General features: G+C 52.9%; 51 protein-coding genes and 2 tRNA genes (1 of these 53 running past the window's edge). 42 read left to right on the top strand and 11 right to left on the bottom strand.

The window, feature by feature from the left end; genetic code table 11:
• Window positions 1-284, top strand: partial view of a stage II sporulation protein P gene (locus tag Q0Y65_RS10900; protein WP_297959664.1) — the 3' end only. Its footprint begins 877 nt before the window's first position; 284 of the gene's 1,161 nt are visible here — the last part of the coding sequence; its start codon lies off the left edge, out of view; it ends in the stop codon at window positions 282-284.
• 1 nt (window position 285) lies between these two features.
• Window positions 286-585, top strand: coding sequence for a hypothetical protein (locus Q0Y65_RS10895; protein ID WP_297959662.1), 300 nt, complete (start codon window positions 286-288; stop codon window positions 583-585).
• On the opposite strand, the gene Q0Y65_RS10890 is transcribed toward Q0Y65_RS10895, so the two are convergent.
• Entirely contained in the window at window positions 574-1,125 is a 552-nt protein-coding gene (locus Q0Y65_RS10890; RefSeq protein ID WP_297959660.1) for a hypothetical protein, read from the bottom strand. The two genes, Q0Y65_RS10895 and Q0Y65_RS10890, sit on opposite strands and share 12 nt — an antisense overlap.
• Window positions 1,126-1,218: 93 nt before the next feature.
• On the opposite strand from Q0Y65_RS10890, the gene Q0Y65_RS10885 reads away from it, so the two are divergent.
• The 4 genes from Q0Y65_RS10885 (at window position 1,219) to Q0Y65_RS10870 (ending at window position 3,712) form a co-directional block, all read left to right on the top strand.
• Window positions 1,219-1,293: transfer RNA gene (locus Q0Y65_RS10885), tRNA-Arg, on the top strand.
• A gap of 328 nt (window positions 1,294-1,621) precedes the next feature.
• The gene (locus Q0Y65_RS10880; protein ID WP_297959658.1) at window positions 1,622-2,071 is read left to right on the top strand and encodes a helix-turn-helix domain-containing protein; all 450 of its coding nucleotides are present in this window, start codon (window positions 1,622-1,624) and stop codon (window positions 2,069-2,071) included.
• A gap of 118 nt (window positions 2,072-2,189) precedes the next feature.
• On the top strand, window positions 2,190-2,768 hold the full coding sequence (locus Q0Y65_RS10875) for an RNA polymerase sigma factor (RefSeq protein WP_297959656.1): 579 nt from the start codon (window positions 2,190-2,192) through the stop codon (window positions 2,766-2,768).
• Window positions 2,765-3,712 carry a hypothetical protein gene (locus Q0Y65_RS10870; RefSeq protein ID WP_297959654.1) on the top strand — a complete coding sequence of 316 codons (948 nt, stop codon included), beginning with the start codon at window positions 2,765-2,767 and terminating at the stop codon, window positions 3,710-3,712. The genes Q0Y65_RS10875 and Q0Y65_RS10870 overlap by 4 nt, the downstream gene beginning before the upstream one ends.
• A gap of 166 nt (window positions 3,713-3,878) precedes the next feature.
• On the opposite strand, the gene pta is transcribed toward Q0Y65_RS10870, so the two are convergent.
• Window positions 3,879-4,898, bottom strand: coding sequence for a phosphate acetyltransferase (gene pta / locus Q0Y65_RS10865; protein WP_297959652.1), 1,020 nt, complete (start codon window positions 4,896-4,898; stop codon window positions 3,879-3,881).
• 194 nt (window positions 4,899-5,092) lie between these two features.
• Here pta and Q0Y65_RS10860 point away from each other — a divergent pair, with 194 nt between their 5' ends.
• Window positions 5,093-6,073 (top strand): AAA family ATPase, encoded by a 981-nt coding sequence (locus Q0Y65_RS10860; protein WP_297959650.1) that lies wholly within the window; start codon window positions 5,093-5,095, stop codon window positions 6,071-6,073.
• Between the two features lie 152 nt (window positions 6,074-6,225).
• Here Q0Y65_RS10860 and Q0Y65_RS10855 read toward each other — a convergent pair whose 3' ends face one another.
• The 6 genes from Q0Y65_RS10855 to Q0Y65_RS10830 all read right to left on the bottom strand — a co-directional run bounded on the left by Q0Y65_RS10855 (window position 6,226) and on the right by Q0Y65_RS10830 (window position 12,895).
• Window positions 6,226-6,912, bottom strand: a complete 687-nt coding sequence (locus Q0Y65_RS10855) for an ECF transporter S component (RefSeq protein WP_297959648.1) — start codon at window positions 6,910-6,912, stop codon at window positions 6,226-6,228.
• Complete coding sequence (locus tag Q0Y65_RS10850) at window positions 6,909-8,543, bottom strand: ABC transporter ATP-binding protein (protein WP_297959646.1); 1,635 nt, start codon at window positions 8,541-8,543, stop codon at window positions 6,909-6,911. Before Q0Y65_RS10850 ends, Q0Y65_RS10855 begins: the two co-directional genes overlap by 4 nt.
• On the bottom strand, window positions 8,516-9,394 hold the full coding sequence (locus tag Q0Y65_RS10845) for an energy-coupling factor transporter transmembrane component T (RefSeq protein ID WP_297959644.1): 879 nt from the start codon (window positions 9,392-9,394) through the stop codon (window positions 8,516-8,518). The genes Q0Y65_RS10850 and Q0Y65_RS10845 overlap by 28 nt, the downstream gene beginning before the upstream one ends.
• Window positions 9,391-11,205, bottom strand: a complete 1,815-nt coding sequence (locus Q0Y65_RS10840) for a DUF4430 domain-containing protein (protein WP_297959642.1) — start codon at window positions 11,203-11,205, stop codon at window positions 9,391-9,393. The genes Q0Y65_RS10845 and Q0Y65_RS10840 overlap by 4 nt, the downstream gene beginning before the upstream one ends.
• Before the next feature lie 79 nt (window positions 11,206-11,284).
• Window positions 11,285-12,220: a hypothetical protein gene (locus Q0Y65_RS10835; protein ID WP_297959640.1), complete on the bottom strand. Its 936-nt coding sequence runs from the start codon at window positions 12,218-12,220 to the stop codon at window positions 11,285-11,287.
• A gap of 312 nt (window positions 12,221-12,532) precedes the next feature.
• The gene (locus tag Q0Y65_RS10830) at window positions 12,533-12,895 is read right to left on the bottom strand and encodes a cupin domain-containing protein (protein WP_297959638.1); all 363 of its coding nucleotides are present in this window, start codon (window positions 12,893-12,895) and stop codon (window positions 12,533-12,535) included.
• A 180-nt stretch (window positions 12,896-13,075) separates the two neighbouring features.
• Here Q0Y65_RS10830 and Q0Y65_RS10825 point away from each other — a divergent pair.
• From Q0Y65_RS10825 to Q0Y65_RS10805, 5 genes are all read left to right on the top strand, one after another.
• Window positions 13,076-13,149: transfer RNA gene (locus tag Q0Y65_RS10825), tRNA-Arg, on the top strand.
• A 170-nt stretch (window positions 13,150-13,319) separates the two neighbouring features.
• Complete coding sequence (locus Q0Y65_RS10820; protein WP_297959636.1) at window positions 13,320-15,311, top strand: dockerin type I repeat-containing protein; 1,992 nt, start codon at window positions 13,320-13,322, stop codon at window positions 15,309-15,311.
• 47 nt (window positions 15,312-15,358) lie between these two features.
• Window positions 15,359-16,432 carry a hypothetical protein gene (locus Q0Y65_RS10815; RefSeq protein WP_297959634.1) on the top strand — a complete coding sequence of 358 codons (1,074 nt, stop codon included), beginning with the start codon at window positions 15,359-15,361 and terminating at the stop codon, window positions 16,430-16,432.
• Window positions 16,433-16,448: 16 nt separating this feature from the next.
• Window positions 16,449-19,346 (top strand): BspA family leucine-rich repeat surface protein, encoded by a 2,898-nt coding sequence (locus Q0Y65_RS10810; protein ID WP_297959633.1) that lies wholly within the window; start codon window positions 16,449-16,451, stop codon window positions 19,344-19,346.
• Window positions 19,347-19,504: 158 nt separating this feature from the next.
• Window positions 19,505-20,296: an NUDIX domain-containing protein gene (locus Q0Y65_RS10805; RefSeq protein ID WP_297959631.1), complete on the top strand. Its 792-nt coding sequence runs from the start codon at window positions 19,505-19,507 to the stop codon at window positions 20,294-20,296.
• A gap of 50 nt (window positions 20,297-20,346) precedes the next feature.
• On the opposite strand, the gene Q0Y65_RS10800 is transcribed toward Q0Y65_RS10805, so the two are convergent.
• Together Q0Y65_RS10800 and Q0Y65_RS10795 are read right to left on the bottom strand one after the other, a co-directional pair.
• The gene (locus Q0Y65_RS10800) at window positions 20,347-21,003 is read right to left on the bottom strand and encodes a hypothetical protein (protein ID WP_297959629.1); all 657 of its coding nucleotides are present in this window, start codon (window positions 21,001-21,003) and stop codon (window positions 20,347-20,349) included.
• A 159-nt stretch (window positions 21,004-21,162) separates the two neighbouring features.
• Window positions 21,163-23,871 carry a glycoside hydrolase family 9 protein gene (locus tag Q0Y65_RS10795; RefSeq protein ID WP_297959627.1) on the bottom strand — a complete coding sequence of 903 codons (2,709 nt, stop codon included), beginning with the start codon at window positions 23,869-23,871 and terminating at the stop codon, window positions 21,163-21,165.
• Window positions 23,872-24,225: 354 nt separating this feature from the next.
• Here Q0Y65_RS10795 and Q0Y65_RS10790 point away from each other — a divergent pair, with 354 nt between their 5' ends.
• From Q0Y65_RS10790 to glgA, 30 genes are all read left to right on the top strand, one after another.
• Window positions 24,226-25,758 carry a nucleoside-diphosphate sugar epimerase/dehydratase gene (locus Q0Y65_RS10790; RefSeq protein ID WP_297959625.1) on the top strand — a complete coding sequence of 511 codons (1,533 nt, stop codon included), beginning with the start codon at window positions 24,226-24,228 and terminating at the stop codon, window positions 25,756-25,758.
• Between the two features lie 168 nt (window positions 25,759-25,926).
• Window positions 25,927-26,784 (top strand): mechanosensitive ion channel family protein, encoded by an 858-nt coding sequence (locus tag Q0Y65_RS10785; protein WP_297959603.1) that lies wholly within the window; start codon window positions 25,927-25,929, stop codon window positions 26,782-26,784.
• Window positions 26,784-27,659, top strand: coding sequence for a metallophosphoesterase (locus Q0Y65_RS10780; RefSeq protein ID WP_297959601.1), 876 nt, complete (start codon window positions 26,784-26,786; stop codon window positions 27,657-27,659). The genes Q0Y65_RS10785 and Q0Y65_RS10780 overlap by 1 nt, the downstream gene beginning before the upstream one ends.
• A 4-nt stretch (window positions 27,660-27,663) precedes the next feature.
• Window positions 27,664-28,911, top strand: a complete 1,248-nt coding sequence (locus tag Q0Y65_RS10775) for an aminoacetone oxidase family FAD-binding enzyme (RefSeq protein ID WP_297959599.1) — start codon at window positions 27,664-27,666, stop codon at window positions 28,909-28,911.
• Window positions 28,908-30,503: an NAD(P)/FAD-dependent oxidoreductase gene (locus Q0Y65_RS10770; protein WP_297959597.1), complete on the top strand. Its 1,596-nt coding sequence runs from the start codon at window positions 28,908-28,910 to the stop codon at window positions 30,501-30,503. Before Q0Y65_RS10775 ends, Q0Y65_RS10770 begins: the two co-directional genes overlap by 4 nt.
• Window positions 30,500-31,651 carry a hypothetical protein gene (locus Q0Y65_RS10765; protein ID WP_297959595.1) on the top strand — a complete coding sequence of 384 codons (1,152 nt, stop codon included), beginning with the start codon at window positions 30,500-30,502 and terminating at the stop codon, window positions 31,649-31,651. The genes Q0Y65_RS10770 and Q0Y65_RS10765 overlap by 4 nt, the downstream gene beginning before the upstream one ends.
• Window positions 31,652-31,686: 35 nt before the next feature.
• Complete coding sequence (locus Q0Y65_RS10760) at window positions 31,687-31,950, top strand: hypothetical protein (RefSeq protein WP_297959594.1); 264 nt, start codon at window positions 31,687-31,689, stop codon at window positions 31,948-31,950.
• A gap of 11 nt (window positions 31,951-31,961) precedes the next feature.
• Window positions 31,962-32,816: a 16S rRNA (adenine(1518)-N(6)/adenine(1519)-N(6))-dimethyltransferase RsmA gene (gene rsmA / locus Q0Y65_RS10755; RefSeq protein ID WP_297959592.1), complete on the top strand. Its 855-nt coding sequence runs from the start codon at window positions 31,962-31,964 to the stop codon at window positions 32,814-32,816.
• Window positions 32,816-33,511, top strand: coding sequence for a precorrin-2 C(20)-methyltransferase (cobI, locus tag Q0Y65_RS10750; protein ID WP_297959590.1), 696 nt, complete (start codon window positions 32,816-32,818; stop codon window positions 33,509-33,511). The genes rsmA and cobI overlap by 1 nt, the downstream gene beginning before the upstream one ends.
• Window positions 33,501-34,643, top strand: a complete 1,143-nt coding sequence (gene cbiD / locus Q0Y65_RS10745) for a cobalt-precorrin-5B (C(1))-methyltransferase CbiD (protein WP_297959588.1) — start codon at window positions 33,501-33,503, stop codon at window positions 34,641-34,643. Before cobI ends, cbiD begins: the two co-directional genes overlap by 11 nt.
• A complete protein-coding gene (gene cobM, locus Q0Y65_RS10740) occupies window positions 34,636-35,394 on the top strand; it encodes a precorrin-4 C(11)-methyltransferase (RefSeq protein WP_297959586.1) in 759 nt (252 codons plus the stop codon). The genes cbiD and cobM overlap by 8 nt, the downstream gene beginning before the upstream one ends.
• Window positions 35,391-36,428, top strand: coding sequence for a cobalt-precorrin 5A hydrolase (locus tag Q0Y65_RS10735; RefSeq protein ID WP_297959584.1), 1,038 nt, complete (start codon window positions 35,391-35,393; stop codon window positions 36,426-36,428). Before cobM ends, Q0Y65_RS10735 begins: the two co-directional genes overlap by 4 nt.
• Complete coding sequence (gene cobJ / locus Q0Y65_RS10730; protein ID WP_297959582.1) at window positions 36,425-37,153, top strand: precorrin-3B C(17)-methyltransferase; 729 nt, start codon at window positions 36,425-36,427, stop codon at window positions 37,151-37,153. Before Q0Y65_RS10735 ends, cobJ begins: the two co-directional genes overlap by 4 nt.
• Window positions 37,146-37,895 (top strand): precorrin-6A reductase, encoded by a 750-nt coding sequence (gene cobK, locus Q0Y65_RS10725; protein ID WP_297959580.1) that lies wholly within the window; start codon window positions 37,146-37,148, stop codon window positions 37,893-37,895. The genes cobJ and cobK overlap by 8 nt, the downstream gene beginning before the upstream one ends.
• A 4-nt stretch (window positions 37,896-37,899) precedes the next feature.
• Window positions 37,900-39,087: a precorrin-6y C5,15-methyltransferase (decarboxylating) subunit CbiE gene (cbiE, locus tag Q0Y65_RS10720; RefSeq protein WP_297959578.1), complete on the top strand. Its 1,188-nt coding sequence runs from the start codon at window positions 37,900-37,902 to the stop codon at window positions 39,085-39,087.
• Window positions 39,087-40,427, top strand: a complete 1,341-nt coding sequence (locus tag Q0Y65_RS10715; RefSeq protein ID WP_297959576.1) for a cobyrinate a,c-diamide synthase — start codon at window positions 39,087-39,089, stop codon at window positions 40,425-40,427. Before cbiE ends, Q0Y65_RS10715 begins: the two co-directional genes overlap by 1 nt.
• A complete protein-coding gene (gene cobT / locus Q0Y65_RS10710; RefSeq protein WP_297959575.1) occupies window positions 40,427-41,476 on the top strand; it encodes a nicotinate-nucleotide--dimethylbenzimidazole phosphoribosyltransferase in 1,050 nt (349 codons plus the stop codon). The genes Q0Y65_RS10715 and cobT overlap by 1 nt, the downstream gene beginning before the upstream one ends.
• Window positions 41,473-41,991 carry a bifunctional adenosylcobinamide kinase/adenosylcobinamide-phosphate guanylyltransferase gene (locus tag Q0Y65_RS10705; RefSeq protein ID WP_297959573.1) on the top strand — a complete coding sequence of 173 codons (519 nt, stop codon included), beginning with the start codon at window positions 41,473-41,475 and terminating at the stop codon, window positions 41,989-41,991. Before cobT ends, Q0Y65_RS10705 begins: the two co-directional genes overlap by 4 nt.
• Window positions 41,988-42,755 (top strand): adenosylcobinamide-GDP ribazoletransferase, encoded by a 768-nt coding sequence (locus Q0Y65_RS10700; RefSeq protein ID WP_297959571.1) that lies wholly within the window; start codon window positions 41,988-41,990, stop codon window positions 42,753-42,755. The genes Q0Y65_RS10705 and Q0Y65_RS10700 overlap by 4 nt, the downstream gene beginning before the upstream one ends.
• 1 nt (window position 42,756) lies before the next feature.
• Entirely contained in the window at window positions 42,757-43,155 is a 399-nt protein-coding gene (locus tag Q0Y65_RS10695; RefSeq protein ID WP_297959569.1) for a bifunctional adenosylcobinamide kinase/adenosylcobinamide-phosphate guanylyltransferase, read from the top strand.
• Window positions 43,145-43,705 (top strand): histidine phosphatase family protein, encoded by a 561-nt coding sequence (locus Q0Y65_RS10690; protein ID WP_297959567.1) that lies wholly within the window; start codon window positions 43,145-43,147, stop codon window positions 43,703-43,705. The genes Q0Y65_RS10695 and Q0Y65_RS10690 overlap by 11 nt, the downstream gene beginning before the upstream one ends.
• The gene (gene cbiB / locus Q0Y65_RS10685) at window positions 43,702-44,670 is read left to right on the top strand and encodes an adenosylcobinamide-phosphate synthase CbiB (RefSeq protein WP_297959565.1); all 969 of its coding nucleotides are present in this window, start codon (window positions 43,702-43,704) and stop codon (window positions 44,668-44,670) included. The genes Q0Y65_RS10690 and cbiB overlap by 4 nt, the downstream gene beginning before the upstream one ends.
• A complete protein-coding gene (locus Q0Y65_RS10680) occupies window positions 44,667-45,701 on the top strand; it encodes a histidinol-phosphate transaminase (RefSeq protein ID WP_297959563.1) in 1,035 nt (344 codons plus the stop codon). The genes cbiB and Q0Y65_RS10680 overlap by 4 nt, the downstream gene beginning before the upstream one ends.
• Entirely contained in the window at window positions 45,694-47,160 is a 1,467-nt protein-coding gene (locus Q0Y65_RS10675) for a cobyric acid synthase (RefSeq protein WP_297959561.1), read from the top strand. Before Q0Y65_RS10680 ends, Q0Y65_RS10675 begins: the two co-directional genes overlap by 8 nt.
• Window positions 47,160-47,792: a precorrin-8X methylmutase gene (locus Q0Y65_RS10670; RefSeq protein WP_297959559.1), complete on the top strand. Its 633-nt coding sequence runs from the start codon at window positions 47,160-47,162 to the stop codon at window positions 47,790-47,792. The genes Q0Y65_RS10675 and Q0Y65_RS10670 overlap by 1 nt, the downstream gene beginning before the upstream one ends.
• A 142-nt stretch (window positions 47,793-47,934) precedes the next feature.
• Entirely contained in the window at window positions 47,935-50,169 is a 2,235-nt protein-coding gene (locus Q0Y65_RS10665; protein ID WP_297959557.1) for a SpoIIE family protein phosphatase, read from the top strand.
• A 239-nt stretch (window positions 50,170-50,408) separates the two neighbouring features.
• Window positions 50,409-52,475 (top strand): 1,4-alpha-glucan branching protein GlgB, encoded by a 2,067-nt coding sequence (glgB, locus tag Q0Y65_RS10660; protein WP_297959555.1) that lies wholly within the window; start codon window positions 50,409-50,411, stop codon window positions 52,473-52,475.
• Window positions 52,476-52,511: 36 nt separating this feature from the next.
• Window positions 52,512-53,738: a glucose-1-phosphate adenylyltransferase gene (locus Q0Y65_RS10655; protein ID WP_297959553.1), complete on the top strand. Its 1,227-nt coding sequence runs from the start codon at window positions 52,512-52,514 to the stop codon at window positions 53,736-53,738.
• Between the two features lie 15 nt (window positions 53,739-53,753).
• Window positions 53,754-54,875, top strand: a complete 1,122-nt coding sequence (glgD, locus tag Q0Y65_RS10650; protein WP_297959551.1) for a glucose-1-phosphate adenylyltransferase subunit GlgD — start codon at window positions 53,754-53,756, stop codon at window positions 54,873-54,875.
• A gap of 15 nt (window positions 54,876-54,890) precedes the next feature.
• On the top strand, window positions 54,891-56,309 hold the full coding sequence (gene glgA, locus Q0Y65_RS10645; RefSeq protein ID WP_297959549.1) for a glycogen synthase GlgA: 1,419 nt from the start codon (window positions 54,891-54,893) through the stop codon (window positions 56,307-56,309).
• Window positions 56,310-56,381: 72 nt separating this feature from the next.
• On the opposite strand, the gene Q0Y65_RS10640 is transcribed toward glgA, so the two are convergent.
• Window positions 56,382-57,326, bottom strand: a complete 945-nt coding sequence (locus Q0Y65_RS10640) for an HD-GYP domain-containing protein (RefSeq protein ID WP_297959547.1) — start codon at window positions 57,324-57,326, stop codon at window positions 56,382-56,384.
• Between the last annotated feature and the right edge of the window lie 345 nt (window positions 57,327-57,671).

Below are 57,671 nucleotides of genomic sequence, written 5' to 3'. Positions count from 1 at the left end.
AGATAATGATAATATCGGGCTGCGACGACGGTACGCTGGATATGCCTGATTATATGGAGAACTTCCACTTTGCCTGCACCCTTCAGCAGAAGCTGGAATCCGATACTCCGGGGCTTACCCGTCCCGTGCTGTTCGACTACAGGCACTACAATCAGGATCTCACCAACGGCAGCCTGCTCATCGAGGTGGGTTCCCACGGAAACACCCTTGAACAGGTGCAGTACGCAGGCCAGCTCTTCGGCAGGTCGCTGGGAGAGCTGCTGTGCGGCATGAAAAGGAGCTAATATGCGCAGAAAAAAGAAAAAAGCCGTTCTCAGAGCAGTTTTCATCTACCTGCTTCTGAGCCTCGGCTCATGGATGTTCGTAAATTCCTATGCCAATTCCCGCAGCCGTATCAGCGGCAGGAGCATTGTCCCTGCGCAGCTGGTAATAGAGGACGGCACCGCCTCGGTGGAGGTGCTGGGTCACGGCGCTGAATTCCGACTCTCATATATATCCCCTGACAGCAGGCTCTACTGCGGAGCCTACCTGCTTTCGCCCGACGAGGTCAGGCTTGCGGCTTATGTCATATCATTATGTGTATAGCTTGGACTGTCTGGTATAGTAGAATGTGTTGAGCTCCCCTGTATAGATAAGGTCTGCACCGGGGAAGCTGCGGAAGTCGTCCGGCTTGTACAGCGAGAATGCCTTGTCCAGCGGAATGCCTATCTTGTCCATGGTGTAGGCTACGAACTGTGAACAGACGAAGCTGCGCTCGCGCTTCCACTCGATATTGAAGTAGACCGCAAGGAGTCCCAGAAGGTTGTAGGAATATACCTTTCGATGGACTGCAAAGTGATTGATTATCTTATTATATGCCTCTTTCTGTTCGGGCGTGACGCTTATGCGGTATATCTCGCAGGGTATGTTCTGGTACTGTCCCAGAGTGCCCTGTCCCACGATCTCCTTGTTGAATGTTGCAGGGAGAGGAAACGGACGGTATGTACGGCAGAAGCTGTACATTTCCGAGAGGTCCATATCTCCCGAAAGAGAAACGTGATTATACGGTTTTTTTGTAAGAAATTTGAAGAATCGTGCGGGTCTTGTACCTGTCTGCGCAACTATCAGATAAATGTAGTCCCCCAAAACGTTCCCTCCTAATTTATTTTTTATAATTATATCATAAATGCTTGCAAATTTCAAGAGTTTTTGCTATAATTATATAGCAGTATTATTTATGCGCCTGTAGCTCAGTGGATAGAGCATCGGCCTCCGACGCCGTGTGCGCTGGTTCGATCCCAGTCAGGCGTACCAGCGGGGAGCCCCCGCGGGCTGCCACGGGGGCGCTTGCAAGCTCGCTTACTCTTATCAACGCCGATAGTTGTACATCGCTTACGGCGCTGTAATTAAGTCTATACAGATTATACGACAGGGAGCCCCCGCGGGCTGCCACGGGGGCGCTTGCAAGCTCGCTCACTTTTATCAACGCCGATAGTTGTACATCGCTTACGGTAGCGTTTCCAAATCGAAGCATATACACTGAAATGCCCCGTCAGTTCATGGCGGGGCAAAGTTTTACTTTGAACATGAAGGTGCTGTCATTTTACCGTAATTACGGATCAAACATCAGGGAGGTGCAGTGATGATAGACCTTGCCAACATAGAGAGGTACAAGGAGAATAACCGCATAGAGGCAAAAAAGGCAACGGGAGGACTTCCCGTAAGCCTGTGGGAGACCTATTCCGCCTTTGCAAATACTCTCGGGGGAGTGATACTCCTGGGAGTGGAGGAGCACGAGGACAAGTCCCTGCACCCCGTGGACCTGCCCGATCCGCAGTGGCTCCTCAGCGACTTCTATGATGTGCTCAACGACAGACGCCGCGTCAGCAGGAATATACTCTCGGATAAGGACGTCAGGATAGTTGAGACCGAGGGCAAGCGGATAATCGTCATAAACGTACCGCGGATAAAAAAGGGCGAGGAGCCCATATATCTTGGCGGAAGTATCTATACAGGCACCTATAAGCGCAGCGGCGACGGCGACTATAAATGTTCGGTGGAGGAAGTCGCCCGTATGCTGAGGCGTATATGAATATTGCAGAGTAAGGGAGAGACTTGATGAAATGTCTCTCCCTTAGTTTCTATAACAGGTCAGAAAAGCATAGGCTGAAGCGAGTGTAATATATGAATGCATTCAAAGGAGTGAAACGATGACAGACAAAGAGCTGCGCCGTAAAATGGAGCAGTCCCCCGAGGAGGGCAGACGGGCGCTGTTTGACGAATACTGCGGATATGTTTATGCCATATGCGCGAACAAGCTGAAGGGCTGCGGCACAAGCGAGGACATCGACGAGTGCCACAGCGATACATTTGCGGCGGTATTCCGTTATCTTGAAGGCCATACAGATACTGACGGAGACCTGAGAGGGATAATCGGCACTATAGCAAAACGTACTGCTATAGGCTATTTCAGGCGGCTTTTCCCTAAGGCTGAGACTACGGTATCAATTGAGTCGGAGAGTATCAGAGAGCTTTCGGCTGATATAAGAGTTGAGGAGAAAGCGGAGCTTTCGGCTCTGCGGGAGGCGGTTCTCGACTGTATGAAAAAGCTGGGGGAGCCCGACGCTTCTATCATCGTTTACTTCTATTACTACGGAATGAAAACCAGACAAATAGCCGAGCTTGTGGGACTGAGCGATATTGCTGTGCAGAAAAGGCTGAGCAGATCAAGAAAAAAGCTCAGGGAGCTTCTGAGCGAGGCAGGTATCACGGAGGAGGGATATCAATGAGATCAGAGGAGATATTCAATGATATAGATGACAAAACAGCAGAAAGACTCTCGAAAGAGTATCCCGTCCTCAATGACGAGCAGAAAGAGAGGCTGTATGCTATGAGTAAAAGAAAGTTTGATATAAACAATGAAAATGACAATAAAAGCATGGACGTATCGGGAGTCGAGAAATACCGCAGACCTAAGTGGTATAAGGGCGCAAGTGTGGCAGCGGCGGCTGTGCTGCTTGTGGCAGGAATTGGCGGAAGCATGGCATTTATCAGCCGCAGCGGCCGGAAAGCCGCGACTGAGGTGGAAGGAAGCATAGCCGAGACAACTGCGGTAACAACAGAAGCCTTTACGGAAGCTGTCACCGAAGAGCAGACGGAAGCAGTTGACGCCGAGGCTGTAGCCAGAGAACTCATCGACGATTACAGAGAGTATATCTGTTTCATTTACGGAGGCAATCTTGAGGTAGACAAGAGTGATATAACCACAAGGACAGTAAAGCTTCACGACAACGACGTTACCTTTGACAGAGAGTTCTATCGCGTTACCGATTCCAGATATCCCACATGGGCAGACCTTAAAGATCGCTGCTATGAGATATTCGATAATGAGCTTGGACAGAAGATACTTGAGATCTGTACAGGCGAATCAGAGGAGGTCGTAAACGGCAATCCCTTTATATGTGTCACGGAGGACGGATACTATCACGAAGTAGGTATCCATGATAACCCCATAGACCCGTTGGATATCAGCGACTATGACATGGACGTCCATACCGATGACAGCGGCAATATAATCGCAACAATTGTAGAGACAGAGCTCCGCGAAGTCCATGATTATCCTATCCCCGAGACCACATTCACTATCGTCAATACCGAAAAGGGCTGGCGCATAAGCGATGTTACGGAAAAGCCCCTTGATGAAGAAACCGAAAACAGCACCGAAGCCGAATAAAACAAAAAGGGACTGCAAACCAATGCAGTCCCATTTTTTATAATTATATTGTTGCAGACGGGCGGATAATACCCGTCCCTACTTGTGCCGTAAGCGATGTACAATTAACGATTTTGTTAAGAGTAAGCGAGTTTACGAGTGCCAACGTGGCTGGGATCAAACTGCCTCAGTTTGCCATACCTGCTGTGATGATAGCCATTTTGTAAACTTCGTCGGCGTTGCAGCCTCTTGAAAGGTCGTTGATAGGAGCGTTAAGTCCCTGAAGGATAGGACCGTAAGCCTCATAGCCGCCAAGTCTCTGAGCTATCTTGTAGCCGATGTTACCGGCCTCGATGAGGGGGAAGATGAATGTGTTAGCCTGACCTGCAACCTTTGAGTCGGGGCACTTTGTCTTTGCGACCTCTGCCGAAACAGCAGCGTCGAACTGGAACTCGCCGTCGATAACCAGGTTAGGATCAATGTTTCTTGCCTCGATAACAGCGTCGTGGCTGAGCTGAACTGTGCCGCCCTTGCCCGAGCCGTATGTGGAGAAGCTGAGAACAGCTACCTTGGGGTCGATACCGAAGAAATCAGCGGTCTTTGCAGTCTCAACAGCGACCTCTGCAAGCTGTCTTGCAGCTGAGAGAACAACGTTGCCGTCCTTGTCCAGTCTGTCTGTGTAGCCCAGATTGATAGCGCAGTCGCCCATAGCTATCTTCTCCTCCTTGCCGTCCTTCTCGCGGAAGAGGATGAATGAGGAGCTTACCAGGTTGGAGCCCTTCTTGGTCTTGATGATCTGGAGAGCGGGACGAACTGTATCAGCTGTGGAGTATGTAGCGCCGCCCAGGAGAGCGTCTGCCTTGCCTGCCTTTACCAGCATAGTGCCGAAGTAGTTGGACTTAGCCAGAGCTGCGCGGCACTCCTCCTCGGTCATCTTGCCCTTTCTGAGCTCGAACATCTGAGCAACGAGAGCGTCCATTTCGGGGTAGGTGGCAGGGTCGAGTATCTCGGCGCTGTCGATATTGAAGCCGCCTGCTGCTGCGGCAGCCTTTACCTCGTCAACGTTTCCGCAGAGGATAACGCCCATGAGGTCTTCCTTGATAAGTCTGTCAGCTGCGGAGAGGATACGGGGATCGCTGCCCTCAGTGAAAACTATGGTCTTTTTGCTTGCTTTAAGGTTTGCTATAAGCTTGTCGAACATTCCCATTATGAGATACCTCCATTGAGTTATTATTTTACCGTAATATTATACCACAGTCGGCGGACAAAGTCAATTGTTAATTGGGAGGGGAGACAAATGTGAACTTTCTGTAAACATTTTCTCTTATTCAACGGTTTTCGGTTGAACCGGGGGGCTTTACGGCTCTATAGTGAAAATATTTTTTCAGGAGGACTTTCACTATGGAAGCAAAAAGCTGTATCTACAACATGGCAAAAATACAGGAGACCGAGACGGAATGGCTCTGGTACCCTTATATCCCCTACGGCAAGGTCACTATCATACAGGGCGACCCCGGCGAGGGCAAGACCACTCTTGCGCTGAATATTGCGGCGGCTCTTACGAAGGGGGAGACAGTGACGGGCGAAAAGACTGACCCTCTTACGGGACAGGAGCTCTATCCCACGTCGGTGCTGTTCCAGACGGCGGAGGACGGCCTTGCAGATACCATAAAGCCCCGTCTTCTTGCGGCGGGGGCTGACTGCGGCTATATAAGCGGCGTGGACGAAAGCGTCTATCCTCTCTCCATTACCGACGGACGTCTTGACGAAGCCCTGCGGCTAACCAATGCAAGGCTGATTATCCTTGACCCCCTTCAGGCATATCTGGGTGCGGACGTTGATATGCACCGTGCCAACGAGATACGTCCCGTTATGTCCTATCTGGCAAATATGGCAGAGCAGTTCGGCTGTGCCATCGTGCTCATCGGACACATGAACAAGAATGTGGGAGCAAAGGCTGCCTACCGCGGACTTGGCTCCATTGACCTTACAGCGGCGGCAAGAAGCGTTCTTCTGGTAGCCCGTGACAAGCGTGACCCCGACAGGCGCATAGTCATGCACGTCAAGAGCTCCCTTGCCAGAGAGGGCAGGCCCGTGGCGTTCAGAATGGGCGATGACCGCAGCTTCACCTATGAGGGAGAGTGTGAGGCAGACCCCGAGAATATTCTTCTGGGAGTTTCTTCCGCTGTTCATCAGACACAGTCGGACGTTGCAAAGCAGTTCCTTATGGCGGAGCTTGGCAGCGGCGAGGCAAAGCCTGTGAAAGCACTGACTGAAAAGGCGGAGAATATAGGGGTGTCGTATGACAGGCTGAAAATAGTAAAGAAAGAGCTCGGTATATCCTCTTTCAGAAAAGAACAGGTTTGGTATTGGGTACTGTGACAATGTTTCACTCTTTCTTTCTTACTTCCTTACTTGTAGTTTATTGTTTGCGGATTTATACTCAAAGTAACAGTGTAAGAAAGAAAGGGAGAACAGGAATGTGTGAGTGACAAAGATAAATGGGCGGATAATATCCGCCCCTACAGAGTTCTTCACACGCCGTATTTGACCTTTATACGCGCAAGCTTCTCCCCGAAGGGCGGCGCAAGGAGATACAGGAACACCAGGTTTGACACCACATATGACGCCGTATAGGGTATGGCGGTGACCAGTGCCGCAAGGTACAGCTTTATCTCGAAGCCGCGGTCGTACCACAGCACTGTCCAGATATCCATGATGAAGGAGTAGGCTACGCCTGTCACAGCTCCGTATATGAGCAGCAGGGGACGGCTTTTCAGCAGCCGTTCCGAAAGAAGCCCCGCAAACAGTCCGATAAGTCCCCACGCAAGCATCTGGAAGGCTGTCCAGGGACCCTGCCCGAAGTAGAAGTTGGACAGTATTGCCGACATGGCCCCCACAAGGAAGCCTGCCTCGCCTCCCAGATACAGCCCCGTGATGATAGTCAGCGCCGCTATGGGCTTTAGGAACGGGATAAAGCGTCCTGCAAAGCAGAGCGCCACCATGACTGCCACAATGACCATTCTCCGCGTGCCCGTGGACTTCTTCTCGAAGCCTGCCGCAAAGAGCAGCAGAGCCATTGCCGCAACGCCCATTGCCACGAATATCTGCCGTTTGCCGTCGAATATGAGAGCTCCCGCAACTGTCATGACGGGTACTATCACAAAGGGTACGGCGGCTTTTATGAAGCTGCGCAGTCCCTTGCTCTTTATAAGTATCATAGGCGCTCCCTTCTGCCGTTGAGCCTGCAAAGCTCCAGAGCGTCGGGGAGTGTCACCGCGCCGTCGTAGAAGCCCCTTGTCATGCGGCTCACCGCGGTGGTGTAGAAGCTGTTGCCTGAGAAGAACTCACGGGGAGCTCCCTCGGATACCGTCCTGCCGCCGAAGAACATGGCGCACCTGTCGGCGCACATGGCGGCAAACTCCACATCATGGGTGACGGTGACCACAGTTACTCCCGAATCACGGAGAGCACGGAGCACGGTCATCATCTTTTCCTTTGCCGCCGCGTCAAGTCCCTTTGTAGGCTCGTCAAGGAGCAGCAGCCGCGGCTTTGCCGCCAGCACCTTTGCCAGTGCGGCAAGCTGCTGCTGACCTCCCGAAAGGTCGTAGGGGTGCTTGTCCAGCAGGTATGACAGGTCGTAGGGGAGAGAGGAAAGGTCGGCGTGACACTCCTCCAGCTCCTCCCTGACTGTATTGCACAGGAACACGGTCTGGACGTCCTGGGGCAGCATTGCAAGGCACTCCCTGTACAGTGAGCGGTTCCTGTATTCCTTCAGCTTCTTGCCGAACACCTTAATTGTGCCGCTGTAGGGCTTCAGCAGGCCTGCCGCCGCCGAAAGGCAGGTGGTCTTGCCGGAGCCGTTGCCGCCCAGTATGCAGAACAGCTCGCCATCACAGACCTTCAGGGAGATACCGTCCAGAATGTCCCGTCCGTTCCTCTCGTAGCGGAAGAACACGTTGTCAAGTTCCAGAGCGGCATTTCCGCTGCGCTGCCTGTCCCCGTCGGGGAGGGAGCGCGTATCGTTGAGGAAGCTGCTTTCGATGAAGCTCCTGCCGTCACGGACGGTAAGGGGACAGCTTCCGCTGCCGCCAAGCTCCGCAAAGAGCCTTGCCGCCGAGGGCATACCGCAGAGTATATCCGTCCTGCCCGAAAGCCGGGGAATGACCTCAGTGGGCGCTCCCGAGGCGATGATACTGCCCTTTTCCATGACCAGGAGAGTGTCGCAGAGGGGCACAACGTCCTCCAGGCGGTGCTCCGCCATGAGTATGGTGATGGAGAAGTCGTTGGCGATACGCCGCAGTGTTGCAATGAAGTCCGCCGCCGCAATGGGGTCGAGCTGAGCCGTGGGCTCGTCCAGAATGAGGAGTTTTGGCTGCATCACCAGCACCGAAGCAAGATTGAGGAGCTGTTTCTGTCCTCCCGAAAGGTCGGCGGTGTCCGCGGAGAACCAGTCACCGATACCGAAATAGCTGGCCATCTCGGCAATGCGCCGCGAGATGTCCGACGGGGGAGTGCCCAGATTCTCCAGTCCGAAGGCCAGCTCGTGCCAGACCTTGTCGGTGACTATCTGCTGCTCGGGCTTCTGCATGACGAAGCCTATCCGTGAAGCGGACTCCCTGTCCGTCAGCTGTGACAGCTCCATGCCGCAGAATGTCACGCTGCCGCTTTTTTCGCCCACAGGGGTCAGCTCGCGCTTGAGCATACGCAGGAGGGTGGATTTGCCGCTTCCCGTAGCTCCGCAGAGCACGGCCAGCTCTCCCCGCTGCAATGTCAGCGACACCTGTCTTATGGCGGGCTCTTTGCAGGCGGGGTATGTGAAGGTCAGATCCCTGACCGCAAGTATTTCCATCTGAGGTTTGCCTCCGTTTCGATGAATATGGGCAGCAGTACCAGCAGCCCGTAGGATATCATGCCCGATATGCCGAGGATACCGGGCTTTGCCGCCTCTATGGAGGGGTAGAAATCAAAGCTCAGGGAGCCTGCGGCTATGGCCGCCGATGTGACTGCCGTAAGTACGAGAGAGACTGTGAGGAGCAGTATATCCGCTCCTCTCATGCGGAACCGTTTCAGCTGAGTGCGTCTTCCCGTGCCGTAGCCCCTTGCCTCCATGCTGTCGGCGGTGATGATGCCGTTCTCCAGCGCCCATGTGACAAGTATGGAGAAGATACGGGACCTGCCCTTTATGTCGTCCACGATGTTGTCTCCGCTGAAAAGTCCCATTGCCCTCTGGGCGTCGGTGACCTTCTTTGACTGCCTGCCGAACAGGGGAACGTACCTCAGCGCCATTGACAGCACAAGGGAAAGCTTAGGCGACAGGGCTCCCGTAATGTGGAAGAGCTTCTCGCTGGTCATTATCTGTGTGAAGGAGCGCAGCCAGTACAGCACTCCGATCATCATTGCCGCGGAGTTCAGTCCGTACAGGGCGGCCTCCAGTGTGACGGGATTGTGGTTCATGACAAAGAGCACGGTCTTTCCGTTGTGGGACACAAGGGGATTTGCCAGCGCCAGTATCACAAAGAGTATCAGGAAGAAAAGGTGAGTCCTGCCGTGGGAGCGGCCGTTCCTCACTATAAAGAACAGCACCGCCCCTGCAAGGGAAATGGCCATGAGGGGCGGATAGCTGCTGAACATGGCTATGCCGATAACGCACAGGAACCATATTGCCGCCGCAACGGGCTCGTATTCGGAAAAGCTTCTCATTTTTCGTATACCTCGTCCAGATCGTGGCCTATCTCGCAGGTGTAGAGCCACTCCACCCTGTCGCCGTCGCTGAGCTCGTACTCTCCGCAGTTCCGCGAGGGAGTAATGCCGTTCACATGGTACACCCAGCCCGACAGGTCGCCGTGATCGAATTCGTATATGTAGTTTATGCCTGCTATGTAGACCATACCGTGGGAGCTGCCTGCGCTGCCCTTGTTCTCCACCTGTATGCCGTAGGTCTGGGCAGCCTCGGTGAGTATGTCGAACACCGTGTCCCCTGCCTCGATGTCAAAGGCGGTAGGGGGCAGTATTACGCCGTCCGCAGGGATATGCTCCGAGTCGGACTTGCCTGCGATGGTGTCGCAGCGTATCTCCATGGTGACGGTGCCAATGGCGTTTTCCTTGTGCTTCTGCTCTCCGTTGTAGTAGTCCTCGGGGGAGCGTATGTCCGTAAGGAGTATCACCGCCGCAGCCGCAGCAGTTACAGCGCCCAGGAAGATGAAGTTCTTGTAGTTCCTCTTGCCGATGATGAAGATGATGAGGGCTATGACAGCCGCCGCACCTATAACGACAGCAAGGGCATAGGGCTTGTAGCTGCCCTTCTTCTCCTTTTGTGAGAGCTTCTCACTGTCCTGTGTGTGGGGACTTGTCTGAACATCGGCAGCGGTCTCCGTAAGGCTTTCCTGTGATGCGGACGATACCGCGGAGCTTCCCGTTGCGGCAGTTCCCGCTGATGTTGTGGTCGTTCCGCCCTTTGCGGTAGTTGTCGCAGTCTTTGCGGCGGAGACCGCCGTGGTCTGAGCCGTGCCGCCGCCTGCGTTTGCGCCGCCCTGAGAGCTTCCGCCGCCGTGGCCGCTGTCCGTGCCTCCCTGACCGCCCTGAGAACCGCCCTGACCGCCCTGAGAGCCTCCTTGTCCGCCTCCCTGCTGAGGAGAACCGGGCTCACGCTTGTTGTCCAGCACCAGCAGGGGAGACTTCCCCTCGGTCATGCGTTTGAATGACACAAAGGAGTAGTATGCCTGTACAGTGGCGGTCTCGTTGGAGCCGCCCCCCATGGTATGACAGAAGCTTCCGTCGGGGAGCCTGTACTGCGCTATGCCGTCAAGGAGGTCGTGGCCGTCCTTGATGAAGCGTTCATCGTACCTGCAATCTATGTCCATGGCCGAGAGAGCCGTAAGCACCTGTGCTGCGCTCTCGGGGTTGGGAGTGCCGAAGCTCTCGTAGCCGCCGTCGCTTTTCTGCCTTTCGGAGAGAAGGTCCAGAGCCCTGTCCACCGCCTCGGAAACGTCTCCGCGGTCGCGGTGGGGAGCAAGAGCCTGCACGGTCATGGCTGTGACGTCTATATCGCCGTACTCCCCGAAAAGAGCCCAGCCGCCGTCATCGTACTGCATGGAAAGCAGGGTGTCCACCACGGAATCCGCCGTATAGCGCGGACTGGTGTAGCCGTTGTTGAGTATGTGCAGTCCGTATATCCAGCTCATTATGCCCTGCTCGCCCATGGAGCTGTCTATTATATCGGTTATGTAGCTGTCTGTGCTTCCTGCGGCACACAGCGCAAGGGCATACTTCTCCCGTGAGGTGGCATTGAGGATATTGTTGCTGTGTATATAGTCAAGCAGGGAGCTCTCATAGGCGGAAAAGTCCGTATATCCGCTCTGGCTCAGTGCAAGGGCATACCAGTCGGTGGTCCTGCCCGCACCTGCGGCAATGTCTCCCGATATCCAGTCTTCGACGCTGCCCGAGCCCGTCTGTTCAAGCTTATAATCGACGATACCGCCGATAAGGTCATCGACCTCACCGACGGTATCCATGCAGTACGCCTCCTGTATCGGGACAAGGCAGGCTGCTGCCGAAAATATTACTGCGGAGCTGAGGACAGCGGTGAGCGCCTTACTTCTCATCTCTGCGTCTGAGAACGAATGCAGCGAAGGCTGCTGCTCCCAGGGTAACTACAGCCGCGCCTGCGCCTGCGTCGCCTGTCTTGGGAGAGTTGTTCTTGGACTTTGTGGTAGCCTTTGCAGTTGTCTTGGGAGCTGCTGTTGTAGTGGAAGTAGTAGTTGTGGTAGTTGTAGTGGTGGTAGTTGTTGTAGTAGTGGTAGTGGTGGTAGTTGTTACAGCCTCGCCCTTTACGTTTACAACGTATGTGGGAGGAACGATGTCAACGCTGTCAGACTTTGCGCTTATGATATTTCTGCCTGCCTCTGTGAGCTTTATGGTAGCCTTGCCCTCTGCGTCTGTAACAGCCCCGGTCTCCTGACCGTTTACTGTGATCTTTGCGCCCTCAAGAAGGTTGGTCTTGAGAGAGTAGTCGGGGTTGAATGTATAGTAGGAGAGGGTAAGAGTAACCTCTGTATCGGGATCTGCGTCCGCGTCTGTCTTCTTGTCGAAGAAGCTGTAGAAGTAATTGTAGTTCTTGGGATCGGGATAGATGAATGCCTGGAGGTAGTCGCCGTCCTTCAGCTCATCGGTAAGACCCATTGAGAAGTTGTCGTTGGCATAGTAGCCGTAGGAGCCGCCGTTCTCAACGCCCCAGAGCTTGTCCAGCTGGAGGCCGCCGTACTGTCCCACGGAGGTCTTGTAGCCTGCTGCTGCGCCGCCCTCGAACTTGCTTTCGTGAGTATTTATGAATGCGTCATTGATAGTGAGCTTGCCGTCGTTGTCGGCGTCTGTGAGAGCGATGGGCTCCTCAGTCAGTACCAGCTCGCGCTTGTCATTGGAAATGGAAACGTATACCTGGGGATCCTCAGCACTTGCCGAGAGTACGTTCATGCTGACTGCTGAAAGTGTAAGAGCCAGTGCAGCGGCCATAGCGAATTTCTTTTTCATGATAAACTGCTCCTTTTATAATAATATGTGCAGGCAGCAAAAAAGCTTTTCCGCAGAGCAGAAAAGCGCAGCAAAATATCTCCGTGTGCGGAGGTATCGGCATACGTTTTTCCCTGTCCAAAAACGTTAACGGCCTGCGAAGTCTGACGAGCGATCCGACTGTACGGCAGTGACTGCTGTGGCGGAATCTCACCGCGCTTCCCTCAGCTTCAGACTTTTTATACCCCCATTATAGCACAGCCCATTTGGAGTGTCAAGTTAAGAAACGGTTACAGCAGGGGAGCCTGCATTGTTTCCCCTGCTGATAATATCTCATTTGTTCTGATATGCGTAACCGAAGTTTATGGGAGGAGCTGTTACGGAAACATATATGAACTCCTCGTCGCCGTCGTTGAGCAGGCCGTGTACGTCCTTGTCGGCAAAGCGAACCACATCTCCCGCCTTGAAAGGCCTTGTGGCGTCGTCCGCAAGCAGCAGGGTACCGCTGCCCTTTGTGGCGTACCATATCTGCTCAGAGGCATCATGTGTGTGTCTTGGCTGGCTTGCTCCCACCTCAAGGTGTACCTCCGTGATGGTGACTCTCTTGCTTTCGGAGTTGTCCGGATTGAGGAGCTGGCGTGATACCACTCCCGGATTTGAGAGCTCCCTGATGTCCGATGCGCTGATGAATTCCATATATTTGTCCTCCTTTGGTATGTAATGATACTATTATACATTAAAAGTGCGGCTTCATCAAGATGTAAAATGTAATATAAAGAGCTGTGGAGAACCTGCGGACAATTAGGTAAAATAATAAAATTATCCTTCGGGGCTTGCAATGAGCAGAAATATGTGGTAAAATATATATCGTGATGTGTCCCAATAGCTCAGTAGGATAGAGCGACTGCCTCCTAAGCAGTAGGCCGGAGGTTCGACTCCTCTTTGGGACGCTTTATTGAAAAGCTGCACTCATGTGCGGCTTTTTTTATATCCCTATGTTTATGACCGTGTGCTTTTTGAACTAAAAACCGGCTCTGTCATTGACTTTTTTGTGTTCATATGATAATATAGGCATATGGGGCGGTAATAACTGCCAAATATGAAAAAGGAGATGTTTTTTATGAATGGAAAGATACTGAAAAGGACTGCGGCTGCTGTGCTGTCACTTGCTCTTATGGGGGGAGCTCTGCCTGCTTTGCCTGCGGGTTCCGTGTTCAGAGCCAACGCTGTCATAGCTGATGAGGAGTCACCGAAGAAGATAGAGGTCGGCCTGGATATATTCCTGGGAGATTATGTTGACTTCGGCGAAGGTGCGTATTATTATACTTTTGCAGAGTATAGTGATCCCCGCCATCATTACGTTGAAGAGGAAGTACATTACACAAAGGGGATAGCAGAAAATATCAGTCGCGGCAATGACGATACGAATTATGTTAATGAACTGTGGAGCTTTAATGACGGAAGCGGACGTTTTGGAGAGAACATTTTCAATATCATGGTCAAAAGGGACAATGTTCCCGAAATAAGAGACTGCGACCCCATTCCTACGGGTATCAGATGCGTCAGCGGTGACGGTTCTATGTATGACCCCTACCTCTTCGAGGCTATCTACGAGAACGGTCTGTCTGTGGGGGATGTGTTATATGCCGGCAGGCCCTTCAGTATGGGATCCTACAGAGCCTTTGTGTCACTCGATTATCACAAGGATATTAACTCAAGTATGATGAGCGGGGACGATCTGTGCTTCTTGAAACCGGTTGAACACGATAAATTCTGGGAGTTTGTAGAACCGAAGACCAATACTTGTGTGACTACAGAAAAGAATGGGAACAAGATGCCTGTAGGTCTGAAGGTAGTCTCGGGAACGGGCTGGTGGAACGACGACTATATTTTTGAAGCTGTTTACGATGATCCCTTCCTTGTTTACGGCGATGTAAACGGCGACGGTACCGTAAACCTTTCAGACGCTATCTACCTTTACCAGTATATCCATGCAAGGACGGACGATATGGATCCGGAATGGATAGAGTACCACGGAGACCTGTTCAGAAGGGGCGACGGCATTGACGATTATGACGTTATGGAGCTGATACAATGTATATCACCCTATAATCTGCCCTATGACGGGCCAATCAATGAGGTGAGACTCACCGATAACGGCAACGGCGGACTGTATAGCTATGAATTCACCAACAGGATAATATATCCCGAGGTCACCTTCACCAATAATTCCATGACTCTCGGCGGAGCAATAAGCCTTAACTTCTATGTGAATTTCTCTGATCTGTCATACGGACACTGCAACGATTCCTATGTGGAGTTTGAGGTGAACGGCAAGAAGCAGACAGCTAAGTTCGATCATACGAAGCTCAGCAACAATGGTTCGGACTACTATTTCACCTGCAAGCTCAATGCCGTATCCCTGGCAGACGAGGTAAAGGCTACCCTTCACTACTTCGACAACAGGGGAGAAGAAAAGACCGTTACCACTACGGCAACAGCCGAGTCATACCTTGAAAAGTTCGACGAATACGATGATCCTGAGCTGTGGTCACTTATCAAATCCATAAACGATTACGGCTACTATATGCAGCCCTACCTTGCCGCACATTCGGGACAGCCATGGACTCTCGGCGAGGATCATATAAAAATGAAAAAGAGCTATGTTCCCGCAACAGAATACCTCAGAGAGTATCGCCATTACATGAATATGCTCGAATATTTCAGAAAGAACAAGGATCTGGGAGAGTCCGACCTGAGCAATATCACCTACGCTCTTATTATGGATTCGGATACTGCGCTGAGGTTCACCATAAAGCCTGAGTCCGGCTACACAGGCCCCATTACGGTTTATCTGGACGGAACCAGGGTAAAGCCTAAGAAGGTCGGTTCCAACTATCAGGTAACTGTCAGCGGCATATCAGCGCATAAGCTGGGCGAGCCCCATATGCTTACAGTGGAGACCAAAAACGGCACGGCCGAATTCAGTGCGTCGGCTCTGTCCTATGCGTATGACGCTGTAACCGATCCTCTTGATAGTTCTGAGAAGCTGGCTATGTGCGCACTGTACGATTACTACAGTGCTGCTAAAGCATATAAAAAATCAGACTGATCAACGACTGATCTGACAGGAGCAATGTTATGGAAGGAGGATCGTTTATGAGGATATCAGCAGCTGTATTATCCGCTGCATTTATATGCGGAGCTCTTATTGTATCACATGAAAGGCCTGTGAAAGATGATAATTGTATTACTGCATATGCCGGATCGGAAATGCTAAGCGGGAATGCCGGCGCTCAGCCGGAGATTCCCGACGGCAAAGAGGTGGTCTTCACCGGGAATTCCATGACCCTGGGCGGAGCTGTAAGTCTTAATTTCTATGTGAATTACGGCGATATCCCCGAGGCAAACTATGCCGATACCTACATTGAGTTTGATGTGAACGGCAGTAAGCAAAGAGCTGACTTCGATCCTGCTAAAATGAACAGAACAAGGACGGATTACTGCTTTAACTGCAAGCTGAACGCTGTATCCATGGCAGATGAGGTGAGGGCTGACTTCCATTATATCGACAAAAGCGGCAATGCTCAGACCCTCACAGCTGTATCTTCTGCCGAGGACTACCTGAGAAGGTTCAGTGCGAATGACGAGAAAAAGGTCTGGGATCTTATCAGAGCTATAAACGATTACGGCTATTATATGCAGTTTTACCTCAGCTACTATGCGGGAGAACCATGGCAGTTGGGCGTTGACCATAAGGCCATGCAGGCAGGATATACTGTACCGTCTTTTTATAAAGATGAAAAGAATCTTTCAGCCTATATATCCGGGATGTCGTCTTACAAGGAATCAGAAGCGCTAAACAGGGACATTGAAAGTGTAACAAAGGGGCTGATACTTGATTCGGATACCGTGCTGTATCTGGGCATCAAGCCTGCACAGAACTATAAAGGGAATGTCAGCATTAGCGTTGATGACAAGCCTGCCGACGTCATTGTACGCTCCGATGGAGTTTACGAAGTGCGTATACGCGGTATATCTGCCCATAAACTGGGAGATTTTCACACTGTAAAAATAAAAACCGACAGGGGAACATCAACCGTAAGAGCTTCTGCGATGTCATACGCATATTCATGCGTAAAATCACCGCTGTCGGATTCGGAACTTTACGCTATGTGCGCACTGTACGATTACTACAGTGCTGCTAGAGCATATAAAAAATCAGATGAATGAAGGGAGCTGATCATTTATGAAAGCTAAATGGGCAAGAAAGGCCGCAGCGGCGATACTGTCGGCGGCCGTCATCGGGGGCGGAGCGTTCTTTGCGGGAGCAATAGGCGGCTTCAGGACGGACAGCAGTACCATTACCGCCAGTGCAGAGGAGGGCTCGGCGGAGATCAAACTGACTGCAATGGGTTATACTCTGTATCTGAGAGGCAATATTACCAGGGAGCTGGTGCGGCAGTATTACACCTATCCCAATATTGACTATGTATATGCGGACGAGGGCAGTGTATTACCGGAGGACTGCTCGGAGCTTTTTATGGATTATAAAGCGCCTGTAATCAACCTCTCAAATGCCGATACCTCAAATGTTACGAATATGTCCAAGATGTTCTATAACTGCAATAAGCTGGTGTCCGTGTACATGGCGGGCATAGATACCTCAAATGTAACGGATATGTCCTATCTTTTTGCGGTATGCAATAAACTGGAGACAGTAAACCTTGACGGCATAAACACCTCAAAGGTCACGACCATGAAGGGAATGTTCGCCAACTGCGAAAGTCTGACGGAGGTCAATCTCAGCGGATTCAATACTTCAAATGTTACTGATATGAGTTCTATGTTCATATACTGCGAGAGCCTTGAGACCCTTGATCTCAGCAGCTTTAGCACGCCAAATGTCACAGATACTCAGGCGATGTTCTATAAGAATCTCAGCCTTGAGACCATTTACGCTACGCCTATGTTCGATACGAGCAATGTAATGTCTTCAAACAATATGTTCGGTCTCTGCGATAATCTTGTGGGCGGAAACGGCAGTATGCCCGTAAGCGGCAAGCTCGGCAAGGATTATGCCTGCGTGGACGGCGTAAACGGCACCCCCGGCTATTTCACAGACGATAATTTCGATGCGGCTACAGGTACGCTTACCCTCAGGGGCGATGTTGTCGCTGATTATGTGAGAAGCTTCGGAGGCTGTGAAGGCGTTAAGCACGTTTATGCAGAGGAAGGAACGGTGTTGCCCAGAGACTGTAACAGGCTTTTCAGTGATTATAAAGCTGAGCATATTGATCTTTCAAATGCTGATACATCAAATGTAACAGATATGAGTGTTATGTTCCTTTGGTGTACAGAACTGGAATCCGTTGACCTTAGCAGCTTTGATACATCTCATGTAACAGATATGTGCAGAATGTTCGAGAACTGTCAGTCATTGACATCCCTTGATCTCGGCGGCTTTAATACATCAAATGTTAAGTATATGCATCAAATGTTCTATAATTGCAAATCGTTAACATCTCTTGACTTAAGAAATTTTGATACCTCAAATGTAATAAATATGAGAAATATGTTCGCTTATTGTAATAAGTTTGAGTATCTTGATCTCAGAAACTTTGATACGTCAAATGTAACAGATATGAACAAGATGTTCTATGGTTGTAGTGGTGTTACGCTGCTTTATCTGAAAAGCTTTGATACGTCAAATGTAACGGATATGAGTTATATGTTCTTTGAATGCAATAACCTTACGCAGCTTGATCTCAGCAGCTTTGATACATCGAATGTAACGGATATGAGTTATATGTTCTTTGAATGCAATAACCTTACGCAGCTTGATCTCAGCATCTTTGATACGTCTAAGGTAACAGATATGAAGTGTATGTTCGCTAATTGTAAAGCGCTGAAAAACCTTGACCTCAGAAGCTTTGACACATCAAAGGTAACTGATATGAGCAATATGTTCTTCGGCTGTAAAGCGCTGGAATCTGTTGATATAAGCAGCTTTAATACCTCATATGTTCAGAGAAAGGAAAAAATGTTTGCAGGCTGTACAAAGCTTAAAACCATATATGCATCATACAAGTGCAGCCTTGACCGCAAAGTGGAAATGACAGAATCTATGTTTGATGGATGCAATTCCCTTGTTGGCGGCAACGGCACAACCTATGACCAGAATGCGAATGATGATTATCGCTATGCCGTGGTAGACAAGCCCGAGCACCCCGGATACTTCACATATGCTCCAGCAAAGTTCGTCAGCAATTCCATGACTCTGGGCGGCGCAATAAGCCTGAATTTCTACGTTGACCTCTCAATGGTTCCTCCCGAGAACCTGCCCTTTACAAAGGTGGAGTTCACAGTCAACGGCAGGAAGCAGACGGCAAAGCTTGATCCAAACAAGATGAACAGCAAAAAGACTGCCTACGGCTTCACCTGTATGCTGAATTCAGTATCAATGGCCGACGATGTAACGGCTACGGTCATCTATTACGATGACGATGACGACCAGCATACAGTCACTACGGTATCCACTGCGGAGACATACCTCAATAAGTTCAACTCATCGGACACTGCAAAGCTCTGGAACCTCATCAAGGGTATCAACGATTACGGCTATTATATGCAGCAGTATCTCTCGAAGTATTCTGCTTCGCCCTGGACTCTCGGCGTTGATCACAAGGCTATGGCGAAGTCCTATACAAAGCCCTTCACCTTTGAGAAGAATCAGGCAACATATCTCAGCGAGCTTAAAGCAAAGCAGAAGGAGAAGAGCCTTGTGGACAAGGATCTCAGCAATATCACCTACTCACTGGTCATGGACTCTGATACGGCTATCAATATTACTGTGAAGCCCCAGTCCACCTACAAGGGAAGCTTCGTATTCACCCTTGACGGCAAGAAGGTTGACGCCAAGAAGGTGGGAAACAACTACGTCATAACCGTATCGGGTATAGCCGCTCATAAGCTGGGCGATGCCCATACACTTAAGGTAAAGACAACCAACGGCACCTCAACATTCAAGGCTTCGGCTCTGTCCTACGCCTACGAGTGCATAAACGTTCCTTATAACGATGAGGAGTATTACGCTATGAGCGCACTGTACGAATACTACAAGGCAGCTGTTGCATACAGGAAGTAATAACACAAAAGCAGGCAGTCATAACGGCTGCCTGTTCATTTTTTGTCCAATTCATAAAAAAGACTTGACTTTTTCATTTTGTAGGTATATAATGTATAGCGCTGAAATCTGAATGATTACGGCGTTTTACGGGTAAAATGCGAGATTTGGAGTGTATTATGGAAGATATTGAGATCTATCTCAGCAGACTGGCATCGGAGGACCAGCTCTATGCCGAGGCTGCGAAAAAGCTTGGTGACACGGGGGTAAAGGACAGACTCACACTTGCGGGGGCTATTGCGGAAAAGGGGGCTCCTGCTTCATACAAGCTGTATATTTCCGACGAGGAGCTGGAAAATCCTGCCATAGACGAGATCAAGGCGGCATTTGCCGAGGCTGCTGAGGAAAGCGCGGAGATCACCGTGGAGTTCATATCCGACGAGTTCCTCAACCTTATCGACGACAAGGCAAGGATAACCGCCGAGAGCAAGCCCAGGACTGCTGTCCACAGGGACGGCGACCTTCACCCAACTGTGCATATATGGATGATAAAGCGCCGCGATATGGGAGTTTTCGTGCTCCTTCAGAAGCGTGCCCACGAGAAGGATATCAACCCCGACTGCTATGACGTATCGGCGGCAGGCCATGTTTCGCAGGGGGAGGAGTTCCGCCACACCGCCCTCAAAGAGGTACGGGAGGAACTGGGCCTGGATATCGACCGCAGCCAGCTGGAGTTCATAGGTCTCAGGAGAGCCTGCTACTCCAAGGGCAGCATAAACGACAACGAACTTGCGGCTGTTTACATATGCCGCGAAAAAATAGACATCGAGGATCTCACATTGCAGTCCTCGGAGGTGGCAGAGGTGTGCTGGGCAGAGATAGACGAGCTGCTCTCCGTTATGAAGTACGAGGACATACCCAACTGTATCTCCCTGGAGGAGCTGGACATGATAAAAAAAGCTGTATTCTGATAAAAAAGGCTTCCGAAGCGTATCGGAAGCCTTTATTTTTACTGTTCTGTTCAGTTGCCCTCGGCAGTATATTCGAGAGGTGCGCCGCCGCCTGCGGGAGTTTCGGTACCGCCGCCTGCGGGAGTTTCAGTGCCGCCGCCGGGAGTTTCAGTACCTTCGCCGCCGCCGAGACCTGTCTGGCCTTCGCCGCCGCCGAGACCTGTCTGACCTTCGCCGCCGCCGAGACCTGTCTGACCTTCGCCGCCGCCTAGTCCTGTCTGACCCTCGCCGCCGCCGAGTCCGCCCAGACCCGTACCGCCTGAGTAGCCGCCCTCAGCAGCCGTGGTGGTGGTGGGAACGTAGTACTCGTTGGGATACTGCCCTGTGGGTATCCTCTGATCCATATAGAAGCCTGCGCCCGAAGTGAGCCTGTGGGTGGTATATTTCTTTGCAGTGGTCTTTGACGCAGTCGTGGTGCGCGTACCCTTTGCAATAATGATATCGTCGTTCATTGTTGTGACCGCAGTTGTCACGGGAGCAGTGGTGGTATCCTGCTTGGAAATGCTCTCACGTCCGAAGCTGGTTATCATCTTCTCGGAAGGAGTTATGGGGAACATAACGAAGAAGAACAGTATCAGCGCCGTAAGTGCGATGAAGCATCCGCAGGAGACAAGGGTTATCCTTGTGGATCTTCTCAGGTTGCTGAAAAAGCCGTTTCCTTTACTCATGCAATAAACACTCTCCTAAAAAAAAGATATATGTTATTATACTACGAAAACGGAAAAAAGTCAAGCCGTATGACGGATATCAATGTGAAAGTATAATGAAAATTTATGCTTTACTGTTCACAAAAAGCCCCTATGCGGTCAGGCATAAGGGCTTTTGCGTTACTTGCTGTTCTTTTTCAGCTTTGCCATTTTGTAGATGAAGAGCTCAAGGGAGATAAGTCCTACTACAGCTGCGCCGCAGATGAGCGCCAGCTTTACCAGTCCGTTGTCGCTGTCCTTGCTGTCGTCGGACTTTTCAGCTTTTTCAGCCTTTGTGGTGGTCTTTTCTGTTTTTTCGGTCTTTGCGGCCTTCTTTGTTGTAGGCTCCTCCTCTTTCTCGGAGGTGTTTCTGCCATTGGTGTGGGGAGTTATAACTATCCCCTCGTCGCTTGCCTCCTGGGCTATGAAGCCCGTGAGCCATGCCAGCGAGCCGTTCCAGTTGATGGTACACTCGTTGACGGACCATGCCTCGATATTGTCAAGGTAGCACTTCTGAGGCGGTATCTCGCCCTTCTTCCAGCCCGAACCTCTTACCCAGGGGTCCTGCATACCCGAATTGGGGCCTCCCGACATTACTCCGTCAGGAGCCAAGGGGAAGGAATCGTCTATCTGCTTTGCCCAGAAGCGGTGGTGGGGGTACTCTATGGCGTGGGTGCCGTAGCCTGTAACATAGGAGTAGTCCATGGGGTTTCTTCCCAGTATGTAGTCCATACCGCCGATGGCGCCGTCAAGGTAGGTGTCGTCTCCCGTGAGGAGGTAGGCGTAGGCCATGATGATGGAGTTGTCGGTAACGAAGGAGTTTGAGCCCCAGAGATAGCCCTCGTCATCGTCGTTGTAGCTGAGGGTGGAGGGACCGTAGGGGAGTCCGTAGCCCTGGTTTTCCTCCAGCGAGAGATAGCTGTCTGAGGCGGATACTATAGCCTCGGTGACTATCTCGACATCGCCCTTGTCGAATTTGTCGGGATTGAGAGCCGCACTGAGAGTTGCGAGAGCTCCCGTATTGCCCCAGTCGAAGCTGCCCACGGAGTCAACGCTCTCGCCGCCTCCGAGAGTCTTCGGAATATCTAAGAAGAACTTGTTCTCGGTGGCCTCGTCGTAGTAGTCCTCGTTGCCTGTGGTGATGAAGAGCTCCAGAGCTGCCCAGCAGAATTCGTCCTCAACGTCGGTATCGCCGTAGGCACCGCCGCCTATGGACTCGTCAAGGGGAGCATACATATCGGGGTGCTCCTTGGCTGCTGCAAAGGCCTTTTCCGCAGCTGCAAGACATTCGTCGGCGAAATCGCTGTCGTAGTCCTTCCAGAGTCGTGCTGCCTGAGCGCCGCAGGCTGCAAGGTTGAGTGTGGCAGCCGTGGTGGGAGGCTTTACTATACGCTTCATATCGTCGTCTGCGGGAGCTATACCCAGAGCGGTCCATTTTTCGTCGTGAGCCTTGTGGTAGACCATGCCCTCGTATTTGCCGCTGTCCACCATCATCTTCAGCATCCATTCCATCTCCCAGCGGGCCTCGTCCAGAAGGTCGGGAGCGCCGTTGACATTTTCGGGGATAAGCATGGTGCTGTCGGCGTAGGCGTCCTCAAAGCCGTACTTCAGAGCCGTTTCGTACTGGTTCTGCATGAGCCACAGGGAGAGACCGCCGTTTACTACATATTTGCCGTGATCGCCTGCGTCATACCAGCCGCCTGTGACGTCTATGGAGCCGCTGCTGCCGCTGTAGCCCCAGGTCTGCTCGATCTCTGCGGTGTCGGTGGGGTGGCCTGCCGCACGGGCCAGTGATTTCGCATCTCCCGATGAGATGAAGTCCTCCTCGATCTCGATGCCGCTCCTGTTCTGGTAGAAGTAGTTCAGCGAATCGTAGAGCAGGGAGGAATACTTCTCCGAGCCGTCTATATCGAATTCGCGGCTTGCATTGCCGTCCTCGTCTTCAAGATAATAGGTGCCCTTCTCGTCGAAGTCGGTGAAGTCGATGATGTGGACATTGTCTCCCGAGTCCTTATCCTCGCCGAAGGGAAGGGTCTTGCCCTCGTATACCGTCTTTCCCGACTGATCCTTCAGTGTGAAGTCCACAGGCTTTGCCGAATCGCTGAGGAGAGTTGCCCTCTTGGCTCTGCCTGTGAAGTAGCCGACCTGATTGGTGAGGATATCCGCACGTTGATAGGGCTCGGTCTCGGGATAGTCGTTTTCATCTCCCGTAAGGTCGATGAGGGACATATTGTCGAAGGTTATTACCGTGCCTGCGGGGAAGCACTTGTCGGGAGTGTACTGGCCGTCGCCGCCCAGATGGAATGCCCACTCCGCTACGTCTATGGACTTTGAGGCGGTAAAGGTGTGCTCCTCCTTTTTGGTCTCGCCCTTGCTTATGGGGAGACGCTCCCATGTGGAGTCAAGGTTGGCGCCGCTGTCGTCCATATTGTTGTGCCATATCTCCTCGGTACCGTCAAGGTTGCCTATCTTGGTGTAGTATTTTCCGCTTTCCGAGGCTGTTATCTCGTAGGACACCTTATACTTGTGTCCCGATACTATCTTCAGCCCTCTGTGCCTGAACTGGCAGTCCCAGCGGTCTGTGCCGCCCTCTGAGGCGCCGCCCGTGTTGATTATTTTCACGGAGTATTTGCCTCCGCTTATGTCGAACTCCATCTCGCCCGGAGCCGATTCCACGATATGCCAGGGCAGTCCCACGCCCTCGTCGAAGTCGGTCTGTCCCAGCTGCTGGCCTGCGTATGCGTCAACGGCAGCAGGCAGGGGAGAGGCGGGTATGACAGCTCCCGCCGTAAGAGCTGCGGCGGCTATGGCCGACAGCGCCCTGCAAAGGAGCTTTCTGTTGTTTTTCATTGAAAAGACCTCCGTTTATCTGTATTGATCCTACATTATACTTTAATACTTTTTTGCGGCCGTGTAAAGCCGGACAATAGAAAATTTACAAATTAAGTCTTTAAAACGGCATTTTTGCTCATAAAAACAGCAAGCTGTGCGTATATTTCGGTCATTTAGACTATTTCTGTCAAAAAAGTGCGGAATTGCTTAAAATATGGTATGTTACACTTGATTTATTCTTTCGGTTATGTTATAATGATTGTAAAGTGGATAGCTCTGCGCATGGCGGATAAACGTCGCCATTAAAGATATTTTTATAGATAAGGCTTTTAATTTTTTCCGCGCTTTTCAGCGGAGTTTGGGAGGTTTATTGTGGAATCGGAGGTAAAATACTGCATCAACGAAAAAAGGACCATGATAATCGGAGGCGGAAGTGCCTGCAGAATGCTCCTTACTGAGATCTTCAATGCTCAGAAATCGCCCTACAAGGACGATAAGTATTCTGCACAGTTCGATCCCGTATGTATCATTGACAACGATCCCGCCAAGCTTGGCACCGAGGTGCTGGGCGTAAAGGTAGTAGGCCGCTCCGAGGAGATCGTAAGGTTCGCAAAGGAGTATGACATAGAACAGCTCATACTTGCCATACCTTCTCTTACATCGGACGAGCGCAAGGGGCTCATCGACATATGCAACGAGACGAAGCTCCCCCTGAAGATCATACCCTTTATCGGCACTCTTATCCTGGACGACGAGTCGGGACTTCTCGGACAGGTCCGCGATATCAAGGTGGAGGAGCTGCTGGGAAGGGATCCTATCAAGTTTGACAATAAGGACATCAAAAACTTTATCGGCGGCAAGGTCTGTATGGTAACAGGCGGCGGCGGAAGCATCGGCTCAGAGCTGGTGCGCCAGATAGCCAAGTACCACCCCAGGAAGGTCATAATCGTGGACATCTACGAGAACAATGCCTATGAGATACAGCAGGAGCTGGTCATGGACTACGGCAGCGATCTTGATCTTGTCACACTTATCGCTTCCGTGCGTGACTACTACCGCATGAATCAGATATTTGAGAAGTACAAGCCCCAGATAGTCTTCCATGCGGCTGCACACAAGCACGTTCCCCTTATGGAGGACTCTCCCATGGAGGCTATCAAGAACAACGTTGTGGGCACCTTCAATGTGGCTACGCTGGCACAGTTCCACGACGCCGAGAAATTCATTATGATTTCCACCGACAAGGCCGTAAACCCCACCAATGCAATGGGAGCTTCCAAGCGCTGCTGCGAAATGATCGTGCAGTACCTCTCCCAGCAGCATGAGGGCAGGACAGAGTTCGTCACCACAAGATTCGGAAACGTTCTGGGCTCCAACGGCTCCGTTATACCCCTTTTCAAGAAGCAGATCGAGCAGGGCAAGCCTGTTACGGTCACACATGAGGATATAATCAGATACTTCATGACTATCCCCGAGGCGGTAAGCCTCGTTATGGAGGCCGCTGCCATAGCTCACGGCGGCGAGATCTTCGTCCTTGACATGGGACAGCCTGTCAAGATAGTGACTCTTGCGGAGAACCTTATCCGTATGTACGGAAAGGTGCCCTATAAAGATGTTCCCATCGTGTTCACAGGACTCCGTCCCGGCGAGAAGATAAAGGAGGAGCTCCTTATGAACGAGGAGGGACTCCAGAAGACCTCAAACAAGCTCATCTTCATCGGCAGGCAGATCGAGATAGATGAGGAGAGCTTCGCGGAAAAACTGAAGGCTCTCCGTGACGCCGCCCTTGAAAACGACGAGGACGTTGCCATCACCGCTCTTCACGAGATGGTGCCTACCTTCATGAATCCCAAGGACTTCAACACAAAGGAACTCCAGACCATCTGCGGCTCCTGCGATAACTGATGATACGGACTGCACTGCGGCAATATGCTGCGGTGCGGTTTTTTTATATCTTTTTGATATATATATTGACCTTTGCAACGAAATCTGTTATAATAATTATGTATATTTTTTTGTGGGCAGTACCTGTTTTTTACTGCATGAGATCACTATATATCGGAGATGATTTACTTGCCGTATACGCACATATACGCCGTGAAAGCGGCTCTGACGGAAAACACGTCCGATGTCATCACGGACATTCCGGGCTACCTGAAAAAAAGCCTTCCCCTTATAGTCATGGCTCTGGTCATACTGGCAGTGGGCTTCCTCATATCAAAGCTTATTGCCAAGATAGTGGGCAAGGCGGTGTCAAAGTCCAACGTGAACGGCGCCGCAAAGAGCTTTCTGGTGTCGCTGATAAAGATAATCCTCTATATCGCCGTGGTCATTATGGCACTGTCGGTGCTGAATGTGCCTATGTCCTCCATAATCACCATACTGGGTGCGGCAGGTCTTGCCATCAGCCTTGCGCTCCAGAGCTGCCTTTCCAATCTCAGCGGCGGATTCATCATACTCTTTACGAAGCCCTTTACCACAGGGGACATTATCGAGCTGGAGGAGACCGTGGGAACCGTCCGTGATATCGGCATATTCTACACCAAGATCGCAACCTTTGACGGCAAGACCGTGTTCATACCCAACGGCAAGGTCACAGAGGCCAAGATCATAAACTACACGGAGACTCCCACAAGGCGTGTGGAGCTTCACTTCAATATAAGCTACAGCGAGGATTTTGTTAAGGCAAAAGAGGTGATCCTCGGTGTCATCGCCGCTGAGAAGCTCATAATCAACGAGCCCGAGCCCATTGTACGCATGGGCGCACACGGCAGCAGCTCCGTGTCTGTAGATGTGCTGGTGTGGGTTAAGAACAGCGATTTCCTCACTGTCCGCTATAACGTGACGGAAGCGGTGAAGGCTGCCTTTGACCGCAGCGGCATCGAGATACCCTTCGATCAGCTGGATATCCATGTAAAGGACAGGAAATAATGGCGGAAAAGAAGAAAAAGGAAGCGCCTGCACCAAAAAAGCCTGCGGCCAAAAAGAAAAAGTCACATTTCTGGCTGTGGGTGCTGCTCATAGGAGTGATCTGGTGGTTCAGCAATTTCACGCTGAAAACCGCCGATCATGCAATTACCAGCAGTAAGGTGAGCAGCGATATAAAGCTGGCGGTCATAAGCGATCTCCACGCCACAAAGCACGGTATAAGCAACAAGACCATTTTTGAGGCGGTGGACAGGGAACATCCCGATGTGGTGTTCTTCCTCGGTGATATGTACACCAGAAAGAGCGGGTGGGAGCTGATACAGAAGCCCATTGACCTTGCGGATATGATAGTTTCCGCAGGCTATCCACTCTACTGCGTGACAGGCGAGCACGACTACGACGACAGATATGTCTCGGAGCTGGAAAAAAAGGGCGCAAAAGTGCTCTCATATGAGGAGGACACCATTGAGATAAAGGGCAGCAGCCTCCATATAATGGGCATAGACAATGTGTACTACAGCGACACCTTCGATCTGAACAATGCCTTTTCACTCAGGGAGGACAGCTACAATATCCTCCTGGCCCATATCCCCAATTATGAGAAGTTCGCAGCCTTCGGGGCCGATCTCACTCTATGCGGAGATACACACGGCGAAATGGCAAGGCTTCCCTTCGGACTGGGCCCTGTTTACTGCTCCGAGCAGAAGGTATGGTTACCAAAGTTCCTGCACAAGGAGCTTGATATATATGACAAAGGCTTCTTCTACTACGACGGCGGAAGGATGTTCATAACCTCGGGCATTGGAGTCTATCCCGCACCTGTGAGACTGAACAACCGTCCCGAGGTGGCTGTCATCGAAGTAAAGCCAAAGGGGTGAAAATATGAGTAAGGACAATATCACGGACATCGCCGTAATCGGCGGAGGAGCTTCGGGCTTTGCGGCTGCAATCGAGGCGAAGACCATCCTCCCCAAGGCAAAGGTGGTCATTCTCGAAAAGCTTGACCGCGTGGGCAGGAAGATTCTTGCCACAGGCAACGGCAGATGCAATCTCAGCAACATCAATCTCAGCGCCGATCACTATCACGGCAGCGTGAAGAACATCATGCGCATAATCAGCGCAACTCCTTCGGCAAAGGAGTTTTTCGGCAGCATAGGCGTTATATGCTCGGCAGATGCGAAGGGGCGTATCTACCCGAGGAGCAACAGTGCCGCTACGGTGCTGTCGGCTCTCAGGCTCCGTGCGGAGGAGCTGGGTATAATCGAGCGCTGCGGCTTTGAGGCCAATTTCATCGAGAGCACTCCCGAGTATTTCAGGATATCATCTGCGTCGGGCGAGAAGTACCCGTGCAGGAGAGTCATAGTTGCCGCAGGAGGCTATGCGGCTCCCCAGTTCGGTACCGACGGAAGCGTTATAAGACTTCTCCGCAGCAAGGGCTGCCATACCACAAAGATATGCCCCGCAGTAGCTCCTCTCAGGGTGCGTCCCGAGCTGCTCAGGGGACTGAAAGGCGTCCGCGCAAAGGGCAGGGTAATGGCCTATACGGGCGGCAGGCTCCTCAAGGAGGAGGTAGGCGAGATACAGTTCACGGATACGGCGCTCTCGGGCATATGCGTGTTCAATATGGCTCATCTGGTATCACAGTACGACGGCAGGCTGACGCTCCGTCTCGACCTTGCGGCGGATATGGATCAGGAGCAGCTTGACGGCTATCTCCGTGTGATCCAGTACCAGCGTGCAAGACAGACCGCAGAGGAGCTCCTGACGGGTATCTTCCCCAGAAGCCTTGCGGTATACCTTACGAAGAAGGCTCTGGGCAAGCCTCTTACGGTGCTTATATCCGAGCTCCGCGACACGGAGCTGAAGCAGGTGTCGCAGTTCATAAAGAAGCTGGACTTTGAGGTGCTGGGCAGCGCTCCCTGGAAGGACGCTCAGGTGACCTCAGGCGGTATCAGCGGCGAATGTGTTGACGAAAGACTGCAGCTCAGAAGCGAAAAGGGCATATTCCTCTGCGGCGAGATACTTGACGTTGACGGCGACTGCGGCGGCTATAACCTCCAGTGGGCATGGTCGTCGGGAATACTGGCTGGCAGGAGCTGCGCCGACTCGCTGAGAGGTGGGCTCTCATGATAAGAGTCGGAGGCATAAGGGTATCCCTTGATACCGACCTGAACGACCTTGCAGGGCTCTGCGAGAAAAAGCTGAAGATAAGCCGCGACAGGATCATCAGCGTGAAGCTGGCAAAGAAATCGGTGGACGCAAGGAAGAAGTCAGACGTTCACTTTATCATATCCCTTGATATAGAGGCGAAGGGCGAGGACAGGCTGCTCAGGACGCTGAAAAACGCCTCAAAGCACCAGGAAGTCCGCTATGTTGTGCCCGATGCGGCAGGTATGGATCACAGGCCTGTTATAGCAGGTTTCGGCCCCGCGGGTATGTTTGCCGCACTGGTGCTGGCAATGGCAGGGGCAAGACCAATAGTCCTCGAAAGAGGCAGCGATGTGGACAGCAGAGTCAGGGCTGTGGAGGAATTTCAGAGCGGCGGCAGACTGGATCCCGAATGCAATGTGCAGTTCGGCGAGGGCGGAGCAGGTACCTTCTCCGACGGAAAGCTCACCACTGGAATCAAGGACAGGCGTATCGGCTGGATACTTCATAGGCTGGTGGAGTTCGGAGCTCCCGGGGAGATACTCTACCTGGCAAAGCCCCATATAGGTACGGACAGGCTCCGCGGAGCAGTAAAGGCTCTCCGCGAAAGGGTCATATCCCTGGGGGGCGAGGTCAGATTCAACGCTAAATTCTGCGGCTTTGAAGCGGCGGAGGGCAGCCTCTCCGCAGTGAGCTATACTCAGGACGGAAAGTCTTATGCCATTGACACCAAAAGCCTGATACTCGCTACGGGACACAGCGCAAGGGACGTTTTTGAGCTGCTTTATGATGAGAATATAGCGCTGTCCCAGAAGAATTTCTCAGTGGGCGTGAGAGCGGAGCACCTCCGCACCGATATCGACAGGGCTATGTACGGCGGTTTTGCAGGCCACCCTGCCCTGAAGGCGGCAGATTACAAGCTGGCGGTACATCTCCCCGACGGGCGCACTCTTTACACCTTCTGTATGTGCCCAGGGGGATATGTTGTGGCGGCTTCCTCGGAGGAGGGCAGGCTGGCAGTCAACGGCATGAGCTGCTTTGCCCGTGACGCCGAGAATTCCAACAGCGCTCTCCTTGTGAACGTGGGTCCAGAGGACTACGGCAGCGACCACCCCCTTGCGGGTATGTGGTTCCAGCGGGATCTGGAGGAAAAGGCCTTTAAGGCGGGGGGCGGCGACTACAGCGCACCTGCGGCGGTGCTGGGGGATTTCATGGAGGGCAGAGTGAGCACTGAGCTCGGAAGGGTAAAGCCTTCGTATCGTCCTTCCATAAGGTTTGCGGCTCCCGAGGAGTACCTTCCCGATTTCGTATGCCGCTCGCTGAGACTGGGCATAAAGGAAATGGGAAAGAAGATAAAGGGCTTTGACGATAAGGATACGCTGCTTACGGGCATAGAGAGCAGGAGCAGCTCGCCCGTAAGGATAAACAGAGGCGGGGATATGCAGTCCCTGTCCCTCAGAGGGCTCTACCCCTGCGGCGAGGGCGCAGGATATGCAGGAGGCATAGTCTCGGCAGCTGTGGACGGAATGAAGTGCGCCGAGGCAGTTTGTGCAGGAACGGGGGAAGATAAATGAATATAGTATACCTGTCGGGCAGCAGGATATTCCTGTGCAGCGACGGAAAGACAACGGAGCTTCCCTGCGAAAGGGCGGCTAAATATACGGACGCTGTCAACGAGATACAAAAGAACAAGGAGTGGAAGCTGCAGGGTACTGGCGCCATATTCAGAGAGGAGCAGCAGTACTTCAGCGACAACCGCAGCGATATATCAATAAACGGCCTTTCGTCTGCGGATAAGGGCTTCATATACTCCGCGGTACTGGGCGGCATGGGCGCTATCTACCGCAAGAGCGCGGATTCGCCGAAGGCTCCCGAGGGACATATATACACGGGCATGGACAGGCGCATAGGCGATATCGCCTGCAAGGACGGCAGCATAGCCGCCATACTTGACGAGCACCTTGCCATATTCGACGAGCGGGGCGACTATAACGAGCTCACCGACGGCCCTTCAAGGGAGGCGGATCCATTCTGGTCGGCTACCGACGGCAGGCTTTTCTGTTCCACAAGGGGCTGCTCTCTGGACGGTCAGTCGATATACTCCGAGAGCTCCATCATGGCTGTGGATCAGGAGGCAGGCACCATAGAAACCCTTTTCGAGAGCAGCGGCAACGATCTCTTAAAGCCGCAGAATGACTCAAAGGGCAATTTCTATTACATACGCCAGCCCTACAAGTCGCCAGTACCTCAGAAGGAGTCCGTAATAAAGTCGGTGCTGCTTTTCCCTGTAAGGCTGATAAAGGCCATATTCGGCTTTATCAATGTGTTTTCCGTCATCTTCGGCGGCGAGCCCTTGAGAAAGAATCAGAAAAGGGGCGACATCAAGACGAAGAACAAGTCTGCCCGTCAGATATTCTTCGAGGAAAGGCTTCTTGAGGCCGAGAAGAACGAGAAGGAAAATGCTGCGGCAGGGGATAGTAACCTGGGCATATTCCCCAGGAACCGCGTCCTCGTAAGGGTAGCTCCCGACGGCAGTGAGACAGTTATAGGAAAGGGCATTATGGACTATACCCTCTGTGATGAGGGAGTATTATGCTCAAACGGCAAGGAGCTGCTGCTCATAGACGGCGACGGCGGCGAAAAGGTCATAGCAAAGGCGGAGCTGGCGGAAAAGCTCTGCGTAATAAAGGAAGATACCGCCTCTGAGGGACAGAAGTCCTGAGACGGATAAACGATGTATGAACAGGAGGCTTGAAAATGAAGATCAATGTTATCGGCGGAGAAATGACCAGACAGGAAATTGACGAGTACATAAAGTATGCGGGACAGAAATACACAGGACGGCAGATAGGTCAGCTGGATATAGTCATCGACGGGGAATTCGTGGATCTGAAGGTACACTTCAAGGATATGGATTTTCAGAGAGCTTACCGTTCTGCGGATTATCTTGTGAACACCATGGATAAGCTCAATGATGCAAAGCAGAAGGAGTTTTCCGAGAAGGAAAGGCACAAGGTCTGAGGAGTGACTGAATGAATCTTACGAATATAGGCACAGTGAAGGAGATACTTTCACGCCACGGCTTCAGCTTCTCAAAGGGGCTGGGGCAGAACTTCATAATAAATCCCGATATATGCCCGAAGATCGCCGAAAACGGCAATGCGGCAGAGGGCTTCGGAGTCATAGAGATAGGAACGGGTATAGGCGTCCTTACCGCGGAGCTGGCAAAGCGTGCGGAAAAGGTGGTGGCCGTGGAGATAGACACAAGGCTCCTGCCCATTCTGGAGGAGACCCTCGCTGACTTTGACAATGTGAAGATAATAAACGAGGACGTCATGAAATGCGACCTCCACAGGCTCATCGGGGAGGAATTCCACGGGCTCAGGACGGCGGTATGCGCAAATCTGCCCTATTACATAACCTCCCCCATAATCATGATGCTCCTTGAGAGCAGGCTCCCCATAGAGTCCATCACCGTCATGGTGCAGAAGGAGGCCGCACAGCGCCTCTGCGCCAGGGTGGGCACAAGGGATTCGGGAGCCATAACCGTGGGAGTAAACTACTACGGCACGGTGAAGAAGCTCTTTGACGTTTCGAGAGGCAGCTTCATGCCTGCGCCCAATGTGGATTCCGCAGTCATAAGGATAGACCTTTGCAGTGAACACAGACTTGACGAGGAAAGCGAGAGGTTCTTCTTCAAGGTGGTCAAGGCAGGATTCTCACAGCGCAGAAAGACCCTTGCCAACTCCCTTGCCTCGGTCATGGGCATACCCAAGGAAAGGGTATATGCTGCCCTTGAAAGTATCGGTATGCCGCAGGCTGCAAGGATAGAGCAGCTTGATATGGAGCAGCTCATTGCCCTTTCGGCGGAGCTGATGAAGGGCTGATGGGCACGCTTTACGGCGTAAGCACAGGCGCAGGCGATCCGCAGCTGATGACTGTGAAGGCTGTGCGCATACTGGAGAGCTGCGGCGTTATTGCGGCTCCCCGTACAAAGGGCAGGGATACGCTGGCTCTTTCCATAGCCCGCAAGGCGGCAGACCTGTCGGGCAAGAGGATAATTTACCTTGACTATGCCATGAGCCGCGAAAGCTCCGTTATCGCGGAGAACTGCCGCCGTATAGCGGATATGCTCTGCGATGAACTGGAGAACGCTGATGTTGCCGTGCCTGTTCTGGGAGATATATCCGTGTATTCCACCTTCAGCCGCATTGCCTCCCTTGTGGAGGAGAGAGGATTCCCCGTTGAGATATGCGCGGGAGTCACCAGCTTCAGCGCTGCTGCTGCCGCTCTGGGTATGCCGCTCTGTCTCGGAAGCGAGCCCCTGCATATACTGCCCTGCGGCTGCGGCGGATTTGAGAAGCTCCTTGATCTCGGCGGTACGAAGGTCATTATGAAAACGGGAAAAAATGCCGCGGAACTCATGGGGATACTGCAAAAAAAGGGACTGTCCCGGCGTACATCTATAGTAGAGAACTGCGGCCTGGAAGATCAGAGGATATACCGTGCAGATGATGATATCCCCGGAGATGTCGGGTATTTCACGGTTTTTATCGTAAAGGAGAGCTCTGATGAAGCTTGAGGAATACATTTTCAGGGGAGCGGAGAAGCTCCGCTGCGGATATACTACGGGCTCCTGCGCGGCAGCTGCCGCAAAGGCTGCTGCGGAGATGATATTCACGGGCCATACCGTGGAAAGGGTACAGCTCATGACTCCAAAGGGCATTATGATCGAGCCCGACATCACCGACGTTAACCTCGGGGACGGTGAGGCTTCCTGTGCCGTTGTCAAGGACAGCGGCGACGATCCCGATATCACCAACGGTATAAAGGTTTGCTGCCGCGTAAGGCTTGCAGCTTCGGGAGTGAAGATATTCGGCGGCGAGGGCATAGGCGTTGTCACAAAGCCGGGGCTGGATCAGCCCGTGGGAGAGGCCGCCATAAACTCCGTGCCGCGGAAGATGATAGCTGCGGCTGTTTCGGAGACGGCCGAGAAGTACGGCTATTCGGGAGGCTTCGAGGTGACTGTCTCGGTACCCGGGGGCAGGGAGCTGGCGAAAAAGACCTACAACCCCAGAATGGGCATAGAGGGCGGTATCTCCGTCATCGGTACCAGCGGTATCGTGGAGCCCATGAGCAGCAGGGCCGTTATTGAGACTATCCGTGCAGAGGCAGGTATGCGCCGTGCCGCAGGTCAGAGGAATATGCTGCTGACCATCGGCAACTACAGCGAGGACTATGTTCAGCGCAGTCTGCCCTTCTCACTGGAAAGGAGCGTCACCTGCAGCAACTTCATCGGCGACGCAATAGATATCGGCATGGAGCTGGGCTTTGAGTCCATACTCATAATCGGCCATATCGGCAAGCTGGTAAAGCTGGGAGCAGGCATAATGAACACCCACTCCTCATGGGCGGACGGAAGAATGGACGTGCTGGTGACCTGCGGTGTCCTTGCGGGAGCCGATACGGATACGCTGAAAAGGCTGCCCGACTGCGCAACGGCAGACGCGGCTATGGATATACTCGATGAGGCGGGATATCTTGAAGGTACGGCGGATATCCTTGCCCAGCGCATGGACGGCTATCTCCGCGCAAAAGTGAAGGACGCCGTCCCTATAGGAGCTCTTGCTTTTTCCTACAAGCGTGAGCTGATAATAAAGACAGCCCTTGCAGATCAGCTCATCAGGGCTGTAACGGAGGAAGAAAATGGTTGATTTCGTGGGAGCAGGCTGCGGTGCGGCAGACCTTATCACTCTGAGAGGAAAGCGCCTTCTGGAGGAGGCGGACGTCATCATATACGCAGGCTCGCTGGTAAACCCTCAGCTGCTGGACTACGCAAAAAAGGACTGCAAAATATACAACAGCGCCCTCATGCACCTTGACGAGGTGATAAATGTGATGACAGAGGCGGAGTCACGGGGGCTGCATACGGTTAGGCTCCACACGGGGGATCCCTCGGTATACGGAGCTGTCAGGGAGCAGATGGACAGGCTTGACCGGCTGGGAATATCATACAGCGTCACCCCCGGCGTAAGCTCCTTCTGCGGAGCGGCGGCAGCTCTGAAAGCGGAGTACACCCTGCCTGCGGTATCCCAGACGGTGATACTGACCCGTATGGCAGGCAGGACTCCCGTACCCGAAAGGGAGAGCATAGAGAGCCTTGCCGCACATCATGCCACTATGGTCATATTCCTAAGCGCCTCCATGACGGAGGAGCTCTCACAGAGACTTACGGAAGGCGGCTACAGCGCCGGTACACCTGCCGCCATAGTCTACAAGGCCACATGGGAGGACGAAAAGGTGGTGCGCTGTACCGTGGGTACCCTTGCGGAGGCTGCCCGTGCAAACGGCATAAGCAAGACTGCTCTCATAACCGTGGGGGACTTCCTGGGCAGCGATTACGAGCTGTCAAAGCTCTATGACAAGAATTTCGGGACTGAGTTCAGAAAGGCGGAGGCTCATTGAATATAGCGATTTTTTCCGTGACAGAAAAGGGAAGACAGCTCTCGTTCAGGGCCGGCGAGGCTCTGAGCGGCGAGCATAAGGTCAGCCGTTACTGCTTCCATAAGCATACAGACGACAATTCTGCCGTGTTCTGGAACATGGGCAGCATGGTGGGCAGGCTTTTCACGCGCTCCGACGCATTTATATTCGTCTGTGCCTGCGGCATAGCGGTAAGAGCGGTAGCGCCCTTTCTCGGTACAAAGGCCGACGATCCTGCGGTGATAGTTATGGACGACTGCGGCAGGTTCGTTATCCCTGTGCTTTCGGGACATATAGGCGGCGCCAACCGCCTTGCGGAGGTGCTTGCGGAACATCTGGGCTCTACAGCCGTCATAACCACCGCCACCGATGTGGGAGGCAGCTTCTCTCCCGACAGCTTTGCCGTGGCAAACGGCCTTATCATAACCGATCTTGCAGCTGCCAAGGAGATAGCCGCCGAGGTGCTGGACGAGGAGAAGATCGGCTTTTCCAGCGAGTACAGGCACGGCGGTCTCCCCGACGAGCTGACGGAGTTCGGCATTTGCAGGACGGGCATATATGTGGGTACGGAGCCCGATGTGAAGCCCTTTGACGTTACGCTGAGACTTGTGCCGCGGAATATCGTTCTGGGTATCGGCTGCAAAAAGGGCACTTCCGCCGAAGCTATCGAAGAAGCGGTGAGCTCCGCCCTTGAAGGAGCAGGTATTGATCCGCGGAGAGTACGGGAGGCGGCTTCCATAGACCTGAAGGCGCAGGAGGAGGGACTTCTCGGCTTCTGCGAAAAGCTGGGAGTGCCTCTGCGGACATATTCTGCTCAGGAGCTTATGGCTGTAAAGGGCGATTTCGATGCCTCGGACTTCGTGCTTGAGACCACAGGGGCGGACAATGTATGCGAGAGAAGCGCGGTGCTGTGCAGCGGCGGAAAGCTTGTGATGGGCAAGACAGCTGACGGCGGTGTGACTGTTGCGGCGGCCGAGGCTCCCGTATATCTTGATTTTGAAAGGAATATCCTATGAAGCTGTATGTTGTCGGCATTGGCTGCGGAAGCAGCGGCGGCATGACCGTTGAAGCCCGTCAGGCTGTGGAGAACAGCGATATCATCGTGGGCTACACGGTGTATACCCGGCAGATAAAGGCCATCTTTCCCGAAAAGAAGTGCCTTTCCACAGGCATGAGGCAGGAGCGTGACCGCGTTGAGCTGGCACTTAGACTGGCCTCGGAGGGCAGGACGGTGTCCCTTGTGTGCAGCGGTGACAGCCAGCTTTACGGCATGGCAGGTCTGGCGCTGGAGCTCTCACAGAACTATCCTGACGCGGATATCGAGGTGGTGGCAGGAGTAAGCGCGGCTTTCAGCGGCGGAGCCGTTCTCGGCTCGCCCATGACACACGATCTTGCCATAATAAGCCTTTCCGACCTTCTCACTCCCATGGAGAAGATAGTGAAACGGCTGCGCTGTGCTGCGGAGGGGGATTTCGTCATTGCCCTCTACAATCCCTCCTCGAAAAAGCGAGCCGACTATCTCATGAAGGCCTGCGATATCATACTGGGCTTCAGGTCTGCGGAGACAGTCTGCGGATATGTGCGGAATATCGGCAGGGAGGGACAGGAGAGCCGCATACTCACTCTCGGGGAGCTCCGTGATACCCCGGTGGATATGTTCACCACGGTTTTCATAGGCAATTCCGAGACAGTTATCATAGGCGGAAAAATGGTTACTCCCAGAGGCTACAGAGATGTGTGAGCTGCTTATATTCGGCGGTACCACCGAGGGCAGGGAGCTTGCGCGTTACTGCTGCGAAAAAGGCATCAGGGCAGCGGTATCCGTGGCAACAGAGTACGGCGGAGAGCTGCTGCCGAAGCATGAGCTGCTGCATATACTCACGGGACGTCTGGACAGCGATGCCATGACAGCCCTCATGAAAGAGCTTGGCTGTACTGCCGTCATCGACGCCACCCACCCCTATGCCGAGGAGGTAACGGCAAATATCCTCCGTGCCTGCCGTGAGACGGGCATTGTCTGCCACAGACTTCTGCGGAGCCCGTCGGCTCTTCCCGAATGTCTGAGGGCTGAGGATATGGACGGCCTTATAAAGCTCATTGACAGCTGCGGCGGAAATGTGCTCAGCACTCTTGGCAGCAAGGAGCTGCCCAGACTGGCGGAGGTCAGGGACTACAGGAAACGGATATGGGTAAGGGCGCTCCCCTCTGACAGCGTCAGGGAAATGTGCAGGGAGCTGGGCTTCCCCGCGGAGCATCTTATCCTTGAAAAGGGGCCGTTCAGCGTTGAGCAGAATATCGCCCACATAAAACAGAGCGGTGCGGAGCTCCTTGTCACAAAGGAGAGCGGCGCCGCAGGAGGCTTCCCCGAAAAGGCAGAGGCCGCGGAGATCTGCGGCACAGCTCTGGCAGTGCTGCTTCGTCCCCGTGAGGAGGGCTGCACTATGGAGGAGGTCAAGGCCATAATTGACGGCATGAGGAGGTGAACAGGTGAAGGTATATATCGTGGGAACAGGCACCGACGGCGGAAAGACGCTCACTGCCGAGGCTAAAAAGGCCATAAATGCGGCAGATGTGCTCATTGGCGCGGGCCGTATGGTGGAAGGCTACAGAGACTGCGGGAAAACTGTCCTTGAGGAGTACAGAAGCGGCGAGATAAGACGCTTCCTTGAAGAAGGCTGCTTCGGAACGGCTGCGGTGCTCATGTCGGGGGACTGCGGCTTCTTCAGCGGTGCAGCTGCCCTTGCAGAGGCTCTGGAGGACTTTGACACGGAGATCATATGCGGTATAGCCTCTCCTGTGTATCTGTTCTCAAAGCTGAAAATGGACTGGTCGGACTGCAATTTCGTCAGTCTACACGGCAGGAGCGGCAATATCGTCAGAGCGGTCTGCGCTCACAGGCTCACATTCTTCCTTCTGGGGGGAGAGATCACCGCCGCACAGGTCTGCCAAAGGCTGTGCGAGTACGGCAGAGGCGCCGTGAAGGTTTATATCGGCGAAAGGCTCGGCTACCCCGATGAGCGTATAATCAGCGGCAGAGCCGAGGAGCTCACGGAGACGGACGCCTCGGGACTGTGTGTGCTCCTTGCGGAAAATCCCGATTACGAGCGCGGTATCCCCGGGTTTATCCCCGATGAGAGCTTCATAAGGGGCAGTGTACCCATGACAAAGGCGGAGGTCCGCTGCCTTGCGGTGGCAGGGCTGGACATAGGCAGAGACGATATCTGCTGGGATATCGGCGGAGGTACGGGCTCAGTTTCCGTGGCAATGGCTCTGCAATGCGAGAGAGGAAGGGTATTCTCCGTTGAGAGAGAGCCCGTGGCTGCGGAGCTTATCCGAAGCAATCTCAGGAAATTCGGCTGTGATAATATCGAGGTCCGTGAGGGCGACGCCGTGGATACAGCAGCGGAGCTGCCCGTTCCCGACTGCGTTTTTGTGGGGGGCTCGGGAGGAAAGCTGAGGGATATCGTCATGACAGCGGCAGCAAAAAACAGCAATATACGCCTGACCGTTACTGCCGTCTCACTGGAAACTCTTTCGGAGTGTACCGCAGTATTTGATGAGCTTGGCTTTGAAGCGGAGATCACTCAGATCGCAGTAACAAGAACGAAAAAAGCAGGGACTCACACCATGCTCTCGGCTGAGAACCCTGTATTCATTATAAAAAGGAAGCTCTGATGAAAAGATTCGTTATCGGCGGAACTCACAGCGGCTGCGGAAAGACCACCGTTACCTGTGCAGTTCTTGCGGCGCTGAAAGCCCGCGGACTGAGGGTCGCCTCCTTCAAGTGCGGCCCCGACTACATAGATCCCATGTTCCACAGCAGTATAATCGGTGCGTCCGCTCATAATCTGGACAGCTTCTTCTGCGGCGATGACAGGCTGAGGCAGCTTCTTCATGAGGGAAGCCCAAATGCTGATATATCGGTGATCGAGGGGGTTATGGGCTATTATGACGGCGTTGACGGAAGGGGCTCCGCTCATTCTGTTTCCGAAATAACCGAAAGTCCTGCCGTACTGGTTATTGACTGCAAGGGCATGAGCGAGTCTGTGGGCGCGGTCATGAAGGGCTTTCTCGATTACAGGCGGACAAGCAATATAAAGGGTTTCGTTTTCAACAGGCTGCCCCGGAGACTTGTCCCTCTTGCACAGAGGCTGTGCGGTGAGCTGGGAACTGAGTATTTAGGCTGTATGCCGCCGGACTGTCCGGGTATTGAGAGCCGCAGGCTGGGACTTGTGACGGCCTCCGAGATAGATGATCTCTGCGAAAAAACTGCGGAGCTTGGCAGGCTTGCGGAGGAGAATATCCTCCTTGACAGGCTCATGGAGCTGTCGAAGTCGCCCTGTCTCACTTTCAGGGAGCAAGAATTGCACAGACTGCCCGACGGCGTCTCACCAAAGATAGCTGTAGCCCGCGACAGAGCCTTCTGCTTCATCTACTCTGAGAATATGGAGCTGCTTCAGCGCCTGGGCTGTACCCCGGAATACTTCTCACCCATGGAGGACGAGAGACTCCCCGAGGACTGCTGCGGACTGATACTCAGCGGCGGCTATCCCGAGCTCTGCGCAGAGGAGCTCTCCGCAAACCGTACCATGTCCGTAAGCATAAGGCAGGCCATAAACAGCGGTATGCCCACTATTGCGGAGTGCGGAGGCTTCATGTATCTCCACGACTGTCTGAAGACCGCGGAGGGCAGGGAGTACCCCATGGCAGGCGTTATCGGCGGCACAGCCTATGAGACCGACAGGCTGCGGCGCTTCGGATATATCACTATGACAGCGGAAAAGGACTGCCTTATATGCGGAAAGGGTGACAGCTTCGCCGCTCACGAGTTCCACTACTGGGACAGTACCTGCTGCGGAGAGGACTTCACCGCCGCAAAGGCCGACGGCAGAAGCTGGAAATGCGTTCATAGCTCTTCAACGCTTTACGCAGGCTTCCCTCATCTGTATTTTTACGCTGACGTCCGCATGGCTGAGCGCTTTGCGGCTGCCTGTGCGGCTTACGGAGGTAAATAATGGACAGGATAAAACTTATTCGCCCTTCCGACAAGAGGTACAGTATACTTGCTAAGGAGCACTGGGACGGTGTCGCAAAGCCTCTTGGCAGCTTCGGTGTCCTTGAGGATATGTGGTGCAGGATAGCGGCTGTGCAGCAGACTGACCGTCCCGATATCAGCCGCCGCGCCGCAGTCGTTATGTGCGGGGACAACGGCGTCACCGCTGAGGGTGTCACACAGACCGACAGCTCCGTGACTCTGGCCTGTGCGGAGGCTATCGCCTGCGGCAGATCCAATATCAACGCCCTTGCGGCTGTATACGGCGCCGATGTTTATGCCGTTGATATCGGCATGGAGGGCGATACGGACTGTGAGTCCGTGATAAAGCGCAAGATCGCTCACGGTACCGGAAATATAGCCGAAGGGCCTGCAATGACCGGAGAACAGGCGCAGGCCGCTCTTTGCGCCGGTATGGACATTGCCGCAGAGCTTGCGGAAAAGGGCGTGAAGGTCATCATTACGGGAGAAATGGGCATAGGCAATACCACTCCCACGGCTGCGCTCTCATCGGTGATACTGGGACTTCCTCCCGAGACAGTAACAGGCAGGGGAGCAGGTCTTTCCACAGAGGGGCTGAAACGCAAGATAAACGCCGTCAGCCGCGCTGTTGAAGTGAATTCGCCCGACCCCCATAACGCTGCTGAGCTGCTGTCAAAGCTGGGCAGCTACGAGATAGGCGGCATGACGGGACTTTTTCTGGGGGGAGCTGTTTACGGGATCACCGTTATCATTGACGGCGTAATATCCGCAGTGTCGGCGGTGCTTGCCTCCATGCTTGCCCCACGCTGCACCGATTATATGCTGGCAGGCCACGTTTCCGCTGAGCCTGCGGGCAGACTTCTCCTTGAAAGGCTGGGGCTGAGAGCGGTCATCGACGGCTGTCTCAGGCTCGGCGAGGGCACAGGCGGCATAATGCTGCTGCCGCTTCTGGACGGAGCAGCGGCTCTGTATTACAACTCCCACCGCTTTGACAGCGCTGGGATAGAAAGGTATGTGGAACTGAAATGATCACACTTGTAACAGGCGGTACCAAATGCGGCAAGTCAAGCTATGCCGAGAAGATACTGGACAGCTTCACCGGGCAGAAATACTACATCGCCACTATGAACCCCGTCGGCGATGACGCAGAGGCGATAATCGCTCGTCATGTGCAGATGCGCTGCGGAAAGAACTATGTTACCGTGGAGAGGTTCCGCGATATAGGCGAGACCGATATTCCGAAGGGCAGCGGCGTGCTGCTGGAATGTGTGGGCAATCTCTGCGCTAACGAGATGTTTGTGGGCATGGAGATACTCCACCCGGCGGATAAGATAGTGACGGGCATAAAGCAGCTCTCGGAAAAGACTGCGGAGCTGGTCATAGTCACCAACGAGGTGGGCAGCGACGGAAACGATTATACTCCCGATACCATGGCATATATAAGGCAGATGGCCTTCATAAACCGCCGTATAGCCGAATTTGCCGACAATGTGGTGGAGTGCGTTTACGGTATACCTTTACTGCGCAAGGGAAAGCTGATATGATGGATTCACTGCTGTCAGCACTGCTGATGTATTCGCGGATACCAGTTCCACAGCGTCAGTGGAACGAGAAGAATATGAGGTTCGCACTGTGCTTCTTCCCCCTTGTGGGAGCTGTTACGGGCGGACTGGTCATGGGTCTGAGGCTGGTCTGCGACGCACTTCGCACAGGCAGTCTGCTGTTCGCCGCAGGTACGGTGGCCATAACCGTTCTGGTCACGGGAGGCATACATCTTGACGGCTTCTGCGATACCTGCGACGCCAGAGCTTCATGGGGAGACATGGAGAAAAAGCTGACGATCCTCAGCGATCCTCATATAGGAGCCTTTGCGGCCATAAAGCTGGGCGCATATCTTCTGCTGTACACCGCTCTGCTGGCACAGCTGACGGATATATCCGCCGTCGGCGTTGCGGCTGTGGGCTTTGTGCTTTCGCGTAGTCTCAGCGGTCTTGCCGCCGTCAGCTTCCGCGCCGCCAAGAAGGAGGGGACTCTCTACAGCTTCACCTCCTCTGCCGACAAGAGGACGACGGTGACAGTATTGTCTGCGGTGTCGCTGCTGTGCATGGCGGCTATGGTGCTTATATTTCCCGCGGCAGGTGTGGCTGCTTCCGCTGCTGCTCTGCTGACGCTTTTATACTACCGCTTCATGTCCTACAGGGAGTTCGGCGGTGTTACGGGAGATCTTGCAGGCTGGTTCCTGCAGATGTGCGAATTGTTCATTGCAGCGGCTGCTGCGCTTACATACAGAATAACGGAGGTCATGTGATATGAAAATGATAATCGGAGGAGCATATCAGGGAAAGATAGGCTGTGCCGTCAGACTTTTCGGAAAGTCGGAGGAAAATATGGTAAACGGCAATGTCTGCGATTTCGAGGAGGTATTTACGGCCGACTGTATAAAGAGCTATCACAAGATGATAGCAAGGCTCATCGCACAGGGCGTTGATCCCGTGCAGTTCACGAAGCGTCTCTGCGAGACCAACAAGGACGTTCTGGTCATCATGGACGAGATAGGCTGCGGCATAGTTCCCCTTGTTAAGGCGGAGCGTGTACGCCGCGAGGCCGTTGGAAGATGCGGCTGTCTGATAGCTGCGGCCAGCGATACGGTCATCCGCGTAATCTGCGGTATCCCCGACTATATCAAGGGCGGCCCCGATGAGGGTTGACTTCATACGCCACGGCCTGACCGCAGGAAACCTTGAACAGCGCTATATAGGCAGTACCGACGAGCCTCTGTGTTCTCAGGGCAGAGAGGGACTGAAGAACAGGGTCTATCCCTCCTGCGATATGGTCTTTGCAAGTCCCATGAAGCGCTGCATAGAGACGGCAAGGCTCATATACCCCGAAAAAGAGCCTGTTATATGCGGAAGCCTCAGAGAATGCGACTTCGGAGACTTCGAGGGCAGGAACTATGAGGAGCTGTCTGCCGACATCAGGTATCAGAGCTGGATAGACAGCGGCGGAGAAGCGGCCTTTCCCAACGGCGAGAGCCCTGCCGCCTTCAGGGAGCGCTGCGTCAAAGGCTTCCTTGACTGTATAGCCCGTGTTCCCCGCGGGGAAAGGGCTGCTTTTGTTGTTCACGGCGGCACCATCATGGCTGTTATGGAGCGCTTTGCGGTGCCCCGCCGCAGCTATTTCGACTGGCATATACGCAACAGTCACGGCTATATCACCGAATTTGACGGAGAAACTATAACAGTAACGGAGAATATATGAAATACATTATAGCGGTCCTGCCGCTGTTTCTGGGAGCGGCTCTGGACAGCATTCTGGGCGACCCCTACAGTCTGCCTCACCCCATACGCCTTATAGGCAGGCTCATAGCCGCTCTGGAGAGAGCTGTGCGCAGACGCATGAGCGGACATCTCCGCGCAGGAGGCGTCCTCCTTGCAGCCGCGGTGCTGACGGTATCTGCGGCTGTTCCCCTTGCAATACTCATTGTCTGCTACAGTGTGAATTTATGGCTGGGAGCTGTCATCGAGGGCGTGATGTGCTATTATCTCATGGCGGCAAGGTGCCTGCGTGACGAGAGCATGAAGGTATACCGCGCAGTAAAGTCGGGAGACACAGAGGCGGCCCGTAAGGCGGTGTCAATGATAGTCGGCCGCGATACGGCGGTGCTGGACGAAAAAGGCATAATAAGGGCGGCTGTCGAGACTGTGGCGGAGAATACCTCCGACGGTGTGACGGCTCCGCTTATGTATATGTCGCTGGGCGGAGCGGTCCTCGGCTTCTTTTACAAGGCGGCAAACACCATGGACTCCATGATAGGCTACAGGAATGAAAAATATGCCGATATAGGGCGGTTCGCTGCGAAGCTGGACGATGTGCTGAACTACATACCCTCGCGGCTGACCGCTCTTGCCATGACAGCGGCTGCTCCCTTGCTGGGATTTGACGGAGGAAGAGCCTTCCGTATATGGCGGCGTGACCGCAGAAAGCACGCAAGCCCTAATTCCGCCCAGACGGAGGCGGCCTGTGCAGGAGCTCTCGGCGTAAGGCTGGCAGGTGACGCATACTACTTCGGAGAACTCCACAGGAAGGAATATATCGGCGACCCTGTACGCGAGATAGAAAACCATGACATACCACGAGCCAACAGGCTCATGTACGGAGCGGCAGTTCTTGTTTTCATGGCCGCGGCTGCGGTAAGGGCTGTCATTGCGGGAGGTATCCTATGATAAACGGTATGCACGGCGGAAACGACCTCTGCCTCGATATAAAGCTTGATCTCTCCGCAAATCTCAATCCTCTCGGTATGCCCGAGAGCGTCCGCAGGGCGGTGGCTGTCTCGGCGGCGGACTGGGAGAGATATCCTGACCCCCTGTGCAGGGAGCTGCGCGGCAAGCTGTCGGAGCGGCTGCATATTCCCGCAGAAATGATAGTCTGCGGAAACGGCGCCGACGATATCATATACAGGACCGTATCTGCCCTGAGACCGCGCAGGGCGCTGATATGCGCTCCTGCCTTCGGCGAGTACCGCAAGGCTCTTGAGGAGCACGGCTGCGAAGTATCCGTGCATATGCTTTCAGAGAAGGAGGACTTCTCCCTTACAGAGCGCATCATGCCAGAAATTGCGGGCAATGATATGCTGATGATATGCAGTCCCCATAATCCAACGGGAAGGGTCATAGAGCCGGGTCTTCTCTGTGAGATAGCCGCAGAGTGTGAAAAGCAGGGTACGTATCTCCTGTGTGACGAGAGCTTTATTGATTTTACCGGGAGAGCGGCGGAGCTTACGGCTCTGAATTTCATGAGCCCCGGACTCATAGTTCTGCGCTCCTTCACAAAGATATACGCCATGGCAGGTCTGCGCCTCGGTTACGCGGTCTGCGGCAGTACGGACACTGCCGGCAGGATAGCCGCGTCAGGACAGTACTGGAGCGTTTCAGCTCCCGCAATGGCGGCGGGCATGGCTGCTCTTGATGAGGAGGACTATGTAAGGCGTACCGTACAGCTTATTGAGCGTGAGAGGGAATACCTCTCCGCAGAGCTCAGCTCCTTTGGCTTCAGAGGATACCCATCACAGGCGGATTTTATACTGTTCAGAGCCTTTCCGCAGCTGGGAGAGCTTCTTCTCCGTCAGGGCATACTCATCAGGTGCTGCGGTGACTACAGCGGCCTTGACAGCAGCTTTTTCCGCACGGCAGTGGGGTCTCACAGTGAAAACATGACGCTTACCGGCGCTTTGAGGAGGATAGTGAATGGCTAAGGCGATAATGATACAGGGCACTATGTCCAATGCGGGCAAGAGCTTCATAGCGGCGGCGCTGTGCAGGATATTCCGTCAGGACGGCTATTCCTGCGCCCCATTCAAGTCGCAGAACATGGCGCTGAATTCCTATATCACCTCCGACGGCTGCGAGATAGGCAGGGCTCAGGCAATGCAGGCCGAGGCGGCGGGCATCGAGCCCTCTGTCCTTATGAACCCCGTCCTGCTGAAGCCCACCACGGACGTAGGCTCTCAGGTTATAGTCAGGGGCAGAGCTGTTGGTAATATGACGGCATCGGAATATTTCCGCAGAAAAACGGAGCTTGTCCCCTTCATAAAAGCGGCCTATGAGGAGCTCTCTTCACAGCATGATATCATAGTCATCGAGGGGGCGGGAAGTCCCGTTGAGCTGAACCTGAAGTCCGATGATATAGTGAATATGGGAATGGCAAAGCTGGCAAAGGCTCCTGTCCTCCTTGTGGGAGATATAGACAGGGGCGGCGTTTTTGCGCAGCTTCTCGGTACTCTGGGACTTCTTGAACGTGATGAGCTAAGCATGGTGAAGGGACTGGTGGTCAACAGGTTCCGCGGCGATATAACGCTGTTTGACGACGGCAGAAGGATACTTGAGGAGCGGGGCGGCAAGCCCGTGCTGGGAGTTGTGCCCTATCTTCACTGCGATATAGAGGACGAGGACAGCCTTTCACGGAAGCTCTCGGCTGATGAAAAGGGTATCATAGATATTGCCGTCATAAGGCTTCCCAGGATATCCAACTTTACGGATATGGACGTTTTCGCGCAGTACGACGGCGTGGGAGTGCGCTATGTCAGCAGGTATACCGATCTGGGCGAGCCCGATATGATAATAATTCCGGGAACGAAAAGCACTCTCGCCGACATGAGATGGCTCCGTGAGAGCGGACTGGAAGCGGCTGTGAAAAGGCAGGTATCACGGGGAGTTCCTCTCTTCGGCATATGCGGAGGCTATCAGATGCTTGGGGAGACTGTCTCGGACCCCCTTTGCAGTGAGGGCGGCGGCAGCGCCGACGGCATGGGCCTGCTGAAATGCACCACGGTTTTCGGTGCGGAGAAAAAACAGGTGCGCACCTCGGGAAGGTTCTGCGGCAATGACGGCTTTTTCGGCTGCCTCAGCGGCGCGGAGTTCAGCGGCTATGAGATACACATGGGCAGCACAGAGAGCAGGAGCCCGCAGCTCCTCGACTGCGGAGGCGCATATGAGGGGAATGTCTGCGGCTGCTACATACACGGCATATTTGACAGCGCTCAGGTCTCGGAAAGGCTGGTGAGGCAGCTTTTCTCCGCTAAGGGTATTGAATACCGCGGCGGTACTGCCGACAGACAGGCCTATAAGGAGGCGCAGTTCGACCTGCTTGCTGAGGGCGTGAGACGCAGCATTGACACAGGGCTGCTGTACAGGATCATAGAGGAGGGCATCTGATGGAGCTTGAATACGTTCTGCCAAAGGACATAGAGAGACGCAGCTTCGAGCTTATAGAAAAGGAGCTGGGAGACAGAGCGCTCCCCGAGGATATACGTCCCATAGTCATGAGGGCTATACATACTACCGCTGATTTTGATTACTATGACAATCTTTACTTCTCCCCGGGTGCGGTGGAGAAGGCTCTGGCTGCCATCGGAAAGGGAGCGGTTTTCGTCACCGATACCAATATGGCCAGAGCAGGCATAAACAAAGGAGCTCTGGAACGGCACGGCTGTTCCGTTGAGTGCTTCATGGCTGACGGTGAGATTGCCGCAAGGGCGGCAGCCGAGGGCACCACAAGAGCCGCCGCTTCGGTGGACAGGGCTGCGGAGCTTGGCAGGCCTGTCATATACGCGGCAGGCAATGCTCCCACTGCGCTTATAAGGCTCTGCGAGCATATAAAAGCAGGCACCTTCGTTCCCGAGCTGGTCATCGGCGTACCCGTGGGTTTTGTGAATGTGGTGCAGTCCAAGGAAATGATAATCGAAAGCGGGATTCCCTGTATAGTTGCCAGAGGCAGAAAGGGCGGCAGCAATGTGGCGGCTGCCATTTGCAACGCTCTGCTCTATATGGCGGACGGAAGGAAATAACAGGAAAGGCTGTATGATAGCAGCCTTTTTTCTTTTGCGCCCGCAAACGTCGGGAGCTCTCATCATTCGACGGCGGATTGCGACATCTGCGGCAGCCTCGGTATGGTATAATGTATCGTATATTTTTGTGAGGTGATGTGCGATGCAGATCGTGAGAAGGATAAGAGAATGGAGGTATGCAGGTGTCTCCGCAGCCTTTGCAGCCTGTGTGGGAGCAGGTCTTTTCCTTTCTGGGGCAAAGGTGGGCGGAGTTGCTTCATTTGCGGATATATCAGCCGCAGGGGCTGTGGGGCTGCCATATTCGGCCGCTGTCTTCACAGGGAGCCTTGTCCGCAGCATAGCGGCAGGCACTATAGGGGACAATATCGTGAAGCTTGCGTCTCTTGCGCTGATAGTGATAATCAAGATGTTTCTGGAGCCCAGAAACGATCCGAAGCTTTGCGGCATAAATACTGCGGTAAGCGTTCTGGTATCGGGAGCGGCGGTTTCGGCTGTCATAGGCGAGCTTGCCCACAAGCTGGTGTTTTACGGCTTTTACGGCGGCGTTGCAGGCTTTGCGGCCTACTCAGCCTCAAGGCTGATAACGGGACTGAAAAAGGACAGGGTAGCCGATTTATCAGGGACAGGCGGTCTTTCCTGTTCAGTGGTTTACATAATGGCAGCGACATCACTCTGCTCCCTGGAGCTGCCTGCGGTGAATATCGGCATAGTCTTCTGCGGAGCCGTTACCCTTATGGGAGCTTACTTCTACAAGCAGACGGGAGGCGTACTCTGCGGAGCTCTGTCCGTCTGCGGAGCCTTTCTCGCTTCATCTGCGGCAGGCATGAGCATAGTCCTTCTTCCTGCGGCAGGTCTGCTTACAGGTTATATGCACAACAGAAAGCCACAGACGGCGGCGGCTTTCTTTGTGGGAGTCTGCTTTGTGCTCAATGTGCTGACGGGAGCGGCTCTCGGAGACGCAGACAGTATGATAGATATTATATGCGGAGCGCTGATATTTATGCCTCTGTCGGGGCGGTTCTCGGACAAGTGGATTAGAACGGGGGACGACGGCACGGTCATGCTGCCCGATGCGATAAACGCACGCATGGGCTTTCTGTCGGACGCTGTACTCGATCTGCGCAGGGAGTCCGAACGGATCTCCGAAATGCTGTCGGAGGGCAGGGACGAGACCAGGGAGATAGAGGATAATTCGCGGGCGGTATGCTCGGCCTGCTACCGCCGCCCCTTCTGCTGGAAGTCCGACAAGGGCAACACTCTGCGTGGGTTCCGCAGACTTGCGGAGATGGCTGAGCTTGCGGAGGAGAGCTTCCCTGCGGAGCTGGACGACTGCCTGAGAAAAAAGGAGCTTCTCGCGGCATTTGCAGAGAGCTCCCGTGAAAGAGCGGCGGCAAAGCTTATGGAGATGCGCTTTTCCGAGAGCAGGGAGCTTCTGTGCGAGCAGCTGAAGATAACCGAGGAGCTGGTTCGTTCCGCAGGCGAGCGCGTTGACGTAAGGTACTCCCACAGCGTCAGCAGGAGCGTCCGCGCAAGGCTGGAGAAGTTCGGCTTTGCGCCCTCTCAGGTCATAGCCTATTACAACAGCAGGAGCCGTCTCCTCACGGAGATATACTTCCCGGCGGACAGCGCTCCCGTGGACGGGAGAAGGATATGCGACCTCATCGCGGACGAGCTGCGGCTGAAAATGGGCTGCACAGAACCTGTCTGCACAGGCAGGGAAGTGAGGATAAGGGTGTTCGAGAAGCCCCGTTTCACTATGGAGGTATGCGCCAGCTCTGCCTGTGCCGATGACTCGCAGGAAAACGGCGATACTCATACGGTATTTACGGACGGAGCCGAGGCGGGCTACGTTGTACTGTCCGACGGCATGGGAACAGGCAGAGGAGCTTCCGCCCAGTCGTCTCTGGTGGTCAGCCTTTTCCGCAGGCTGGTCACCAGCGGAGCTGATGTCGGCTCCGCGATTAAGCTGATAAATTCGGTGATGGTGACTGATCCGCAGGATGAGAGCTTTGCCACTCTTGACGCGGTGCGGATAGACCTTGACGACTGCGGCCTTACGGTGATAAAATCGGGAGCAGCTGCTACACTTATCCGGCACCGCGGCAATGTGATGAAGCTGACTGCCCCTACCTTTCCCATAGGCATATACGGGCGGTCGGAGGTATATGTCCGTGAGTGCGGCTTTGAGGAGGGGGATATAGTCATCATGTTCTCCGACGGCGTATCCGAGAACGCCTATCCCTTCATAAAGGAGCTTCTTCTCGGAGGTGATGACCTGCGCCATATAGTGGGGGAGATATGCAGGAAGGCTCATGTTTTCGATCATACGCTCCACAGCGATGATGTGACGGTGATAGGGATAAAAGTCACCTCATGAAGTCTCTGATTTGTTAACAAAATATTAACTCAAATGGCATACAGCACAGGCTGAATACATTGGATTGCTGTGCATTTTAACAAAGGCTAACAAGGAATTGAAAGAGTAAATATGTCAAAATGCACTAAATAGAACTGGTATTATTAGCATAACATCTGAAATTTTACGGTGATTTGCAAAAATGCTTGAATAATTATGCTGATTCTGATAAAATGTATTATAGCAAAGGAGGCTGAATTATGTCTGTTAATAAAAATAACAATCCAAACGATTTTCCGCTGTATCTTTTTTATCAGGGTAAAAACTATGAAGCTTACAAATTCTTTGGCGTTCATTCAAAGAAAAAGGGAAGAGGCAAGGTTTTCACCTTCAGAGTTTGGGCTCCTAATGCTGTAAGCGTATCCGTTGTTGGTGATTTCAACGGCTGGGACAGGTCCGCTGCTCCCATGAAGCTCATTGCCGACGGTATCTGGGAGGCTGAGATATCAAAGCTCCGCCAGTTCGACGCTTACAAATACAGTATCGAGACTCAGGACGGAAGGATACTGATGAAGGCCGATCCGTATGCCGCTCACTATGAGACAAGACCCGGAACTGCCTCGAAGATATACGAGAGCAGCTTCCAGTGGAGCGACGGCGGCTGGTTCGATGAAAAAAAGAACAAGAGCATATACAAAAGCCCTGTGAACGTGTATGAGGTTCACCTCAGCTCATGGAAAAACTATGGCGGAGATGTTTACCTTGACTATGTTACGTTCGCAAAGGAAATAATACCGTATCTGAAAAAAATGTCATATACTCATATCGAGTTCATGCCCCTGACGGAGTATCCCTACGACGGCTCGTGGGGATATCAGGTGACAGGCTATTTCGCCCCCACCTCACGCTACGGCACTCCCGACGATATGAGGAAGATGATAGATATGTTCCACGCCGCAGGGATAGGCGTCATCCTTGACTGGGTGCCTGCACACTTCCCCAAGGACGAGGCGGGACTGTACGAATTCGACGGCACCTGCTGCTATGAGTACACCGACGACCGCAAGAAGGAGCATAAGGCATGGGGCACGAGAGTGTTCGATTACGGTAAGGCTGAAGTATGCTCTTTCCTTATTTCCAGTGCCAATTACTGGTTCGATGAGTTCCATGTGGACGGTCTCCGCGTAGACGCTGTCGCATCCATGCTCTATCTGGACTACGACAGGCGCGAGGGAGAATGGGCTGCGAATATCTACGGCGGCAACGAGAACCTGGAGGCTGTGGAATTCCTCAAGCACCTCAATGAGGCGGTATTCCTCAAGCACCCCGACGCTCTTATGATTGCCGAGGAGTCAACGGCATGGCCTCTGGTTACAAAGCCTACCGATATAGGCGGTCTGGGCTTCAACTTCAAGTGGAATATGGGCTGGATGAACGATATGCTCAGCTATATGTCCCTTGACCCAATATACAGGGCCTTCAACCATGACAAGCTCACATTCTCGTTTTTCTATGCTTTCTCGGAGAACTATATCCTGCCTATCTCTCATGACGAGGTAGTTCACGGAAAGTGCTCCATGATTAATAAAATGCCGGGCGAGTACGATCAGAAGTTCGCTTCATACCGCGCTTTCCTTGCATACATGATGGCTCATCCGGGCAAGAAGCTGCTCTTTATGGGACAGGAATTCGGACAGATGAAGGAATGGGACTACAAGTCCCAGCTGGACTGGAATCTCATGGACTTCGATTCCCACAGGACCCTGCTGAAATTCTCGGAGAAGCTCAATAAGTTCTATGCCGAAAATCCTCCCCTCTGGGAGAACGACGATTCGTGGAACGGCTTCAGCTGGATATCCAACGATGACTACAAGCAGAGCATAATCTCGTTCAGGCGTATCGATGATAACGGCGACGAGATCATCGCAGTCTGCAATTTCGTTCCCGTTGAGCGCCGGGACTACAGGATAGGCGTTCCGCAGAAGGGCAGATACAAGCTGGTATTCAACACCGACGCAGCCGAGTTCGGCGGCTCGGGCATCACGGAGACCTCCTTCAAAACTCACAGCATTCCTATGCACGGTCATGACAACAGCATCTCCATGACACTTGCACCGCTGTCCGTTATCTATCTGAAGTTTGCTCCCGTGAAGAAGAGGACGACCGCACCAAAGTCCGCGGAGACAGAGAAGCCTGAGAAGGCTGCTCCCGCCAAGGAGGAAAAGGCTGTGAAGAAGCCTGCGGCTAAGAAGGCTGCTCCCGCCAAGGAGGAAAAGGCTGCGAAGAAGCCTGCGGCTAAGAAAACACCCTCTGCTAAGAAAAAATAAATTCCATAACGCGATAAGCGATCCAGGAGGAAAAATATGTATACTAAGAAAAGAGTCGTTGCAATGCTCCTTGCAGGCGGTCAGGGCAGCAGACTATATGCACTGACTAAAAATGTTGCAAAACCCGCAGTACCTTACGGCGGAAAGTATCGTCTCATCGATTTCCCTCTCTCAAACTGCACCAACTCAGGTATTGACACAGTAGGCGTCCTCACACAGTACCAGCCCCTTGTGCTCAACGAGTACATCGGCAACGGTCAGCCCTGGGACCTTGACAAGATGAACGGCGGCGTCCATGTGCTCCCTCCCTATGAGACACAGGCCGGAGCTTCATGGTACGAGGGCACCGCAAATGCCATATACCAGAATATGCGCTTCATCGAACGCTACGATCCCGAATATGTGGTTGTCCTGGGCGGCGACCACATCTACAAGATGGACTACTCAAAGATGGTGGATTTCCACGTTGCCAACGAGGCGGACTGCACCATCTCCGTAATAGACGTTCCCAAGGCTGAGGCTTCACGCTTCGGTATCATGATCTGCGACGAGCAGAATCAGGTGACGGACTTCGTTGAGAAGCCCAAGGAGCCCAAGTCCACACTTGCTTCCATGGGTATCTATGTATTCACATGGGAGAAGCTCCGCAAGTACCTCATCGAGAACGAAAACGACGCCAACGCCAAGCGCGAAAAGGGCGAGCCCTGGTCAAAGGACTTCGGCAAGGACATCATCACCTCCATGCTCCGCGACAAGCAGAGGCTCTTCGCATACGAGTTCGAGGGCTACTGGAAGGACGTGGGAACTCTGGATTCACTCTGGGAGGCAAATATGGACCTTCTCAGCCCCAGCGTGCCTCTGGATCTCTACGATCCCAACTGGAAGATCTATTCCCGCAACAGCAATATGCCGCCTCAGTATGTGGGCGACAATGCCAATATCGAGAATTCCATGATCTCGGAGGGAAGCACCATTGACGGAACAGTTGATTTCTCCATACTGTTCTCAGGAGTTACCATCGAGGCAGGCGCTACCGTAAACTACAGCATCATCATGCCCGGCACCGTTATCAAGTCCGGAGCTGTTGTGGAGTATGCCATAGTGGGCAGTGACAGTGTTATCGAATCCCGCGCCCGCGTGGGAACAAGTCCCGAGAATATCGAGAACAGAGACGACTGGGGCATTGCCGTTGTCGGACATAACGTAACTGTATCTGCCGATAAGGTCGTTGAGCCGAAGCAGATCATCGGTGAGAATATCTGACGGAGGTATATTGCTATGAGTGTTAATTATAATGTTCTGGGACTTGTCTTTGCAAGTATGCACGATTCTTATGTCAGCGAGCTGACAAAACAGAGAACTATGGGTTCCATACCCTTCGGCGGACGTTACCGCCTCATAGATTTCCCCCTTTCCAATTTCGTCCACTCGGGCGTATCTGAGGTGGGAGTAATAACAAAGTCCAACTACGGCTCGCTCCTTGACCATCTGGGTTCGGGACGTGACTGGGATCTTGCCCGTAAGAAGGGCGGACTCCACCTTCTCCCTCCCTACAGCCAGACAGGAGGCATATACAAGGGCAGACTTGACGCCCTCAACAATATCTGGGGCTTTGTTGAGCATTCCAACGCGAAGTACGTTATCATGTCCAACTGCGACGTGGTGACTACCATAAACTTCAATCCCGTGCTGAAGCAGCACATGAAGAACGAAGCTGATATCACCCTTGTGTACAGCAGGGGAGTATACGACTACGAGAAGAACAAGTGTACAACAGTGCTTGAGTTCGACGACGACAACAGACTGAAGGACGTTCTGGTGGATCCGCAGTTTTCGGGCGAGTGCAATATCTGGCTCGAGATGTGCATAATTACCAAGGAATTCCTGAAGAAGATCGTTTCCGACGCGGCCAGCCGCAACCAGTTCAGCTTTACCCGGGAGATACTCCAGGGCAAGAGGGACCAGTTCAAGATAATGGGCTACAGGCACGACGGCTTCTTCACAAAGATCGACAGCATACAGGATTACTACATTGCAAACAGGATGCTCCTCGATCCCGAGAAGAAAAACGCTCTCTTCCGTAAGGATATGCCTGTTCTGACAAAGATCGGCGACAACGGTCCCGTGAAGTACGGACTTGAGTCCAGCATCAAGGACTCTCTTATCGCAGACGGCTGTATCATTGAAGGAACTGTCATAAACTCCATACTCTTCCGAGGCGTAAGGGTAGGAAAGGATACTGTGGTCAAGGACTGCGTTCTCCTTCAGGGCACGAAGGTAGGAGAGAATTGCAGTATCTCATCGGTAATTGCCGATAAGAACGTTGAGATTAGCAATGAAAAGGTGCTTACGGGCTCCGAGACATATCCGCTGTATATAGGAAAAGGCGGTAAGATCTGACGGCGGTGATCGAATATGAAAATACTTTTTGCTGCCAGCGAGGCTGTGCCTTTTGCAGCCTCGGGCGGTCTTGCAGATGTAATAGGTTCGCTTCCGAAGGCAATAAAGACAAAGAGGCATGACTGCCGGGTGGTGATCCCTCTTTATAAGTCTGTCAGTCCCGAATTGCGCGAGAAAATGGTCTTTCTGACCAATATAACCGTAGATGTCTCATGGCGCAAGCAGTACTGCGGCATATTTATGGCTGTAAGGGACGGCGTTACCTATTATTTCATCGACAACGAGTATTACTTTGCAAGAGACGGTCTCTACGGATTCTATGACGACTGCGAGAGATTCGTGTTCTTCGACAGGGCTGTGCTTGAGATGCTCAGGTATATCAAGTTCACCCCCGACATCATCAACTGCAACGACTGGCAGACGGCGCTGATACCCGTCTACTATAATGTCTATTATAAGTATCAGCAGGGCTATGACGGCATAAAGACCGTCTACACCATACACAATATCGAGTATCAGGGCAAGTACGGCAAGGAGGTACTCAGCGAGCTCATGGGCATACCCATGTACAATGCGGGGCTTCTGGACTACGACGGCTATGTTAATATGATGAAGGGGGCTATCGAGACCTGCGACATGATAACTACGGTCAGTCCCAGCTATGCGTGGGAGATACTTGACCCGTGGTACGCTCACGGTCTTGACAGGATACTTGTCACAAAGCAGTATAAGCTTCGCGGCATTATGAACGGCATAGATACAAAGCTGTACGATCCCTCGAAGGATAAGGCCATAGAGGCTAACTATTCATCGAAAAAGCCCGAGGGCAAGGCGAAGTGCAAGGCGGCTCTCATATCGGAGCTGAGACTTGCCGAGGGAGATGAGCCCATAATCGGTATCGTTACCCGTTTTGTCCGCCATAAGGGCATAGACCTGATACGCTGCGTATTTGAGGAAATGGTACACGAAGGCATAAAATTTGCCGTGCTTGGCAGCGGCGAGAAGATATATGAGGATTTCTTCCTGGAAATGGCCGCAAGATACCCCGAAAGGGTATCGGTGACAGTTGGCTTCATACCCGAGCTATCAAGGAGGATATACGCAGGAGCGGATATGTTCCTCATGCCCTCGCAGAGCGAGCCCTGCGGGCTGGCACAGATGATCGCCATGAGATACGGAACAGCTCCTATCGTCCGCGAAACGGGAGGTCTCCGCGACTCTGTCCGCGATAACGGCGGCGAGAACGGCAACGGCTATACCTTCAAGACATATAACGCAAATGATATGCTCGATGCGGTAAAGCGTGCATGGGGAGACTATAACGACAAGCAGGAATGGAACGACCTCATTGTCCGCATGATGGAATGCGACCACAGCTGGTCGGCTTCTGCGGATCTCTATATCGAGACGTACAAAAAGCTTCTTGCGGAATAACGAAAACGAGCCGCAGCACCTAAAGTGTGCTGCGGCTTTTTCAACAATAAAAAGCCCCGAAGAGGCTGTGAATCAGACCTCCGCGGGCTTTTTTTCGGTGTTTTCGGTTTCATGTATATCGGTGATATCGAATTTTATCTGTTCCGGCTGACAGGCGATTATCCTGCTTTTGGGTATTTTGCAGAATATCTCCACAAGGTCGCTGTCCAGCTGAGTTCCCGCGACACTGCGCATTATCTCCAGAGCCTTCTCGTGAGATCGGGGAGCCTTATACGAGCGCTCCATGGTTATTGCGGAATAAGTGTCTGCCACAGCGATGATACGCGATGAATAGGGGATACGCCAGCCTTTCAGACCGTAGTAGCCAGTACCGTCGATATGCTCATGGTGGTATTGTATCCAGGGGAACACATGGCTGAAGGACTTCAGCGGCTCAAGTATCTTTACACCAATCCCGGGGTGCCTTTTCATGATCTCCCACTCCTCGGGAGTGAGCTTATCGGGCTTGTTGAGTATCACCTCGGGGATACCAAGCTTGCCGACGTCGTGCATAAGCGCGGCATATTCAAGGCTGATGGAATTGATAAGGCGCTTCTTCGGAGAGGGGATATATTCGTAAAGAAGCATAGTGAGATTCTGAACATGGCGGCTGTGTCCGTTGAGATTAGGGTCTCTTGCGTCGATCACGCCGATGAGCACCTCGGCTATGTCTATACTTCTCTCCTTGGTATTGTTAAGCAGAGTAAATGTTATGGTCTGCATTATGGCGACGAATATGCTTCCGCCGAAAAGTATTCCGGAGATTATAATATCGGGTTCGCCCTTGAAGGTGACCAGCAGATATCCCGAAAGAAAGAATATCAGCAGCAAAAGCGCAAGGTATTTCCAGAATCTGACCTTTCGGCTCCCTGCCGAGAGAACGTCACGCAGGGAACTTAGAAAACGGGCATACCTCCATATATTGATGACCATAAGGAGAATACCGATGGTAAGCATTGCATATATCAGGATATTCAAATCGAGACCTCCCCTCAGATACGATCGAAATAACTGTATATCTGTAATATGATTATATCACATTGATACAGGGAATTCAAGCTGTACGAGCTTGCTGCTAAGTCGAAGAAAACGGGAAGGAGCATAATAAAGGCTAAAAAATAGGGGAATATTACGCCTTTTTGCGCCTCATCGGTTATTTCGTACAAAAAAACGTTCAAATAGCCTCCAATATTTGGTTTGACAAAACGCGAAAGTAATGCTATAATATATTTACTGTCCGACAGAGAGCGAAAGCGGTCGAGGAAAAATTTTCAGAATAAAATGAAAAAAGTGCTTGACAAATCTGCTGGAAAGTGATATAAT

Source organism: uncultured Ruminococcus sp., from assembly GCF_947301925.1.
In the GTDB taxonomy this organism is placed as follows: Bacteria; Bacillota; Clostridia; order Oscillospirales; family Ruminococcaceae; genus Ruminococcus.
This window is presented reverse-complemented; position numbering and strand designations above follow the sequence as displayed.

Coding starts and splice junctions, on each gene's coding strand:
- Q0Y65_RS10895 (WP_297959662.1), top strand. CDS start 286: ATGCGCAGAAAAAAGAAAAAAGCCGTTCTCAGAGCAGTTTTCATCTAC.
- Q0Y65_RS10880 (WP_297959658.1), top strand. CDS start 1,622: ATGATAGACCTTGCCAACATAGAGAGGTACAAGGAGAATAACCGCATA.
- Q0Y65_RS10875 (WP_297959656.1), top strand. CDS start 2,190: ATGACAGACAAAGAGCTGCGCCGTAAAATGGAGCAGTCCCCCGAGGAG.
- Q0Y65_RS10870 (WP_297959654.1), top strand. CDS start 2,765: ATGAGATCAGAGGAGATATTCAATGATATAGATGACAAAACAGCAGAA.
- pta (WP_297959652.1), bottom strand. CDS start 4,898: ATGGGAATGTTCGACAAGCTTATAGCAAACCTTAAAGCAAGCAAAAAG.
- Q0Y65_RS10860 (WP_297959650.1), top strand. CDS start 5,093: ATGGAAGCAAAAAGCTGTATCTACAACATGGCAAAAATACAGGAGACC.
- Q0Y65_RS10855 (WP_297959648.1), bottom strand. CDS start 6,912: ATGATACTTATAAAGAGCAAGGGACTGCGCAGCTTCATAAAAGCCGCC.
- Q0Y65_RS10850 (WP_297959646.1), bottom strand. CDS start 8,543: ATGGAAATACTTGCGGTCAGGGATCTGACCTTCACATACCCCGCCTGC.
- Q0Y65_RS10845 (WP_297959644.1), bottom strand. CDS start 9,394: ATGAGAAGCTTTTCCGAATACGAGCCCGTTGCGGCGGCAATATGGTTC.
- Q0Y65_RS10840 (WP_297959642.1), bottom strand. CDS start 11,205: ATGGATACCGTCGGTGAGGTCGATGACCTTATCGGCGGTATCGTCGAT.
- Q0Y65_RS10835 (WP_297959640.1), bottom strand. CDS start 12,220: ATGAAAAAGAAATTCGCTATGGCCGCTGCACTGGCTCTTACACTTTCA.
- Q0Y65_RS10830 (WP_297959638.1), bottom strand. CDS start 12,895: ATGGAATTCATCAGCGCATCGGACATCAGGGAGCTCTCAAATCCGGGA.
- Q0Y65_RS10820 (WP_297959636.1), top strand. CDS start 13,320: ATGAATGGAAAGATACTGAAAAGGACTGCGGCTGCTGTGCTGTCACTT.
- Q0Y65_RS10815 (WP_297959634.1), top strand. CDS start 15,359: ATGAGGATATCAGCAGCTGTATTATCCGCTGCATTTATATGCGGAGCT.
- Q0Y65_RS10810 (WP_297959633.1), top strand. CDS start 16,449: ATGAAAGCTAAATGGGCAAGAAAGGCCGCAGCGGCGATACTGTCGGCG.
- Q0Y65_RS10805 (WP_297959631.1), top strand. CDS start 19,505: ATGGAAGATATTGAGATCTATCTCAGCAGACTGGCATCGGAGGACCAG.
- Q0Y65_RS10800 (WP_297959629.1), bottom strand. CDS start 21,003: ATGAGTAAAGGAAACGGCTTTTTCAGCAACCTGAGAAGATCCACAAGG.
- Q0Y65_RS10795 (WP_297959627.1), bottom strand. CDS start 23,871: ATGAAAAACAACAGAAAGCTCCTTTGCAGGGCGCTGTCGGCCATAGCC.
- Q0Y65_RS10780 (WP_297959601.1), top strand. CDS start 26,784: ATGGCGGAAAAGAAGAAAAAGGAAGCGCCTGCACCAAAAAAGCCTGCG.
- Q0Y65_RS10775 (WP_297959599.1), top strand. CDS start 27,664: ATGAGTAAGGACAATATCACGGACATCGCCGTAATCGGCGGAGGAGCT.
- Q0Y65_RS10770 (WP_297959597.1), top strand. CDS start 28,908: ATGATAAGAGTCGGAGGCATAAGGGTATCCCTTGATACCGACCTGAAC.
- Q0Y65_RS10765 (WP_297959595.1), top strand. CDS start 30,500: ATGAATATAGTATACCTGTCGGGCAGCAGGATATTCCTGTGCAGCGAC.
- Q0Y65_RS10760 (WP_297959594.1), top strand. CDS start 31,687: ATGAAGATCAATGTTATCGGCGGAGAAATGACCAGACAGGAAATTGAC.
- rsmA (WP_297959592.1), top strand. CDS start 31,962: ATGAATCTTACGAATATAGGCACAGTGAAGGAGATACTTTCACGCCAC.
- cobI (WP_297959590.1), top strand. CDS start 32,816: ATGGGCACGCTTTACGGCGTAAGCACAGGCGCAGGCGATCCGCAGCTG.
- cbiD (WP_297959588.1), top strand. CDS start 33,501: ATGAAGCTTGAGGAATACATTTTCAGGGGAGCGGAGAAGCTCCGCTGC.
- cobM (WP_297959586.1), top strand. CDS start 34,636: ATGGTTGATTTCGTGGGAGCAGGCTGCGGTGCGGCAGACCTTATCACT.
- cobJ (WP_297959582.1), top strand. CDS start 36,425: ATGAAGCTGTATGTTGTCGGCATTGGCTGCGGAAGCAGCGGCGGCATG.
- cobK (WP_297959580.1), top strand. CDS start 37,146: ATGTGTGAGCTGCTTATATTCGGCGGTACCACCGAGGGCAGGGAGCTT.
- Q0Y65_RS10715 (WP_297959576.1), top strand. CDS start 39,087: ATGAAAAGATTCGTTATCGGCGGAACTCACAGCGGCTGCGGAAAGACC.
- cobT (WP_297959575.1), top strand. CDS start 40,427: ATGGACAGGATAAAACTTATTCGCCCTTCCGACAAGAGGTACAGTATA.
- Q0Y65_RS10705 (WP_297959573.1), top strand. CDS start 41,473: ATGATCACACTTGTAACAGGCGGTACCAAATGCGGCAAGTCAAGCTAT.
- Q0Y65_RS10700 (WP_297959571.1), top strand. CDS start 41,988: ATGATGGATTCACTGCTGTCAGCACTGCTGATGTATTCGCGGATACCA.
- Q0Y65_RS10695 (WP_297959569.1), top strand. CDS start 42,757: ATGAAAATGATAATCGGAGGAGCATATCAGGGAAAGATAGGCTGTGCC.
- Q0Y65_RS10690 (WP_297959567.1), top strand. CDS start 43,145: ATGAGGGTTGACTTCATACGCCACGGCCTGACCGCAGGAAACCTTGAA.
- cbiB (WP_297959565.1), top strand. CDS start 43,702: ATGAAATACATTATAGCGGTCCTGCCGCTGTTTCTGGGAGCGGCTCTG.
- Q0Y65_RS10680 (WP_297959563.1), top strand. CDS start 44,667: ATGATAAACGGTATGCACGGCGGAAACGACCTCTGCCTCGATATAAAG.
- Q0Y65_RS10675 (WP_297959561.1), top strand. CDS start 45,694: ATGGCTAAGGCGATAATGATACAGGGCACTATGTCCAATGCGGGCAAG.
- Q0Y65_RS10670 (WP_297959559.1), top strand. CDS start 47,160: ATGGAGCTTGAATACGTTCTGCCAAAGGACATAGAGAGACGCAGCTTC.
- Q0Y65_RS10665 (WP_297959557.1), top strand. CDS start 47,935: ATGCAGATCGTGAGAAGGATAAGAGAATGGAGGTATGCAGGTGTCTCC.
- glgB (WP_297959555.1), top strand. CDS start 50,409: ATGTCTGTTAATAAAAATAACAATCCAAACGATTTTCCGCTGTATCTT.
- Q0Y65_RS10655 (WP_297959553.1), top strand. CDS start 52,512: ATGTATACTAAGAAAAGAGTCGTTGCAATGCTCCTTGCAGGCGGTCAG.
- glgD (WP_297959551.1), top strand. CDS start 53,754: ATGAGTGTTAATTATAATGTTCTGGGACTTGTCTTTGCAAGTATGCAC.
- glgA (WP_297959549.1), top strand. CDS start 54,891: ATGAAAATACTTTTTGCTGCCAGCGAGGCTGTGCCTTTTGCAGCCTCG.